This is a genomic window from Streptomyces sp. NPDC058239 (assembly GCF_042882185.1).
Classification (GTDB): Bacteria; Actinomycetota; Actinomycetes; order Streptomycetales; family Streptomycetaceae; genus Streptomyces.
In genome coordinates this window covers 1-57,671 of record NZ_JBHVWS010000053.1, presented here as the reverse complement: position 1 = coordinate 57,671, position 57,671 = coordinate 1, and the positions used below count along the sequence as shown (strand labels likewise).

Genomic DNA, 57,671 nt, shown 5'->3' with positions numbered 1-57,671 from the left:
ACACCACCCTGACGGGGAACGGTGCCCAGACGGACGTCAACGGCACCAACACCGCGAACAGCACGATCAACAACGACGGCACCATCAGCAACAACGCCCCGGCGGGGCCCAACAGCACCGTCGTCACCGGACCGAACGGCACCACCGCCGCCGACAACAACGGCAACTTCAGTGTGGACAACACCGGCACCGTCACCAACGGCCCGGTCACCATCACCGCCAACACCGACGCCGCCAACAACCCCGTGGCCACCTTCACCGACACCGGAGCCGGCGGTGCGCAGGCCGATGTCGGCACCAACGGGGTCAGCACCCAGGGCGTCGACACGACGCTCGATCCGGGCGGCGCCGTCACCTTCACCCACCACCAGGCACCCGGTGGTCCGGCCACGACCGTCAACTCGGGACCCGACGGCACGATCACCTCGCAGACCCCCGACGGGGCCGAGGCGAAGGTGCCGCCGCCCCCGAACCCCGCGGGCGGCCCACCGCCCCCAGGCGGCGCACCCGCACCGGCCCCCAGCACGATCACCAACAACAACGGCGCCACCATCTCGTCGGACGGGCAGACCACCACGTTCACCGGCGACGGGTTCACGACCACCATCGGCAACGACGGCACCGGCCCGGCCACCGCCACCGTCCACCACGACTCCGGCGTCAGCCACACCGTCGACAACAACGGCCAGGCCACGGTCAACAACTCGCCGAGCGGCGCCGGCATCACCGGCACCAACACCCAGGTGATGGTGAACACCCCGCAGCAGGAGGGCTGGGGCCTGTTCGGCAAACCGGACATGACAGGTGGCCAGAACACCCTGTCCAACGGCCCGGACGGTCCCACGATCACCACACACGGCGCGGACCCGGTCCACGAGCCCGGCAGCACCGTCGTGCACGGCCCGAACGCGGGCGGACCCGAGGGCGAGTTCTCCGTCACGTACGGACCGGCCACCAGCACCTTCGCGCCCGGCGGCGTCACCGGCCTCGGCCCCTCCGGTACCCACTTCGACCCGGCCACCAATCTCCCCGTCGACACGGCGGGCAACCCCATCGGCAACAACCCCGGCGACACCACCATCAGCACCGTTACCGGCGACGGCAACAGCGGCATCACCGTGCCCACGCCCGGGGGCGGCCCCGTCGTGCACCACGACGGCTTCTACGGCGGCAACACCAGCGTCGGCACCGGCAACAGCTCCCTCGGCAAGAGCCCCGGCGACGTGGAGAACGCCGGAACGCCGGGCCAGAAGTCCGACATCCTGGACGGCCCGCACAACCCCTTCAACCTCGGCCCCGCGCCGGGCCCCGAGACCTTCACGGTGGGCGGCAACGGCGGCGGGCCCTCCGTGGACGTCCCGGTCGGCGGCAAGGGCGACTCCACCGTCCACAACGGCCCGTTCGACGTGAAGGCCAACGGCGACGGCTCCTTCGACGTGTCCGTGCCCGGCAGCAACCAGCCCGGTGACAAGGTCACCGTCGGACCGGACGGCACCCTCACCGGGCCCGGCGTGGCTCCGGGGGCGCAACCCGGAGCAGGACAGGAAGGGCCTGCCGGACCCCCGCAGGTCACCTTCAGCAACAACACCACCGTCACCGGCGGGCAGGGCACGGCGCCCGTCGTCACCCCCGGCGGCGGCGGCGCCACCACCACCTTCGCCAACGGCGCCGCCACCACCACCAGCCAGACGGGCAACGTCACCATCACGCAGAACCCCGACGGCAGCACCACGTTCAGCAACACCGCGGGCGGCGAGAACACCACGTTCACCGTCACCAAGGACGGCGTGGAAGGCACCGTCATCACGACCGACAACAACGGCAACCAGACCACGTTCGACGTCTTGGTCAACAACAACGGCTCCGTGCAGGTGAAGGACGCCAACGGCAAGACCCTCACCGAGGTCGACGCGAACGGCTCCTTCAACGAGCAGCACACACCGATCCACGACTACCACGCCTACGCGGGTGGCCCCACCTCCGTCACCGACCTCCACGATTACGGCTACGAGGCCCTCACCAGCATCCTGAAGGGCGCCGTCGGCCAGGCCGTCAGCGTCGGCTACGAGGTGGGCGCCAACGGCGCCGACGCACAGACCACCCTGGAGAACGCGGGCATCAAACTCGGCTACGGCGTGGGCAATTCCCTGGCCGGCAAGAAGGTCGAGAACGACCACGGATTCAAGACCAAGGGACCCGAGGTGCCCCTCGCCTCGCTTCCCACGAAAACCCTCGGCGCCGTCAACTCCAACCAGGACACCGAATTGGCGAATCCGCCGGAAGAAGCCCCCATCAAGGTCTGAACCGAATGACCGCACCCCTCGTGTGTAGGGCGCGGGTCCACGAACTGCTCCATGAAATACCCATCCGCACAACCGACTTGGAAACAGGAGACATTCCGATGGCCGATTACATCGTGAACGACGAGAAGACCGGCGCCGCCGCCACGCAGACCATGAACGAGTACGAGATCGCGGTCGCCCAGCTCAACAAGATCAAGGCCGACCTGGACGCGCTCACCGCCGACGGCTACAACACCCCGTCGGCGAGGAACGACTTCCAGCCCTTCGTGCAGGAGTACACGGACAACTACGGCAAGGTCACCGAGGGCCTCACGGGCATCTCCGAGTACATCAAGAAGTACGGCGAGGGCATGACCCAGTTCGACTCCGAGATGGGTTCCAGCCTCCGCAAGTGACCCCGCCCGGACGTCGGCCGGGCCGGGCCGGCCCCCTCTCCGGTCCGGCCCGGCCGACGTACCCGCACCCCTGGCAACCCCTGGTGACCCCCGTGCCCAAGGAGCACTGACGATGCGTCTGACCGTCACCGCCGTCGACCCGGAGCAGGGTCAGACCGCGGACATCATGATCGAGGCCGACCCCGAGGCCCCCGCGGGTGAACTCGCCGAGCAACTGCACCGGCGGCTGCGCGGCGGCACCCCGACAACACCGCCCGTCCTCTACCACGGGGCCACCCCGCTCCCCGCCGACCAGCCGATGGCCGCCGCCGCACTGCGCTCCGGCAGCCTGCTGTCCCTGGACGCCCCCGCGCCCGAGGCGGGCCCGGAGCCGGACGGCGTCGTGGAACTGCGCGGCGTCGGCGGCGCCGACGCGGGAGTGGTGTTCCGGCTGCCGCCCGGCGACTACGAGATCGGCTCCGCCGCGTCCTGCCGCGTCCAACTCCGCGCCGATGGGCTCGCGAAGACCGCGGCGCGCCTGAAGGTGCACGCCGACGCCACCGCGACCGTGCGTTCCGTCGACCAGGACGGCGTCACCTGCGACGGCACCGAGGCGCGGGACTGGGCCACATGGCCGCTCGGCGGCGTTCTCACCATCGGCCCGGCCCTGCTGGAACTGGCCGCGCCCTCCGTGCCCGACGCCGCCCTCCAGCCCTCCGACGACGGCGTGGGGCTCGACTACAACCGGCCGCCCCGGCTGCTGCCCCCGCCCGTCAACAACCGCTTCCAGCTCCCCGTGCCGCCCGGCAAACCCACCCGCAACAAGCTCCAGCTCATGCTGATCTTCGCACCGTTGATGATGGCCAGTGTCTCGTTCGTCATCTTCAACAACCCCAGGTTCCTGGTCTTCGGTGTCCTCTCCCCGGTCGTCGCCCTCATCTCCCAGTTCTCCAACAAGCGCCGGGGCAAGGAGAGTTACGAGGACCAGCTCAAGGAGTACGAGGAGAAGAAGGCCGCACTGGAACAGGACGTGGACGAGGCGGTGCTCGCCGAACAGCACGCCCGGCGCCTCGCCGCGCCGGACCCGGCGTCGGCCCTCCTGATCGCCACCGGCCCGCGTCAGCGGCTGTGGGAGCGTCGTTGGCGCGACAGCGACTTCCTGCTGATGCGGCTCGGCGTCGCCGACCGCCCCGCCTATGTGGAGCTCCAGGACCCTGCCGAGCCGGAACACCGCCGCAGGGTCGACCGCACCACGCACGCCGTGCCCGTGACCGTGCCGTTGCGCGCCGCCGGCGTCATGGGCGTCGCCGGCGGTGCCACCGCCGAGCCGCTGGTGCGCTGGCTGATCGCCCAGGCCGCCGTCCTGCACAGCCCCTCCGACCTGCGGATCTGTGTACTGTCCGGCACCGGCGGCGCGGACCGCTGGTCCTGGGTGCACTGGCTGCCGCACTGCGCGCCCCTCGGCGAGGACACCATCTCGCTGGTCGGCGCGAGCGCCGAGTCCGTGGGCCGCCGCATCGCCGAACTCACCGCCGTGATCGCCGCCCGGCAGGAGGCCGGCGACCGGGCACCGCGCGGCGGCGCCGCGGGCGAACCCGACGTCCTGGTCGTCCTCGACGGCGCCCGGAGACTGCGCTCACTGCCCGGCGTCATCCAGATCCTCCGCGACGGACCGGCCGTCGGCGTGTACGCGCTGTGCGTGGACGACGAGGCCCGGCTCCTGCCCGAGGAGTGCCGCGCCGTGGCCGTGGCCGGGCCGAAGTGGCTGCGCGCCGAGCAGGACAGCGCCGACCCCGTCGACGAGGTCCGCATGGACGCGCCGACCCGTTCCTGGTGCGTGGGCGTGGCCCGCGCGCTCGCGCCGATCCGCGACGTGGGCGACGACGCAGACGAGAACCTGCTGCCCGCCTCCGCCCGGCTCCTGGACGTACTCGGTCTCGAACCGCCCACCCCCGACGCCGTCGCCGCGCGCTGGGTGATCGCCGCCCGCAGCACCCGCGCCGTGGTCGGAGAGGGCGTGGACGGTCCGTTCGCCGTCGACCTGGCCGCCGACGGGCCGCACGGCCTGATCGCGGGCACCACCGGATCCGGCAAGTCCGAACTGCTCCAGTCCCTCGTGGCGAGCCTCGCCGTCGCCAACCGGCCGGACGAGCTGAACTTCGTGCTCGTCGACTACAAGGGCGGCAGCGCCTTCGCCGAGTGCGAGGACCTGCCGCACACCGTCGGCATGGTCACCGACCTGGACACCCACCTCGTGGAGCGGGCCCTGGTGTCCCTCGGCGCCGAACTGAAGCGACGCGAGCACATCCTCGCGGAGGCCAGGGCCAAGGACATCGACGACTACACCGACAAGCGCACCCGCCGTCCCGAACTCGCCCCCATGGCCCGGCTCGTCCTCGTCATCGACGAGTTCGCGTCGATGGTGCGGGAACTCCCCGACTTCGTCTCCGGACTCGTCAACATCGCCCAGCGGGGCCGCTCCCTCGGCATCCACCTGATCCTCGCCACCCAGCGGCCCTCCGGCGCGGTCACCGCCGACATCCGCGCCAACACCAACCTGCGGATCGCGCTGCGCACCACCGACACCGGCGAGAGCCGCGACATCATCGACGCCCCCGACTCCGGGCAGCTCTCGCCCCGCACCCCCGGCCGCGCCCACGCCAGGCTCGGCCACGCGGCGCTGCTGCCGTTCCAGACAGGCCGGATCGGCGGCCGCCGCCTCGACGCGTCGGCCACGGACGAGGACCGTCCGGCGCCGGTGCTCACCGAACTCCACTGGGAGGCCCTCGGCGCCCCGATGCCGAGGCCGGAAGCCCAGGAGGACACCTTCCAGCCGGTCACCGACCTGTCGGTCCTGGTCGACGCGGTACGCGACGCGGCCACCCAGCTCTCGGTACCGCCCGCCCGCCGCCCCTGGCTGCCCCCGTTGCCCGACGTCCTCACCCTCGCCGACCTGCCCGCGCGGCCCGAGGCGGCCAAGGACGGGCGGCTCACCCCGGTGGCGTACGGCCTCGTGGACGTGCCCACCGAGCAGGCGCAGCGTCAACTCGCCTTCGATCCCGACGAGATGGGTCATCTGTACATCATCGGCTCGCCGCGCAGCGGCCGCTCCCAGGCGCTGCGGACCCTCGCCGCCGCTCTCACCGGCGCGCACGGCTGCGCCGACGTCCACCTGTACGGCCTCGACTGCGGCAACGGCGCCCTCCAGGCCCTCAGCGGACTGCCGCACTGCGGTGCCGTGGTGGACCGGGGCCAGGTCGAACGGGTGACCCGCCTCCTGAACCGCCTGGTCGCCGAGGTCGGGCGGCGCCGTGAACTCCTCGGCAGGCGGGGCGTCGCCGACCTCACCGAGCTGCGCCGCGTCCTGCCCGAGGCGGAGCGGCCCCCGCACATCCTGCTGCTCGTCGACCGGTTCGAGGCGTTCGAGCGGGACTTCGCCAACTACGACCAGGGCAGCCTGATGGACGCCATGACCCTGCTCATGCGCGAGGGCGCGAGCGTCGGCCTGCACCTGGTCCTGACCGGTGACCGCATCCTCGGTCAGAACCGGTTCTCCTCCACCACCGAGGACAAGCTGGTCCTGCGCCTCAACGACCGCACCGACTACTCCATGGTGGGCCTCCACTCCCGCGACGTCCCCGAGGACCTCCCGGCTGGTCGCGGTGTGCTCGCCAAGGACACCGACAGCGCTCAGATCGCATTGATCCCCGGCAGCGACGGCAGCGCCCGCACAGACGCCACCGGCGCGGGCCAGGCCCAGGCACTCGGCGTACTCGCCGAACGGGTCGGGGAACGCGACGCCGACGTGCCCGCCGAGCGCAGGGCGTTCCGCGTGGACGTCCTGCCCGACGAGCTGGACTTCGCGGACGCGCTCGCCCGCAAGCCGCACAGCGTCTCCCCGCTGTGGGCGATGATCGGCGTCGGGGGCGACGAACTCGCCGCCATCGGCACCGACTTGTCGCAGGTGCCGTCCTTCGTGGTCGCCGGTCCGCCGAGGTCGGGCCGCAGCACGGTGCTGCTCACCATGGCGAAGTCGCTGACCGCTGCCGGCACGAAGATCGTGGTGATCGCGCCGCGCAACTCACCGCTGCGCCACCTCGCCGGACAGCCCGGCATCGTGGAGGTCTTCACCGACGCCGACGTCGCGGTCGCCGACTTCCGCGCCGCACTCGGCAAGGTGGACAGCCCCGCCGGAGCCATCCTCGTCGACGATGCCGAAATGATGATCAACTCCGAGCTCGACACCGACTTCGTCGCGCTCGCCCGTGGTAGCGCCGGGGACGGCTGGGGCCTGATCATGGCCGGCAACAACGAGGCGCTGCTCGGCGGCATCGGCGGCTGGCAGGCCGCCGTACGCCGCAACCGCTGCGGCGCCCTGCTCGCGCCCCGCCTGATGGGCGACGGCGAACTCGTCGGCGCCCGGCTGCCACGCGGCCTGATGGGACAGGACAGCGAACCCGGCCGCGCCCACCTGCAGCTCGGCGACGGCCGCTTCACCACGGTCCGCGTGCCCGCGACGACGGTGGACTGACCGACCGCACGGCGTACGGCACCACCGCGTACCGCACCACAGAGCAAGGCCCGGCCTCCGCTCCCGTCCGGCCACCGGGGGAGCGGAGGCCTTCCGGCCTCCGGCACACGCGAAGAAGAGGGCCCGGCCGTTCCTCCCAGGAACGGCCGGGCCCTCCGCGAGGCCGGCGTCGATCAGGTGGTCGCCGCGCTGGCGGCCAACGGCTCCTTCTCGCCGAAGGCGAACGTCGACGTGATGGCGTCGAAGAGGTCGTACAGCGGCTCGGCGAGCGGGATGTTCGGGCTGAAGCAGGTGATGATCAGGACCCGCTCACCACCGGGAACCGGCACGAACGTGTGCGTCACCACCATCTTGTACGAGACACCGTCGGCGATCTCCGTCTCCTCGATGCCGGCCATCCGGCCGACCGGACCGACACCGGGCAGCGTCGCCGTCGTGAGGGTCCGGGTGGTGTTCTCGCGGCGGCGCCCGGTGGCCGAGAACTGCTCGGTGATGCCCTTGGCGGAGAAGTCCTCACCGGGCGGCGGCTTCACGCTGAACACCATGAGCCCGGCCATCAACAGGCCGTCCTCGTACATGGCGGTGGTACCCGCCGCATAGACGGCGCCGCGCCTGCGGGCGCCCTCCATGATGCGCCGCGCGCTGCGGAACGTGTGGTTGATGGCGTCCCGGGTCTCCTTCTGCGGAGCGTGCCGCAGCATCTCGGCGCGGCGCTCGGCGAGCGTGTCGCCGTGCAGGTCGTACTCCGTCCAGTTCTCCGGGATGGCGATCCCGAAGGTGTGCGAACCAGTGGTCATGGGACCGTGCTCCTCAGTTCGTTTCGGGCCGGGCTCGTTTCGGGCCGGGCCGACGGGGGGATCGATGAGGCCGTCGTCCTAGGACGGCCGGGCGGCTTTCCCGGCGGGCGGTGCGTCGCCGCCACCGTCCTTGCCGCCGCCTTCCTTCAGCGAAGAGCCCATCTTGGTGTCGAACTCCTCGAAGGCCTTCACGATGGCCTCGCAGGCGTCCTTGAGGTCCTTGCTGTTCCGCTTGACCTGCACGCGCCCGTCCTTCCACGCGTCGTCGAAGTTGGTGCCGGGGCGCACCAGTGGCGGGCCGACGTCCTCGGGGTCGTAGCCCGAGGGCCGGGTGTCGATGAGATCCATCACCCGGCCCAGAAGTTCACCGAGACGTTGCACCTCGTCTCCCGGCATCTCGATCTCGGCCAAGGCTCCTCCCTCGTACGCGTCGTCCGGCGGGCATGTCCCGCCCCGCTCCAGGAACGACCGTGGACGCGGGACGGTTCAACGACCCGCCGGATCAAGGGCGTACGGGAGGCGGAGCCGCAGGGAGGGTCACGCGGCCCTGCGGACGAGCTTGCCGTCGGGTGCCACGGCGAACCACTCGCCGTCCAGACCCTGTCCGTTGATGTCACCGGGCGCCGTGTCACCGACGTAGTAGTACAGCGGCCAGTCCCCGTAAGTGACGTGGACGGCACCCCCGGACTGCTTCGCCTCGCGCAGCAGCGACTTCCTGACGCCCTGGCCCGCGGTGGCGGGGGCGGGGCTGGTCAGCGCGGGCCATACGGCGATGCATTCCGCGTCGCAGTTGCTCGCGGTGTCCTTGTCCTTGGTGAAGGCGTACAGGGTGCGGCCCTTGCCGTCGACCAGGATGGAGCCGAGCCCGACGTCCGCCACGGTGACCTCGGTGCCGGGCGCGGTCTTGACCGGCCTCTTGCCGCCGCTGGTGTCGCCGTCGCTCCCGGCACCGCAGGCGACAAGTCCCAGGGCCAGCGGGATCGCGAAAAGAGCCTTGCTTGCACGCATGGTGATGACCTCTCTCGTACGTCGTGAAACGCGACGGGGCGAGTTCCCCGTGCCCACACGTGCTCCCTGCGCATCGGGTTCAGCGCGCATCCGCCCCCTTCGGCGCTCCGGCCCCGGACAGCCCGGATCGCGGGCGGCGTTGAACCGCCCGGGCCGTCCGTCCGTTCGTCGACGCGAAGGGCCCCGACTGGAAGCCCCACTCGCGGAAGGACGAAAGACATGCGCAGGCTCACTGTTGCGGCGGCCGCCGCCGTGCTCGTCGCCGGTCTCACCGGTTTCGCCGGTACGAGCCCGGCGCTGGCCGAGGACGGCCCCGACGCCGGGGGCTCCCGTGGCGCCGGGGTCTCGGCGGCCACCGCCGAAGCGGCGCAGGCACCGGCCGTCTCCCTGATCGCCCGGCTCACCGGCGACCAGGACGGGCCCACCGCGGGCGACCAGGACGGCAAGGCCGTCGCGCTCGTCAAGGTCAAGGGCGACCGCGTCACCTTCGCCCTCACCTGGAACGGCATCGGCAGGCCGACGCGCGGCCACCTCCACCGGGGCCGGCCCGGCAGCGACGGCGGGGTGAAGGCCGCGCTGTTCGGCACGGCCATGCCCGCCTCGGTGAACTCCGCCGCCGGGCAGACCTCGATGTCCTCCGCCGCGCTCGCCCGGCAGTTGCGCACCGACCCCGGCGGCTTCTACGTCGACCTGCACTCCGAGGAGTTCCCCGGCGGCGCGGTGCGCGGCCAACTCCGGCTCCTGGAGAAGCCGGTGAACCCGCTCAGCATCATCAGGGGCGGCAAGTTGCGCGCGCTCGCGGACGGCGGCCAGGAGGTCCCGGCCGACGACCCCGGCAAGGCGGGCGACCCGGACGGGCACAGCACCACGTTCCTGCACCCGAGGACGGACCGCGTCGACTACTCCATGGCCTGGGTGAACATCGGGGCGCCGCTGGCCGGACACATCCACGAGGGAGTGCTCGGCGAGAACGGCGACGTACGGCTCCCGCTGTTCGTCACTCCCGTACCGAAGAACGTCTTCGCGATCTCCGGCAGCGTCAGCGTCCCCGACGCCGAGGTCATCGCACGCCTCAAGGGGAGCCCGACCGGCTTCTACTCGAACCTGCACACCCGGGAGTTCCCCGGCGGTGCCGTACGAGGGCAGTTGTTCCGCTGACGTCCACGGGCAAGGGGTTGACGGAAGTTTCGCGGGTGGCTTGTGGGCAAATCTTGATTGCCCCGGCCCCTGGTGACACCCTGCTTCCGTGCGGATCAAGCTGCCCTTCCCCAACTCCCTTCTGTTCTGGGGGATTCTGCCCGTGACGCTCGGGCTGATCGTGTTCCTGGGCGTCATGACGTTCGGCGCCGACAGGGCTGCCACGGTGTCCGGCGCACCCGCCGACGACAAGTACGTGGACCTCGGGACCGTTGTGCCGATCCGGGCGCCCGCGGCCGGACCCGACGCGTCCACCGGCTCGTACGTCGTCGACTGCGGCCGCAACGAACAGGGCCACTACAACATGGACAACGTCGTGATCTCCCCGGGCGTCGTGAACGGCGCCCACCACACCCACGACTACGTCGGCAATCTCTCCACCGACGCCCTGTCCACCGACCGGACTCTGGCCGCCGCCGACACCACCTGCGCGGGCGGCGACCGGTCCACGTACTACTGGCCGGTGCTGCGCCGCCTCGACCACACCGGCGAGGCACACAAGGCCGGCGTCGGCGCCCACGGCAACACCGGCGAGGTCGTCACCGCATCCTCGGTGCGGGTGGAGTTCCGCGGCAACCCGGTCAGCTCGGTCGTCGGCATGCCCCGCTTCCTGCGGCTGATCACGGGCGACCCGGTCGCGGCCACCACGGACAGCGGGAACGCCCGTGCCCAGTGGGGCTGTTCCGGCTACCCGGACCGGTTCACCCGGAACTACGCACGCTGCCCGCAAGGCAGCGGACCGACCCGCACCCTGGACTTCCCGAGCTGCTGGAACGGCCTCGCCACCGACAGCCCCGACCACCGCGCGCACGCACAGTTCCCCGCCGCCGACGGCACCTGCCCCAGGGCCATGTTCCCCGTGCCGCAACTGCGCGTCACCCTCACCTATGAACTCCCGGAGGGTACGCCGTTCGCCGTCGACTCCTTCCCGGAGCAGCTGCGCGATCCGATCACCGACCACGCGATGTTCGTGAACGTGATGACCGGGGACCGCATGGCGGAGCTGGTGCGCTGCATCAACGAGGACCGGCAGTGCAAGTCCGGGTGACCAGGACCCTCGCACGACCCCCGACCGCTCTGTGATTCAGCTCACATCGGCCCAGGATTGAACCGGCCCGGCCCGCCGTCCGTGTTCAGCGCATCGGCCCAGGAGAGGACGGAGAAGATGGATGGCGGCATTGTGGTCCCGCAGCCGGCAGAGACAGGACACCGGTGACGAGGCACTGATCCGGTCCCTCTACGAGGAACACGGCAGAGCCCTGCTCGCGTACGCACAACGCCTGACCGGCGACCGCAGCGCCGCCGAGGACGTGGTCCAGGAAACCCTGATCCGGGCCTGGAAACACCCGGATGCGCTGGTCAACGGAAAGGGCTCGGTACGCGGCTGGCTGCTCACCGTGGCCCGCAACATCATCACGGACCGGTACCGGGCCAAGGCCGCGCGCCCCACGGAGGTCGCCGAGTCGGTGACCACCCAGCCCGTCGAGCAGGACCACGCGGACGCCGTGGTCGACTCGATGGTCGTCATGGAGGCGCTCGACCGGCTCTCCCCGGACCACCGGGACGTGCTCATGGAAATCTACTTCCAGGGCCGGAGCGTCGCCGAGACGGCGAACAGACTCGGGATACCACCCGGGACGGTCAAGTCCCGGTCACACTATGCGTTGAAGGCCCTGCGGGACGTGTACGCGGACAGACCGAAGGCAGTGAAGCTGGTGGCGTTGAAGGGGGTGGCGGTGTGAGCACCAAGGAACATGACAGCGAACTGCTCGGCGCCTACGTCCTCGGTGCGCTCGATGAGCAGGAGGTGCGAACCGTCGACGAACACATGGCGTCGTGCCAGAAGTGCCGCGACGAACTGGACGGGCTGCGGGACATGGAGTCCGCGCTCGGCGAAGTACCCCCGGAGGCGTTCCTCGACGGGCCCCCGGAAGGCGGTGACCTGCTGCTCCAGCGCACGCTGAGGCAGGTCCGCAGCGAACGCGCCGGGCAGACGCTGCGGCGAAGAGCGGTCCTGGGCGCGGTCGCGGCGGTCGCGGCGGCAGCCGTCCTCGGCGGTGGCTTCCTGATCGGCCAGAACACCGGCGAACGGACCCATGAGGCGAAACCCCCGGCCCCCTCGGTCGCGGCGACCGTGCCACCGGCTCAGCCGGGCGGCATGAAGGTCGTTGAGGGCCGCAGCGCCTCGACCGGCAGCGAGATGCGGCTCCGGGTGACCCCGGCCGTCGACTGGATCCGCCTCAACGCCTCGGTCACGGGCATCCCGGCGGGCGAGCGCTGCCGTGTGGTGGTCGTCGCGAAGGACGGCAGCCGCGAAATCGCGGGCAGTTGGCTCGTCGCCGACGAGGAGAAGGGCGCCAACCTCGACGGCTCGGCGGCCGTCCCCATGGACGACGTACAGAAGGTCGTGATCGAGAACGACGAGGGAAAGGAGTACGTGTCCGTCAAGGTCTGAACCTCTCGGGCCCGGCCGCGACGGGCGACTCCATGACGTTGTTGATGGTGAGGCGCGGATCCGGACGCAGATCGTGACCTGCCCCGTGGCGCCCGGATGAGTGGGGGCCGTTCCCAGTTGGAACGGCCTCACTGATCCGGGCGCTCAGAGCCGCTGACACGATGAGTCCGTCGGTTGGTATCGGCCGGTGTCGGCGGGTGTTCGGGCCGTGTACCCGCAGGGTGGAACGATGACTGGGCTGATCGACCTCGCCTGCACGACCGGTGGCGGCGCCTGCGATCATGATCCGCCCGGCAGCCCTCGGTCGTACCCCAGATTGTCCGGTTCGAGGAGTGGAGGCTCGTTTGTCATGTGGGCGGGAGCCATGGCGCGCAGGGCGTGGTAGCCGATCAGGACGATCAGCGTTCCCAACGCGATGCCGCTGAGCTGGAAGTTGTCCGTGAGCTTCAGGCTCACATTGCCGATTCCGACGATGAGACCCGCGGCCACCGGCACCAGGTGCAGGGGGTTGGAGAGGTCGACCCGGGAACGGACCCAGATCTGGGCGCCCAGCAGGCCGATCATGCCGTAGAGGATGACCGTGATGCCGCCGAGGACGCCGCCGGGAATGGCGGCCACGACGGCACCGAACTTGGGGCAGAGCCCGAACAGGATCGCGAAGCCCGCCGCGCACCAGTAGGCAGCGGTCGAGTAGACACGTGTGGCGGCCATGACACCGATGTTCTCGGCGTACGTGGTGGTGGCGGGGCCGCCCACGGACGTCGACAGCACGGTCGCCGCACCGTCGGCCATGATCGCCGTGCCGAGCCGGTCGTCGAGCGGTTCGCCCGTCATCTCACCGACCGCCTTGACGTGTCCCGCGTTCTCGGCGACGAGGGCGATGACGACGGGCAGGGCGACCAGAACGGCCGAGAGCGAGAAGCTCGGGGCATGAAAGGCGGGAAGGCCGATCCAGTCCGCCTTGGACACGCCCGAGAGGTCGAGGCGCCAGTGGTCGACCGACTCGGCGCCGCCCGCGGGGGAGTGGATCTTGCCGAACGCGCGGTCGAAGACCCATGAGACGGCGTACCCGAAGGCCAGCCCGAGGAAGATCGCGATACGGGACCAGAAGCCGCGCAGCACGACCAGGGCGAAGCCCGTGAACAGCATGGTCAGCAGAGCCGTCCACTGGTCCTGGGGCCAGTAGGTACCGGCGGTGACCGGCGCCAGGTTGAACCCGATCAGCATGACTACCGCACCCGTGACCACCGGAGGCAGCACCGCGTGGATGACGCGGGCCCCGAGAGCGCGGACGACTGCCCCGCACAGGAAGAGGACTGCGCCGACGACCAGCAGCGCACCGGTGAGGGTCGCCGCGTCACCCCCCTGTGTGCTGATGACGGCGGCGACACCGATGAACGACAGACTGCTGCCCAGGTAGCTCGGGATATGGCCCCGGGTGATCAACAGGAAGAGAATGGTGGCCACGCCGGAGGCCATCACGGCGAGGTTGGGGTCGAGCCCCATCAGGACGGGGGCGACGAAGCAGGCTCCGATCATGGAGACCACGTGCTGCGCGCCGAGACCGACGGTGCGCCCCCAGGTGAGCCGCTCGTCCGGCCTCACGACCTCGCCCGGTGCGAGGCTCTTGCCGTCGCCGTGCAGCTTCCAGCCGAAGCCCGCCATGGTCTTGCTCCTCGATGTGTTGCTGGGGTGGTGCTGAGATCCGCCGGCCGGACCGGGTGCTCGACGACTAGCGGAACACGCGGTTCAGGCGCATGCCGACAGGACGGGCCATGAGGGTGGGGATTCGACCCGGGTCGTCGTGCTCTGCGGCCCTTGCCGGGCACGTCGCCGCCGCGGAAATGAGCAGCGTCATGGTAATGCCCGGCCGCGGAGTGTCCGCGGCCGGGCCGGGCCGTCTCGAACACGGACGACGCAGGTGAGGCGGGGGAGCGGGAGCGGGAGCGGGGCCGGCCGGCCGTCCGCCGGTGCGACGGATCAGGGACGCGGTTCGGCGGCCGCCGCGCTCGGGGCACCGGCGGCCGGGGACGACACGGCCCTGCGGTCGCCCGCCCGCAGCACCCCGGCCCCCAGCACCAGGCCGAACGCCAGCACCGTCACCAGGCCGAACGACACGACCAGCGAGGTCGCCTCGGCCAGCGAGCCGATCGCGGACGGGGCGATGAGCCCGGAGGTGTACGTGATGGTGGCGACGCCCGCGATCGCCTGACTCGGGTTCGGGCCACTGCGTCCGGCCGCCGCGAAGGCGAGCGGGACGACCACGGCGACACCGAGGCCGAGGAGCCCGAAACCGCACATCGCCAGTACCGCGTTCGGTGACGCGACCACGAGCAGTCCGCCGATCGTCGCGAGGGCACCGCCGACCCGTACGGTTCTGACCGATCCGAAGCGGTCGACGACCTTGTCACCGGCGATCCGGGCGACCGCCATCGTCAGCGCGAACGCCGTCGTGGACGCCGCGGCGAGCCCGGCGGAGGTGTCCATGATGTCCCGGAGGTAGATCGCCGACCAGTCCAGACTGGCGCCCTCCGCGAACACCGCGCAGAAGCCCACCGCGCCGATGATGAGCGCCGACTTCGGCGGCAGCGTGAAGCGCGGCGGCGGCTCCTCGTCGGGCTCGCTGCGCAGATCGAGTACGCCCTGGCAGGCGATCAGCCCGAGCGCCGTGAGCACCAGAGCGGCGATCGTGTGGTGCAGCCGGGCGTCGGAGCCCAGGTGCGCGGCCACCGTGCCCGCCGCCGAACCGACCAGGGCGCCCACGCTCCACATGCCGTGCAGCCCGGACATGATCGACTTGTCGAGGCGGTTCTCCACCTCGACGCCGAGGGCGTTCATCGCCACATCCGACATGCCGGCCGATGCCCCGTACACGAAGAGCGCGGCGCACAGCGTCAGCAGGTTGGGTGCCAGCGCGGGCAGGATCAGCGCCAGCGTCCACAGGGCGAGCAGTCCGCGCAGCGCGGTCCTGGCGCCGAAGCGATGACTGACCGCACCGGCCAGCGGCATGGCGAGGGAGGCGCCGATCGCCGGGAAGGCCAGGGCGAGACCGAGCTGCCCGGCGCTGACGCCCGCGTGGTCCTGGATCCAGGGCACCCGGGTGGCGAAGCTGCCGGTCACCGCGCCGTGCACGGTGAAGACCGCAGCGACGGCGAACCTGGCCCGCCTCACCTGCTTCATGCCGAAGGCCGTCTCTGTGGAATCCGTTGTCATACCGCCGTGCCCTCCCCTGGGAATCCTCGGCCGCCGGCGACTCCGGCGCCCGTCTCCACGGTGCGGGCCGTAAACTATCAGGAACCCTGCCTGATAAATAGACCATCAAGGTTTCGTCTCCGTGTGGCAGTGATCTGGAAGGATCCCGGCATGCCCGCATCACCGAGCACCGCCCGGGCCATGAACGACCGGCTCGCCCTCCGCCTGCTCCAGCAGGACGGCCCGCTGACGGCCACACAGCTCAAGACTCTGACCGGACTCTCCCGCCCCACCGTCGCCGACCTCGTCGAACGGCTGCAGGGGGCCGGTCTGATCCGGGTGGTCGGCGAGTCCGGCTCCGAGCGCCGTGGCCCCAACGCCCGGCTGTACGGGATTGCCGCCGACCGCGCCCACCTCGCCGCACTCGACATACGCACCGGCAGCGTCGCCGTGGTCGTCGCCGATCTCCTCGGTGCCACGCTCGCCGAGGCCACCCTGCCCATCGGCAGCGACACCGACACCGAGGCCGCCGCCGAACAGGCCGCCGCGCTGCTGGAACGCACCGCGAGGGAGGCGGGCGCAGCCCCGCTGCACAGCGTCGGAATCGGCGCACCCGGTCTGATCGACCCGGTCACCGGCGAACTGCGCGACACCACCGGGCTGCCCGCCTGGCACCGACGACTGGTACGGGTGCTGCAGCAACGGCTGCCCGCCACCGTGCTGGTCGAGAACGAGACCAATCTCGCCGCCGTCGCCGAGCAGCGCATCGGCGCGGCCCGCGACCGGGACACCTTCGTACTCTTCTGGCTCGGCCACGGCGTCGGCGCTGCCGTCATGCTGGACGGGAAGCTCCGCCGCGGCGCCTCGGGAGGCGCGGGCGAGATCGGCTTCCTGCCGGTGCCCGGCACGATCGGCATTCCGTCGGCCGTCAACTGCGACGGCGGGTTCCACTCGCTGGTGGGCTCCGCCCCGGTCTGCGAACTGGCTGCCGCCCACGGCATATACGTGCCCCCGGGCGCGGCCGAAGGGGACAAGGAGCCGGGCGCCGCATTCGCCGTACGGGCCGCGCTTGCGGGTGAGGGGGAGAGCGAGGCTTTCCTGGGCGCCCTCGCCGAACGTCTCGCGCTCGGCGCCGCCGCCGTCGCCTCCGTCATCGACCCGGGCTGTGTGCTGCTCGCGGGCGAGGTCGGCCACGCGGGCGGTGACGGGCTCGCGGCACGGGTCGAGGAGCGGCTGGCCATGATGTCCCCGCTTCGCACCGAGGTCAGGGCCGGCCGGCTCGGCGGCGCCGCGGTGCTCCGCGGCGCGCTGCTCGCTGCCCGGGAGGCGGCTCAGGACGAGCTGTTCACTCCGTCCGGCTGAACCGTTCGGCGAGAAATTCCTCGAACGTCGCCTTCCCCACGGCCCGTTCGGGGTTCAGATGGTCTCCGTTGCGGTATCCGGCGTACGCCTTGCCCGCCAGCCGCACGGGCATCAGGGTCCGCTTCTTTCCGGTCGCCCGGAGATAGGCGTGGGCCAGTTCGGGGAATGCCCTGATCTCGGGTCCGCCCATGTCCGGCACCCGGCCGGCCGGTCGGGAAAGGGCCAACCCGGCCAGCCGGTCCGCGACTTCACCGGAGCCGACCGGCTGCATCCGTACCCCTGAGGGCAGCGGCATCACCGGCATCCTGGCCGCTGCGGCCAGGACGCGCAGGACCAGGTCGTGGAACTGGGTGGTCCGCAGGATCGTCCAGCCGACCTCCGACTGCTCCATCATCCGCTCGACCCGGCGCTTGATCCGGTAGTAGCCGAGCGGCAGCTGGTCCACACCGACGATGGAGATATAGACCAGATGGGGGACGCCCGCCCTATGCGCGGCCTCGATCAGATGTCCGGCCGCCGTGTCGTCGCCACCGCGCGGCATGGAGGCGCAGTGCACGATCGCGTCCACGCCCTCGACCGCCGCGTCCAGTCCCCTGCCGTCGCGCAGATCGACCGCGTACGGCTTGGAGCGGCGGCTCAGCACCCGTACGTCCTGCCCACCCGCGCGCAGCCGGTCCGCGACCTGCCGGCCGAGTGTTCCGGTTCCGCCGGTCACCAGAATCGTCGTCATGCATCCACCCTCTCAGAGCGCGGGCGAGCCCGGCGGTGACCGGGGGCGGACCGGTCACCGCCGGGCGGTCGGGGGAGGGTCAGCAGGCCCCGAGGTCCTGCCAGACACCCCAGTCACCGGTGGAGCCGGGCGTCTCGCCCTTCGTCCACCACCTGGCCTTCCACTGGTGCGAGCCGTGGCTGACCGTCGTACCGGTGCCGTACTCGGAGGTCGCGCTCCAGGCGGGAGCGGTGCAGCTGCCACCGGTCGGGTCCGGGCTCGGGCTGGTCGACGGGTCGGGCGACGGCGACGGGCCCGTGCCGGGCTCCACCAGCGAGGTGCCCCGCGCCAGATCGGCGGCGAGCGCGTACGACTTCCCGCCGAAGGTCACCGTCCAGTTCGACGGTGTGGAGGTGGGCAGGTAGTAGACGAAGTCCACCGATACCGAGGCTCCGGGAGCCAGGCTCTGCCAGCTCGGCAGCTTCAGTGAGACGCGGTTGTAGTCGCCCTTCAGCCCGCCGATGTTGTCGGCGGCGGTGTGGTCGCTGCGCACGATCGTCGTACCGAAGCCGGACTGGTCCTTGGCGTTGGCGGGCGCCGACGTCGCGTAGTCGAACCGGAACTCCGTGCCGCCCGGCAGGGTCGCCTTCGTGTTGTTGGTGATCTTCAGCTTGGGGCTGATCGGGTAGTTGGAGTCACCGAGCGGGAACTGGTCGAAGGACACATCGATGTCGAGCGCCTGGGCCGGCAGGTCGATGGTGGACCGCTTCGCGCCGTACGGGGTGGCCGACTTGAACGTGTCGTACATCGTCGAGGTGAGCGTGGAGCCCGGCTCGTACTGTCCCTTGGCGGCGTTCCAGTCGTAGTCGCCCGCGAGCTCCCAGATCATCGTGCCGCCGATGCCCTTGTCGACCACGTAGTCCGCCTTCGCGGCCACCGACTGCTCGTCCTCGGTGGAGAGGAAGACCTTCTTGTCCGCGTTCCACAGCCACGGCGCGACCAGTGTCGTGTCGTACTTGCGGACGTAGGTGCCGGTCAGTCGGGTGTCGGCGGCGAATCCGTAGTCGGTGACGTAGTCGCCGACGATGCCCTTCTCCAGGTTCTTCGCGTGCCACATCGGATTGGAACCGGCGGGCGCTTCCTTGCCGTTGGAGTCCAGGTCGTGCCAGAGGTTGTCGATGCCGACGGCGCCGTCGCCGCACTTGGTCAGACCCGCGCCGGCCGGGCACTCGGTGGTGGCGGCCCTGCCCCACAGTCCGTCCGTGCCGCCCTGCACGTTCTTGAAGCCACGGGTGTAGTACGGCAGCCCGATGTTGATCCGGCCGGACGGCATCGAGCCGCGGAAGTAGTGGTATGCCCAGTCGGTGTTGAGGTAGCCCGTACCGCCGTACTGCGAGGTCGAGTAGACGCTCGCCTGGGCGAGTTCGGCGTCCTTGCCGTCGTCGTAGAGCGCGGCGTTCGGCCCGACGTACTCGTTCCAGGCGCCGTGCAGGTCGTACGACATGATGTTGACGTAGTCCAGGTACTTCTGGACCTGGAAGGTCTCCATACCGCGCAGCAGATAGCCGGACGAGGGTGCGGCCACGCTCAGCAGATAGTGCCTGCCGTCGGCGGCGGACGCGCGGTCGAGCTTCTCGCGCAGGGTCTTCATCAGCGCGGCGTAGCTCTTGACCAGGCCGGCCCGGCGGGCGTTGGACAGCGTCCGGTCCAGCGGGTTGCCCGCGTCCTTCATGGTCGTCGGGTACTCGTAGTCGATGTCGACGCCATTGAAGCCGTACTTCTTGATGAAGGTGACAGCCGAGTCGGCGAAGGTGTCGATGCCGGCCTGGTTGACCGAGCCGTCGGCGTTGGTCGCCATCGAGTAGAACCCGCCGGATTCCACCCGCTTGCCGCTGCCGTCGAAGTAGCCGCCAGTCTCGGCCCAGCCGCCCACCGACACCATGGTCTTCACGTTCGGGTACTTCTTCTTGAACTTGTTGAGCAGGTTGAAATGGCCCTTGTAGGGGAGGTCCGGGTCCATCTCCGCGCCCGCGACACCCGGCCAGGTCATGCCGGTCGAGGCGTTGTCCGGGCCGTCGGCGCCCACGGAGATCATGTTGTCGCCGTCGATGTGGGCGAACGCGTAATTCAAATGGGTGACTTTGTCCCAGGGGACGTCGGAGGCGAGATAGGCGGGCCTGCCGTCCTTCCCGGTCCGCCAGTCGGTGAAGTATCCGATGACCCGCCGCTGGTGGTCGGCGCCCATCTTCTCGCGGCCCTCGGTGTCGTAGATGGAGCAGTAGGGGACGGCGGCACCGGGGGTCTCGTAGAGCCCGTCGGGGCGACAGGACTCCTGGTCGGCGGCAGCCGACGGGGTGGCCGCGAGCGAGCCCATGAGCAGTCCGGCGACGGTGGCGCAGGCTGCGAGCAGGGTGGCTCTCGCACGGGTGGGGGACAGCACGTTCGGTTCCTCCCGGGGAGGTTCGGCAGAACACAACTGACAAGGGGGCGGGCCGTGTTGATGTCCCGCGGTGTGCGCACACCGCGGGATCGCTCCTCGGAGGTGACGCAGAGATTAAGAGGACTAGACCATTGCGTCAATAGGTCTGGACCTTTAGGGCCCGACTGTCCCGTTGTGGGCCCCGCCCCGGGACTGCTGTGAGCCACTCCACAGGTGCTCACCCGTATGGCCCATGAGCGGGCGTGGCACACTGATCGTGTACCAGCAGCAGCGCACTCCGGGGTCGGTGCAATTCCGAACCGGCGGTTATAGTCCGCGACCCGTCCGCATCCAGCGGCCGGTTGACCAGGTGAGATTCCTGGACCGACGGTTAAAGTCCGGATGGGAGGCAGTGCGCGGCGGGCCGTTTCACGGGTACGCCGCCGTCGGCGGATGGTCTTCGGGCAACCGATCCATCCGTGTTTTCGGCATTCGGCGTCCTCTGTTGCGTTCCCGCTTCATCTGTCGTCGTCGACAGGCCCCGGAGTCCGTGCCCGAAGAGGCAGGAGGACCCGGTGGACACCGCAGCCGACATCACCGCCATGCGCCGAGCGATCACGCTCGCAGCGCGCGGTCTCGGCTCCACCAGCCCCAACCCGGTCGTCGGCTGCGTCATCCTCGACGCCGCAGGCCGACAGGCCGGTGAAGGATTCCACCGGCGCGCCGGTGGGCCGCACGCCGAGATCCACGCCCTGCGCGCCGCAGGCGACAGGGCCCGGGGCGGCACCGCCTACGTCACCCTCGAACCCTGTAACCACACCGGCCGCACCGGCCCCTGCGCCCAGGCGCTGATCGAGGCCGGTGTCGCCCGCGTCGTCTACGCCGTCGGCGACTCGAACCCGCAGGCCACCGGCGGTGCGGACACCCTGCGCGCGGCCGGGGTCAAAGCTGAGCAGGGGCTCCTCGCGGACGAGGCCGAGGCGGGCAACGCGGCCTGGCTGACCTCGGTGCGCCTGGGCCGCCCGTACGTCCTGTGGAAGTACGCGGCGACCCTCGACGGCAGGATCGCGGCCGCCGACGCCACCAGTCGCTGGATCACCTCTCCCGAGTCCCGCGCCGACGTCCACCGGCTGCGCGCCGAGGCCGATGCCGTCGTGGTCGGCTCCGGCACCGCCCGCACCGACGACCCACAGCTCGGTGTACGGGGCATCGAAGGCGCCGTACAGCCCCTGAGGGTGGTGGTCGACACCGGTGCCACCGCCGTACGCCCCGGCGCCCGCGTCCTCGACGGCACCGCGCCCACCCTGATCGCCGTCGCCGACGACGCCGACGCCCGCCATCTCCCCGAAGGGGCCGTTCTGCGGCTGCCGCGCGCCGCCACCGGCCCCGGCCTGGACATCCCCGCCCTGCTCACCGCCCTGCACGGGCGAGGCATCCGCTCCGTACTCCTCGAAGGCGGCCCGACCCTGGCCGGGGCCTTCGTCGCGGCGGGGAAGGTCGACAAGGTCGTCGGCTATCTCGCCCCCGTGCTCCTCGGCGCCGGCCCCGCGGCCCTCGCCGACGCCGGAATCTCCACCATCGCCCAGGCGTTGCGCCTCGATGTGACCGAGACCGTCCGCATCGGCGCCGATCTGCGCATCACTGCCGTCCCCGGCCCTGCCCGGAAGGGAAACTGAGTGTTCACCGGAATTGTCGAAGAACTGGGTGAAGTCACCGCTGTCGAGAAGCTCGGCGACGCCTCCCGCTTCCGCCTGCGCGGTCCCGTCGTCACCGAAGGCGCCAAGCACGGCGACTCCATCGCCGTCAACGGCGTCTGCCTCACCGTCGTCGACTTCGGCGAGCACGAGTTCACTGCCGATGTGATGGCCGAGACCCTGAACCGGTCCAGCCTCGGCGCCCTGGAGGCCGGCTCCCGGGTCAACCTGGAGCGCCCCATGGCGGTCGGCGGCAGGCTCGGCGGCCACATCGTCCAGGGCCATGTCGACGGCACCGGCCGCATCGTCGAGCGCAAGGTCTCCGAGAACTGGGAGATCGTGAAGATCTCCCTCCCCGCGGACCTGACCCGCTACGTGGTGGAGAAGGGGTCGATCACCGTCGACGGCGTCAGCCTGACCGTCGTGGACGCCGGACCCGACTACTTCACCATCAGCCTCATCCCCACCACCCTCGCCCTGACCACGCTCGGCATCAAGGAGCCCGGCGACCCGGTCAACCTCGAGGTGGACGTCATCGCGAAGTACGTCGAGCGGCTGCTCGGCAACACCGCGCAGGAACCCGAGGAGCCGGCGAAGTGACCGCGCTGAACTGGCTGAACTCGGAGGCGTTCACCGTCTTCGGGCAGCACATCATCTGGTCCGACATGATCGGCAACACGGTCGGTCTGATCGCGCTGACCCTGGGCTGGCTCCGCTCGATCTGGACCTGGCCCGCCCAGCTCCTGTCCGGCGTCGTCCTGGTCGCCGCCAATGCCTCCGTGCATCAGGCGGGCAGCGTCGGCAAGCAGCTCGTGGTCATCGCCGTGGCCGTCTGGGGCTGGCAGCAGTGGACCCGGGGCAAGCGACAGGCCCAGGACGGCTCCCTCGCCGTACGGTTCGCCACCTGGCGCGAGCGCGGCTGTCTGCTGGGCGGCGCCGCACTCGGCACCCTCGCGGTCGGCGGCCTGTTCACCGCGTTTCCTTCGCTCTCCTGGAGCCCGTGGGCGGACGCGTACATATTCGCCGGCACGCTCGTGGCGATGCTCGCCCAGGCCCGCGGCATGGTCGAGTTCTGGTTCGCCTGGCTCCTTGTCGACCTGGTCGGCGTACCGCTGAACTTCCACAGCGGTCTCGCCTTCTCCGGTCTCATCTACGTCGTGTACGGCGCCCTCGTCCTGTGGGGCATGCGCGACTGGTGGCTGCGTTCGCGGACACCCGCTCTGGAAGGAGCCACGGCATGACTGCCCAGCCCACCTGGTTGCACCGGGAACACGAAAGCGCCGTCGAGGACCTCACCCTCGACCCCGTCGAGCAGGCGATCCGCGACATCGCCGCCGGACGGCCCGTCGTGGTCGTCGACGACGAGGACCGGGAGAACGAGGGCGACCTCGTCATCGCGGCCGAGAAGGCCACCCCCGAGATCGTCGCGTTCATGATGAGCGAATGCCGCGGTCTGATCTGCGCGCCCATGGAGAACGACGAGCTGGAACGGCTCGAACTGCCGCAGATGGTCGCCCACAACACCGAATCGATGCGCACGGCTTTCACCGTCTCCGTCGACGCATCGGCGGCGCACGGCGTCACCACCGGCATCTCCGCCGCCGACCGGGCCACCACGCTCCGGATGCTGGCGGGCGGCGAGGCCGGTCCCGGCGACTTCGTACGGCCCGGCCACATCTTCCCGCTCCGCGCCCGTTCCGGCGGTGTGCTGGTCCGTAACGGCCACACCGAGGCCGCCGTCGACCTCGCCCGGCTCGCCGGACTGCGGCCCGCCGGCGCGATCGTCGAGATCGCCGGCGAGGACGGCGTGATGCTGCGACTGCCCCAGCTGGTCCCGTTCGCCCGCAAGCACGGCCTCACGATCATCTCCATCGAGGACCTGATCGCCTACCGCCGCACCTCGGAGCCGACTGTCCGCCGCGAGGCCGAGGTGCGGCTGCCGACGAGCTTCGGCGCATTCACCGCGTACGGCTACCGCTCCACGACCGACGGCGTCGAGCACGTCGCGCTCGTCCACGGCGACATCGGGGACGGCGACGACGTCCTGGTGCGGATCCACTCCGAGTGCCTGACCGGCGACATCTTCCAGTCGCAGCGCTGCGACTGCGGGCCCCAGCTGCACGCCTCCATGCGCCGGATCACCGAGGAGGGCCGCGGTGTCGTCATCTATCTGCGCGGCCACGAGGGCCGGGGCATCGGCCTGCTGTCCAAGCTGCGCGCCTACGAACTCCAGGAGCGCGGCAGCGACACCCTCGACGCCAACCTCGAGCTCGGCCTGCCCGCCGACGCCCGGGACTACGCGGCCGGCGCCCAGATCCTCAAGGACCTCGGCGTCCACAGCCTCAGGCTGATGACCAACAATCCCGACAAGACGGCCGCGGTCCTGCGGCACGGTCTGGCCGTCACGGGCCGTGAGCCGATGCCCGTCCAGGCGGGCGAACACAATCTGCGCTACCTGCGCACCAAGCGCGACCGCATGGGGCACGACCTGCCCTGGCTCGACGCCGCCACGGCGTCGACCTGCGGCAACCAGTAACGATCACGGAAACGAGCGGTAGGAGAGACATGAGCGGCAAGGGTGCACCCGAACTGTCCGTACGCAACTGCGGTGACCTGCGTGTGGCGGTCGTCGCCGCCCAGTGGCACGAGAAGGTCATGGACGGACTCGTCGACGGCGCGCTGCGCGCCCTGCACGAGCTGGGCATCGACGAGCCGACCCTGCTCCGGGTGCCCGGCAGCTTCGAGCTCCCGGTGGTCGCCAAGGTCCTCGCCGGTCGCGGTTACGACGCGGTCGTAGCCCTCGGCGTGATCATCCGCGGCGGCACCCCGCACTTCGAGTACGTGTCCCACGGCGTCACCAACGGTCTGACCCAGGTCGCCGTCGACACCGGAGTCCCGGTCGGTTTCGGCGTACTCACCTGCGACACCGAGGAGCAGGCGCTCGACCGGGCCGGACTGGAAGGCTCCAACGAGGACAAGGGGCACGAAGCGGTCACCGCGGCCGTCGCCACCGCCGCCACACTGCGCACGGTCAGCGAGCCCTGGCGCTGAGTGGGGGACGTGGACCCCGTACTCTAAGGACCATCATGGCGAACAAAACCTTTGAAGAGCTCTTCGCCGAGCTGCAGCTCAAGGCCGCCAACGGCGACCCCTCCACCTCCCGTACCGCCGAGCTGGTGGACAAGGGTGTCCATGCCATCGGCAAGAAGGTCGTCGAGGAGGCCGCCGAAGTCTGGATGGCCGCCGAGCACGAGAGCAAGGACGCCGCCGCCGAGGAGATCTCCCAGCTGCTGTACCACGTCCAGGTGATGATGGTCGCCCGCGGGATCTCCCTCGACGACGTCTACGCTCACCTCTGAGCACGACCTGAGCACCACGTAGCACTCCGTATGACCGCACATCCGTACAAGACTCCCTCCTCGCAAAGGAAACCTGGCCTCATGCTGCGCATCGCCGTCCCCAACAAGGGTTCACTCTCCGGGCCTGCGATGGCGATGCTCCATGAGGCCGGCTACCAGCAGCGCAAGGAGTCCAAGGAGCTCGTCCTCGTCGACCCCGAGAACGAGGTCGAGTTCTTCTACCTGCGGCCGCGCGACATCGCGATCTACGTCAGCTCCGGCCGCCTCGACATCGGCATCACCGGCCGTGACCTGCTGCTGGACTCCGGCGCCGACTCCGAGGAGATCCTCCAGCTCGGCTTCGCCCGTTCCACCTTCCGCTACGCCACCAAGCCGGGCACGGCCCAGGGTCCGCAGGACTTCGACGGCAAGACGATCGCCACCTCCTACGAGGGCATCGTCGCCAAGCACCTCGCCGATGTCGGCGTGAACGCCTCCGTCGTCCACCTCGACGGCGCGGTCGAGACCGCCATCGAACTCGGTGTCGCCCAGGTCATCGCCGATGTCGTGGAGACCGGCACCAGCCTGCGCAACGCCGGACTCGAAGTCATCGGCGAGCCGATCATGAAGTCGGAGGCCGTCGTCATCCGGCGCACCGGCGCACCGGACGACGACCCGAAGGTGCAGCAGTTCCTCCGCCGCCTCCAGGGCGTCCTGGTCGCCCGCAGCTACGTGATGATGGACTACGACTGCCGCGTCGAACATCTGGAGCGCGCGGTCGCCCTCACCCCGGGCCTGGAGTCGCCGACCATCTCCCCGCTGCACCACGAGGGCTGGGTCGCCGTCCGTTCCATGGTCGCCGCCCGGGAGGCCCAGCGGATCATGGACGATCTGTACGACCTCGGCGCCCGAGCCATCCTCACCACCGCCATCCACGCCTGCCGCCTCTGACGGCCGGGCGACCACCCGGAAGACAGAAGAACACCATGTCCGCCCCCGCGCCCCGGCCCGAACTCCCCACGCTCCCGGTCACATTCCGGCCGACCCGAACCCGGGTGGTCCTGCTGACCGTGGGGGCGGCGATGTTCGTCGTCATCACCGTCATCGCCCTGACCCTGGAGCAGCTGAGCGCGGGGGAGCGGTCCAGCTTCGTCTTCACCGCGCTGCTGTTCTTCGGCGTGCTCGCGCTGCTCAGCCGACCGAAGATCGTCGCGAACGAGGACGGGGTGACGGTGGTCAATCTCACCCGAACGCGCCGGCTGTCCTGGGCGGAGATTCTCCGCGTCAACCTGCGCGTCGGCGACCCCTGGGTCTTTCTCGACCTGAGCGACGGGACCAGCATGCCTGCCCTCGGTATCCAGCCGGGAATCGCCAAGCAGCAGGCCATCCGCGACGCGCGCACGCTCCGCGCCCTCGCCGAGAAGCACGGCACCGGCACGGACAACGGCTGAGCCCCCTGCCCCACAGGGCCTCTTCTTGATTACTCTGGAGGACGGCGGCGCCCTGTGCGCCCCGCCCCGCACCAGAGGGTCCATGAGGCCTGCGGGGCTTTCCTGCGACCCAAGGAGTGACTCCTTCCAGCAATGGACGGATCGTCCGGTAGTACCTGCGCCGCCCCTTCCCAGGAGGCGGCGGCATGACCACCCCCCTGCTGCTTCTGAGCGCAGCATTCCTTCTCATCCTCGCCAACGGATTCTTCGTGGCAGCGGAGTTCGGGCTCGTCACGGTGGAGCGGCCGGACGCCGAGCGCGCCGCCGCCGAGGGCGACCGGCGGGCCCGCACCGTCGTCGAAGCCCTGCGTGAACTCTCCTTCCAGCTCTCCGGCACCCAGCTCGGCATCACCATCACATCGCTGGTTGTCGGCATGCTCGCCGAACCGGCACTTGCCCAGCTGCTGGACGGCCCCCTCACCGCGACCGGTCTGCCCGACGGCGCCGTACCCGGCGTCAGCGTGGTGATCGGGATGATGGTGGCCTCCGCCGTCCAGATGGTGATCGGCGAACTCGTGCCCAAGAACTGGGCGGTCTCCCGGCCGCTCCAGGTCGCCCGGTTCGTCGCCGGTCCCCAGCACCGTTTCTCCGCCGCGCTCCGGCCGGTGATCAGCCTGCTGAACACCGTCGCCAACCGGCTGGTACGCCTGCTCGGTGTCGAACCCACCGAGGAGCTGGCCTCCGCCCGCACCCCCGGGGAACTGGTCTCCCTGGCCCGGCACTCGGCCCAGGCCGGCACCCTCGAACAGGACACCGCGGATCTCTTCGTACGGACCCTGTCGCTCGCCGGACTCACCGCACAGCACGTCATGACCCCACGGGTGAAGGTCAGCGCCCTGCAGTCATCGGCGACCGCGGAGGACGTCCTCAATCTCACCCGCGCCACCGGCCTCTCCCGCTTCCCCGTCTACCGGGAGCGCATCGACGAGGTCGTCGGCATGATCCACCTCAAGGACGCGCTCGCCGTGCCCGCCCAGGACCGGCTGCGCACGCCGGCGGGCCGGATCGCCGTACCGCCGCTGCTGGTGCCGGAGACACTGCCCGTCGAACAGCTGCTCCAACGGCTGCGCAATGAGCAGCCGATCGCCGTGGTCGTCGACGAGTACGGCGGCACCGCCGGGGTCGTCACCCTTGAGGACATCATCGAGGAACTCGTCGGCGAGGTCAGGGACGAGCACGACGCCGAAGGCGCCGACCGGCCCGAACTGGCCCCCGCCGCGCCCGAGGACGGTCTCCCGGCCTGGGACGCCGAGGGCAGCTGCCGCGTCCTGACCCTGCGCCGGATAGGGCTCGACGTACCCGACGGGCCGTACGAGACCGTGGCCGGACTCGTCGCCGATCTGCTGGGCCGCATCCCTGCCCCCGGCGACCGGGCTGAACTGCCCGGCTGGCGGATCTCCGTCCGCCAGGTCGGCCACTACCGCGCCGAGAAGGTCCGCTTCGTACGCACGGCCGAGGTGACCGACCCCGTCACCGAGGCACCGGTGGCCCACGGTGTCCTGGAGGCCGTGCGATGAGCCTCGTCCAGCTGCTGTTCGCCGCGCTCCTCGTGCTGGCGAACGGCTTCTTCGTGGGTGCCGAGTTCGCTCTCGTCTCCGTACGCCGCAGCCAGGTCGAACCTCTCGCGGCAGCAGGGTCGGGCCGGGCCCGCCAGGTGCTGTACGGCCTGGAGAACCTGCCGCAGATGATGGCTGCCGCCCAGTTCGGCATCACCGTCTGCTCGCTGACCCTCGGCGCCGTCGCCGAACCGACCGTCGCCCATCTGCTGGAGCCGGTCTTCCATGCGGTCCACCTGCCCGAGGGCCTGATCCATCCGCTCGGCTATGTGCTGGCGCTCGTCTTCGTGGTCTTCCTCCATCTCGTCATCGGCGAAATGGTCCCGAAGAACCTCGCGATGGCAGCGCCGGAGAAGACCGCGCTCTGGCTCAGCCCCGGCCTCGTCGGCTTCGCCCGCGTCTGCCGTCCGGTCACCTCCGCACTGGGCACCTGCGCCCGGCTGGTGCTCCGGCTCTTCGGCGTCGAACCGAAGGACGAGGTGGAGGCCGTCTTCACCAGCGAGCAGCTCAACCGGCTCGTCGAGGACTCCGGCCAGGCCGGACTGCTGGAGCCGGAGGCGCAGGAGCGGTTGGAGGACGCACTGGAGCTGGGCAGCAGGCCCGTCACCGATGTGCTGCTCAGCCGGGCCTCCCTGGTGACGGTGGACCCCTCCGTCACCCCGCACCGGATCGAGGAGCTGACCGTACGGACGGGTTACTCGCGCTTTCCCGTGTGCGCGGAGGGCGGCGGCCCGTTCATGGGCTATCTGCACGTCAAGGACGTCCTGGACCTGGAGGACGGCGAGCGGGCCGTCCCCCAGCACGTGTGGCGCCCGATGGCGACCGTGAGGGCCGAGCTGCCCCTGGACGACGCCCTGACCGTGATGCGCCGCGCGGCGACGCATCTGGCGCAGGTCGCCGACGCATCGGGCCGGGTCCTCGGACTGGTCGCCATGGAGGACGTCCTGGAGATGCTGGTCGGTGAGGTACGCGACCCGGCCCACCGGGTCTCGGTGCCGCGCCGGACGACGGACACGACGGCCGCGGGTACCGGCGAACGAGGACAACGGCCACGGGTGACCCCCGCAGCCCGCCCTCACAACGGCGGAGGCTCCTGCGGCCCCCGGCCCACCGGACCCCGGCCGGACAGCACCTCGCCGTACGCCTGCATCAGATCCGGCAGCCGCAGCGTGGCCAGATCGTCCCGGCTCGGCACGGCCGCATAGCCGGAGAGTCGCAGATCGCGGTAGGCGCAGCTCTTCTCGTACAGGGTGCGCAGGAACCGCCCGTTGCCCAGCTCGTCGATCCAGCCCTGGTCGACGACATGGCCGCTGATGGAGCGCAGCTCCTCCAGGGACTCCTCGTCCCACGCATCACCGTTCTCCGTGGCCAGCACCTCACCGATGGAGGTGAGCTCCAGCGGCCGGTAGCTCGGGAAGTCCACCCGGGTGGTGAAGCGTGAGGAGAGCCCCGGATTGGTGGCCAGCAGCCGGTCCATGCCTTCCGGATAACCCGCGAGGATGACGACGAGATGGTCCCGGTTGTCCTCCGCGCGCTTGAGGAGGACCTGGAGGGCCTCGTCGCCGTACGCGTCACCCTTGCTGTAGCCGGTGTTGGAGAGGCTGTATGCCTCGTCGACGAAGAGCACCCCGCCGAGCGCCGAGTCGATCAGCTCATTGGCCTTGACGGCGGTCTGGCCGAGGAACTCGCCCACAAGATCCGCCCGTTGGGCCTCGACGAGATGGTCACCGCCGAGCAGACCGAGAGCGTAGAAGACCCGGCCGAGGATGCGGGCCACCGTGGTCTTGCCGGTGCCGGACGGGCCCGAGAAGACGAAATGGCGTTTCGGCGGCTGCACGGGAAGCCCCTGGCCGGCCCGCAGCCGGGCCATGTTCAGCTGCGCGGACAACGCCTTGACCTGGCGTTTGACGGGCTCCAGGCCGACCATCCGCTCCAGCTCCGCCAGCGCCTCGGCCAGCAGCACCGGATCGCTGGGCCCGGCCGGGAAGGGGGCTGTCGGCCGGCCGGGCACCGCAGTCTTCCGCCGTGCCCCGTCGGGCGGCGGCACCCCGATGCCCACGAGTCCCGGGGTCTCGCCGCCCGGCCGCAGCTCCCGGCCGTCCACCAGATCGGTGCCGAGCAGCGAATCCCCGTCCGGCTGCGCCTCCGCCACGGCGTCCGTGCCGAACCCGGCCAGCGACACGGCGGTGAGACCGGCGGCTTCGTCGGTGCCTTCGAGGCCGTCGTAGTCCGCGATCGCGGCGAGCCGCGCCGAGGTGTCCATGAACGCCGGGTCGATCCGGTGCACCGCCCGGTAGAGCGGCAGGGCGGCCGCGCTGCGGCCGGTGCCCTCGTGTGCGCGGGCCAGCCAGTAGCGCAGTTCCTTGCGCTGCGGCTGTTCGCTGCGGCAGCGCATCAGCGCGGCGGAGAGCAGCGGCTCGGCCTGCCCGTACATCTCCAGCCTCACTCGCGCCATCCCGCCGAACAGCCCCGCCTCGATACCGAGCATCGGATCGTCGATCAGCTGCTCGGTGTTGCGTACGAGCTGCTCCCAGTCCTTGACCAGATAGGAGCGGCAGGCGTGCAGGAAGCGCACCTGTGGGTCCGCGTCCACCGGCGGCAGGCCGGCCAGTGCACGGTCCAGCTCGGGGACATGGCGCCCGTCCAGCCAGTGCGAGGCGTGCGCGAGGAGCAGATCGCGCGGGCTCTCCAGCACCGGTTGAACCCACCAGCCCAACCAGTACCAGGAGTTGAGTGTGCGCCGATGGCGGGTGCGCTGTTCGCCGAAGCGTTCGCGATGGCGGTACATGCGCAGCAGCGCCGTCGTGGTGTCGGCCCTCAGCGCATGGAGGCCGAGCCAGCCGTCCGCCATTGCGGGATCGATCCGTACCGCAGCCCTGAACTCCTCTTCGGCCTGCGGGTAGGCGCCCATGGTGTAGGCGTCCACGCCGCGCAGCCAGGCGAGGTCGGCCGGGGCCTGTGTGCCCTGCGTGCCGATGTCCATCTGGTCCCCCACAAACCGTGCCCCCAGGATGTCCCGCCGCACGACCTGCCCGCCGAGGCGCGCTGAATCACTGTGCCACGGACGGGAATTGACCGCACCGAGAGGCATCGTACCTGCGCAGGGAGTGCGCGACTAAGGGCGACGCAGGCGGAAGGGAGACCGTGACCGAGGGTGAGCGGAATCCGCCGAACCGGCGTGTGAAAGAGGGTGCCAGGGCAGAACGAAGCCCCCGATCACGGGGGAACAACCGGGGGCTTCGTGTCCGCGAGGGCTCCGAAAAGCCGCACATTGAGAACGTAAGACCTGTACCGCCCTCGGGTCAAGCAGAGTTGAGGTACTTCCAGGCCGTTTTCTCACCACTCAGTACGGCGGCGCAATGTGATCACGTTCTGTGACGGAATGGTTCGCTCCTGCTGCTGTGTCAGGCCCCTCCAGCCACTCGTACCCCATGGGCAACTGCCGTACCAGAGCATCGGCGTGGGAGCGCGAGGGATCGGCCGAGAAATGTTCCGCCTCGGCCGCCGTCCACCCGTCCCAGAAGGCCGAAAGAGCCGGTCCGTCCCGGCGGCGGCCCCGCTCCCAGGACTCCGCGGCAGCGAGATCCATCCACAACAGCCGTGCCAGATGGGGCCGCAGCGCCCGGCGGCCCGCCCCGACCCCCTCGATCAGGACGACCGGTGCGGGCTCCAGGCTGCGCGGTGCCGCGAACGTCCGAGCGGTCCAGTCGTACGGCGCATAGCGCGCGCACTCCCCGCGCGACAGAGGCCCGATCACCTGCTCACGCAGCCGGTCCACCCAGGTGAAGAAGGACGCATGGGTGGCCAGGTCGTCCAGATGCAGTACGGGGGCGTCGTCGAGCACGGCCGCGAGGCGGGACGCGAAGGTGCTCTTCCCCGATCCGGCATGGCCGTCGACGGCGATCAGCCGCACCGGTCCGCAGGACGGCGCCAGGGTGCGCAGCCGTGCGGCGAGGAGCGAGAGGTCGTTCATGCGCCCCAGCCTACGAGCCGATCCGAAGCACTCGCAGGTCACGCCAGTGGACCAGACCAATATTGGTTCATTGACGCAAGTCGAATCGCTGGCCGAGTCCGGCCACTACCCGCAATAGTTGGCCCACTGTCGTGCATTTGCAGCCCCATTCCGCTTACGACCGGGGGTCTCGCCCATGAACAGACCGACCTCGCGCAGAACCATGCTGACTGCCGCGCTCGCGGCTGCGGCCGCCGCCGGCACGGTGTCGTCCGCCGGCCCCGCAACCGCCGCCGTTCCAGCCGCCGCCCCGCATCCCGCCCCCTCGGCAACCGCTTCTCTCGTGGAGAACCGTTCCTGGCACACGTACACCGACTGGCGCAGCGGTCGGGGCGCCGGGACACGCGCCGTCGCGGGGCGTCGGCCCGGTCTGGTGATCGGCCACGCCGTGGGGGTCACCGACTACACCGATCCGCACACCGGCCAGACCGCCGACTGGGAGTACGCGACCTGGACCTCGCCGGTCCACCGGTCCGCCGTCCCGGCGACCGAGGTGATCGCCTCCTGGAACGCCGACACCCCGGCGGGCACCTGGATCCAGATCGAGCTGCAGGGCCGTTACTCGGACGCCACCTCGACACCCTGGTACGTGATGGGACGCTGGGCCGCGGGCGACGCCGACATCCGCCGGACGTCCGTGGACGACCAGACCGACGGCAAGAGCTCCATCTGGACCGACACCTTCTCGGTGGACGACGCGGCGAGCGGGCTGCGGCTGGTCTCCTACCGGCTGCGGCTCACGCTCCACCGCCCCCCGGGCAGCCGCCTCACGCCCACCGTCTGGCGGCTCGGCGCTATGGCTTCCGACGTCCCGGACCGTTTCACCGTGCCCGCCAGCACCCCCGGCCTCGCCCGGGAGCTGCCGGTGCCGCGCTACTCGCAGAATGTGCACGCGGGCCAGTACCCGGAGTACGACAACGGCGGCGAGGCCTGGTGCAGCCCCACCTCCTCGCAGATGATCATCGAGTACTGGGGGCGCAGGCCCACCGCCGAGGAGCTCGCCTGGGTCAAGCCGGGCCTGGCCGACCCACAGGTCTGTCATGCCGCCCGGTTCACGTACGACTACCAGTACGAGGGCTGCGGCAACTGGCCGTTCAACGCCGCGTACGCCGCGACGTACGACGACATGAGCGCGGTGGTGACCCGGCTCGGCTCGCTGACGGACCTGGAGACGCTGGTCCGGGCGGGTATCCCGGTCATAACGTCGCAGTCCTTCCTCAAGGAGGAGCTGACCGGCGCCGGGTACGGGACCTCCGGCCACCTGATGACCGTGATCGGGTTCACCGCGGACGGCGACGTGATCGCGAACGACCCGGCCTCGCCGAGCAACGAGGCCGTGCGGCGGGTCTACAAGCGCCAGGAGTGGGAGACGATCTGGCTCCGTACCAAGCGCTACGACGCGAACGGCAAGGTCAGAAGCGGTACGGGCGGTGTCTGCTACATCTACTGGCCCGCCGACCCAGCACCGAGGCAGCGCCGGGTTCTGAAGTCACTCGGCCTGTTGTGAGCAGGTGCGGCGCTACGGCCGCCTCGACCACCTGACGGCGGCGTTCCCTGCCGTCCCGGGTGAGGTGGCTGTACTTCTCCACCGTGACCTTGATCCAGCGATGCCCGAGCCGGCGAGACACTTCGTGGATGGACACGCCGCTCGTCAAGGTCACGGTGGTCCATTTGTGCCGCAAGTCGTGCGGATTGTATTCAAGCAGCCCGAGCCGCCTGATGGCCCGATCCCACGACTTGCGCAGGAGACCGGGGTACGGCAGGCATGCACCCGCTCCCAGAGGTGCTCGGTGCACAACCGGTTCACTTGGCGACACGCAGCGACTGTTCCCAGCCGGACGCTCCACCCCGGATATACGGCTCGAAGGCATCGAGCGGATCACTCATCGATACTCCGTGCGGATGGCCGTCTGCGCGTTCCACGCCGATAGGGCGTGCCCGAGGAACGCGCTGCTTCGGATGCCGGTCCGACACCTCGGTCGTCATACTCCGGCGAGGCCTCCTGACGGTCATGATCTGCCCCGTCGCGCAGCTCGTTCCGTACTTGCCGCCAAGCACGGATGATCTGCGGAAGCTTCGACAGCACCTCGCCCACCTGTGCCAGCAGGAGCGTGAGGCAACCGAAGGCGGCAAGGATGATCAGGCTGAGATGGTCCCAACTCACGGGGTGACCTCCGACTCCTGCTGCATGGGGGCTCGCTGCCCGTCCAAGCGCAAGGCTGCGCCCCGCAACCGGACTTCGAAGTGGTCGCCGGCATCGCGAGCAATGGCATCGGAGACGCCGACGGGAGAAGCAGTCAGGGATGCGGCCCCGCTCCTGCTGCGGCGCGGGAGGGGAGACGCGGGTCACATTCGTTCATGTCACAACTTGCGGGAGCTGTTCCGTCCAAGAGGTGTCACCACCAACAACGACACCGGAGTGCACCATGGAAGCTCGATTGAACCTCTTCGCCAGCCCGGTCGCAGCCAAGTTCGGGAAGCACATCGTCTCTGCGGGCAAGGTGCTCGTGGACTCGACGCTGCCGGCCGCGACGCAGGAGCTGGTGAAGCTCCGCGCCAGTCAGATCAATGGCTGCGGTTTCTGCACCGACATGCACACCAAGGACGCCGCGCACGCCGGGGAGACCTCGACGCGCCTCAACCTGGTCGCGGCCTGGCGGGAGGCCACGGTGTTCACCGATGCCGAGCGCGCCGCCCTGGAGCTGACGGAGCAGGGCACCCGTACCGCCGACGCGGCCGGTGGCGTCACGGACGAGGTCTGGGCGAATGCTGCCAAGCACTACGACGAGGAGCAGCTCGCGGCCCTGGTGTGCACCATCGCCCTCATCAACGCCTTCAATCGCCTGAACGTCATCGTCCAGCAGCCCGCCGGTGGCTACCAGCCCGGCCAGTTCGCATAACCAGGAGTGCCTGGTCGGAACCGCCGGTGCCCCCGCGGCTGCAGCATCACACGCCCCGGGCGCCCCTCGCCGGGCCCGGGGTGTTGCTCCGGTCCGCCCGGCGGTCCGACTGATCCAGGGCCTTGCCGACAAGGGAAAGAACTTCTGGTTCGCGGCTGCATCCGTAGACCGATGGGACATCCGCCCGGGCCAACGACGCGTACCCGTACGCGGCGCGCCCCACTTCGCGAGAAGCTTGTCAATTCCGGCGGACGGAAAAAGGTAAAGGCAAGGAGATCTCTCTCCCTGCCACTCTCAACGTATAGCGCACTGGGGGGCTTGCGGCAAGACCCGGGTGGTGGCGCAAAATTGTCGGCCGAGGCCACAACCTGCGGAAATGAGGGCATGACGTGCGTGTGTTGTCGACGTACGGGGGACGCGGTGACGTCGAATCAGTGGTGGGACCGGCAGTGCGGTCGCGAGCGCTCGGGCCGGTGGTGCGGGTGTGTGCGCCGCCCGACTGGGATGAGAGGGCGGCCGACCCGTCAGAGGGAGGGCAGCCAGAGACGAGGACGTGCCTGACAAGAGGTTCGACAGAACTGGAGGCGCCGGTTATTCGAACGGCCAGTGCAGTGCAACGGGACACGACTGCGTCGGAGGTATCGCGGTGATCGAGCAGTACGTGTGGGATCTTCAAGAGGTTGACGAGACGCAGGCCGCGGTCGTCGGCGGCAAGGGCGCGCACCTGGGCGGACTGTCGCGGATCGAAGGCATTGGCGTGCCGGCCGGCTTCTGCGTGACGACGGACGCCTTCCGGCGGATCATGGCGCAAGCGCCGTCGATCGACGACCGGCTCGATCAGCTGTCGCGCCTGAACCCGGACGACCGGGAGGCGATCCGCACGCTCAGCGCGGAGATCCGCCGGACCATCGAAGGGATCGCCATCCCGGGCGATCTCGCGGCGGCGATCACCCGCGCGCTCGCCCGGCTCGGCGAGCAGGCCGCCTACGCCGTCCGATCCAGCGCGACGGCAGAGGACCTGCCGACGGCCTCCTTCGCCGGCCAGCAGGACACGTATTTGAACGTCGTGGGGCCGGAGGCGATCCTCCAGCACGTCAGCCGGTGCTGGGCCTCGGTGTTCACCGAGCGGGCCGTGACCTACCGCCGACGGAACGGCATCGACCACCGTACGGTCCACATGGCCGTGGTCGTGCAGCAGATGGTCTTCCCGCATGCGGCCGGCATCCTGTTCACGGCCGACCCCGTCACGGGCAACCGGAAGGTCGCCGGCGTGGACGCCGGCTTCGGCCTCGGCGAGGCCCTGGTCTCCGGCCTGGTGAACCCGGACGTCTTCAAGGTGCGACACGGCGAAGTCGTCGCCAAGGCGGTCGCCGCCAAACAGCGTGCCGTTCATGCCCTGCCGGCCGGCGGTACGCAGGAAGTGGCGATCGACTCGCAGCGGCAGGAGCAGCCGGCGCTGACGGATGCGCAGGTGGTGCGGCTCGTGCAGCTCGGGCGGCGGATCGAAGCGCACTTCGGCCGCCCGCAGGACATCGAATGGTGCCTGGTCGACGATGACTTCCAGATCGTTCAGAGCCGGCCGATCACAACGCTGTTCCCCATCCCCGAGACCGGCGACCAGGAGAATCACGTCTACGTCTCCGTTGGTCATGGGCAGATGATGACCGACCCCATGAAGCCCCTGGGGCTCTCCGTGTGGCAGCTGACGGCCATGGTGCCGATGCACGAGGCCGGCGGGAGGCTGTTCGTCGACGTCACCCGGCGCCTGGCCTCGCCCGCGAGCCGCGCCGGCCTCCTGGACGTCCTGGGCAGAGGCGATCCGCTGATCAGGGACGCGCTGGAGACCGTCCTCGACCGCGACGACTTCGTCCCGTCGCTCCCGGACGCGGGTCCCGGCGGGCCGCCGCCCGGCGGCGCGTCCGCCCCGATCGAGACCGATCCGGCCATCGTCACCGGGCTGATCGAGCGCAGCCAGACGTCCATCGCCGCCCTGGAGCGCGACATCCGGACGAAGACCGGACCGGAGCTGTTCGACTTCCTGCTGGAGGCCTTCGAGGAGCACAAGCGGGTCCTCAGTGATCCGCTGAACCTCCAGGCGATCATGGCGGGGATGGAGGCCACGTGGTGGCTCAACGACAAGCTGCGGGAGTGGCTGGGCGAGAAGAACGCGGCTGACACGCTGACGCTGTCCGCCCCCGACAACGTCACGTCGGAGATGGGACTGGCGCTGCTCGACGTCGCGGACGCGATCCGCCCGCATCCGGAGGTGGTGGCGTTCCTGCAGGGCGTCGAGGACGAGGGCTTCCTGGACGAGCTGGCGAAGCTCGCGGGCGGGACCGAAGCGCGCGACGCCATCGAGGCCTACCTCGACCGGTACGGCATGCGCTGCGTCGGCGAGATCGACATCACGAGGCCACGTTGGCGCGAGCGCCCCACCACGCTCGTGCCCGTGATCCTCGACAACGTCAGGATCTTCGAGCCGGGCGCCGCCGAGCGGCGCTTCGAGCAAGGGCGGCAGAAGGCGCAGAAGAAGGAACAGGACGTGCTGACACGCTTGCGGGCCCTGCCGGACGGGGACCGGAAAGCCGACGAGGCCAAGCGGATGATCGACCGGGTCAGAACCTTCATCGGGTACCGGGAGTACCCGAAGTACGGCATCGTCAGCCGCTCCTTCGTCTACAAGCAGGCCCTGCTGGAGGAGGCCGAGCGCCTCGTGCAGGCAGGCGTGCTTCCTGAGAAGGAGGACATCTTCTACCTCACTTTCCAGGAACTCCACGACGTCGTGCGCTCGAACCAGGTGGACGACCAGCTCATCCAGCGGCGCAAGGACGCGTTCCGGTCGTACCACGCGCTCACACCGCCCCGGGTGCTCACATCGGATGGTGAGGCCGTCACCGGGGCGTACCGGCGCGACGACGTGCCGGCCGGCGCCCTGATCGGCCTACCGGTTTCCGCCGGGACCATCGAGGGGAGGGCCCGCGTCATCCTCGACATGGCGGAGGCCGATCTCGAAGCGGGCGACATCCTGGTCACGACCTTCACGGACCCCAGTTGGTCGCCGCTGTTCGTCGGAATCGCGGGCCTGGTGACGGAGGTGGGCGGCCTGATGACCCATGGCGCAGTGATCGCCCGGGAGTACGGCTTGCCGGCCGTCGTGGGCGTGGAGCAGGCCACTCGGCTGATCCGGGACGGGCAGCGGATCCGCGTGCACGGAACCGACGGGTACGTCGAGATTCTGCCTTGACCGACCACACCGAGAAGGCCCATCCGTAGCTTCCGGCCAAAACAACGCCAAGCAGTTGATGACCACCCCACGACCGCCGCCCGCAACGCGTACACGCGGACATGACCGAGACGGCATCGACGGCTCAATCAGCGCCCAATGGAACCGGATCGGGGCAGGGAACCGCTCAACTCCCGTCCCTGCTCAGATGTCCCAGGACTTCGGGCGTGCGAGCGCCTCCCACTCGTCGCGGAGCAAGGACAGGACCGCGACGTCATAGCGGCGTCCCCGGTGCAGACATGCTGAGCGACGCACTCCCTCCTGGACGAATCCCGCTTTGGCCAGGACGGTGAGCGCGGCAGTGTTGGCAGTGTGGGTGACTGCCTGGACGCGGTGCAGGGGCAGTTCGCCGAAGGCGAGATCGACCAGCGCGTCGAGCGCGTCCGTGCCGTATCCCTGCCTTCGGTAGTGCGTGTCCAGCAGCAGGTGCACTTCCGCCGTACCGTCGGCAATGTCCTGGTCGACGAGGGCGATGTGGCCGATCGGCGTGCCGTCGGAAAGCAGGACGAGGAAGTCGTCACGGTCCTGATCATCTCTGTCGCGCTCCACACGCTCGCGGAGGGCGGAGAGGGAACGAGGCCAGAAGCCGATCTCATGAGCGGCGACGGGGTCGGAGCGCCAGCTGTGCATCAACTCGGCGTCGTCGACGTCGAGAGGGGCGAGACCGACCTTCCTTCCTCGCCAGCACGGCGCTCTGCCCGTCTCCGTCTCTGCGGACTGATCACCTGTCATGTTCTCGATCACAGGCGGATGCTACGGGTCAGCCGGGACTGTGACGAGCCGATTGAACCCTTGAGCCGTCGCCGTCGAGCGGCAGCGGGCGGTCGCCGGTGACCGGGGCGCCCATGCAGCCGCAGTCAGCCGCCGCACGACCTCATGAGCCCCGCGTTCGTAGGTGAATTCCGGCGCTGGACATGGACACCGTCAGGAGTGGTGGCTGGTCAGGCCAGAGATCGCCGCCCGGTTCGAGCAGCCGCGCGACCTACGATGACCCGCATGGAACCAGTGCCCGTCCTCGTCCACCTGGACAGCCCCTTCATCAACTTCCGGGATTTCGACTTCGGCGAGGGCTCCCACGGATACCGCTGGGTCGATGCCAAGCGTTTCCGGCTGTCGTCCGAGGCACCGGACGACCGAGACGTGTTGGCCGCCTTGATCGCACACCCTCAGTTTCGGGACACGTACGACGGAGCCGGCGTCCAGGACTGGCCTCGGCATGGCCAGTGGTGGCTCGACCGCATCACCCCTGACGCCTACGAGGCCGTCGATGCCGCAACGGCAGCCGACGTCATCCAGTCCTGGGCCGATCAGCATGGACACGTGCCGGAGTCGCTCGCATCACGCCTGCGGCAGGAGATCCACACCCCGATCCGCAAAGCGACCAGCAGATACCTGCTGGGGCAGCTTCCCGAGGACGCGCTCCACGACTACGGCCCCATCCACATCGACTACCACGAGCTCGTCCTCATCGACCGCCCTGCAGCGATGCTCACACTCCTCGTCGCCGCCGACGACTGACGCTCCCGCGATCAGCGCCACCGGCGCCGCGGCCGCGGCGTGAAGCCCGAAGCCCGCGCCGGCCGCGGCAGGACCTTCAAGCCGGCCGGCCGCACCAGCGACGGGCTGCACGACCGTGATGTTCCAGACACACACCGTCGCCGATCAGGGCCGAAGCAGCGTATTTCGCCGGCTCGCCGACGATCCTGATCGACGGACGCGACCCCTTTGCCGAGCCCGGCCGGGCCGATGGCGTGAGACCGCAATTGGTGCGGACGGCTGGGGTGAGGGATGGTGGATGACGGGGTGTTCTCCGAGACTCCGGAGCAGCCATGGACCGCTATCCCCCCATCGCCGAGCACGGTCTGGTGGGTGACCTGCAGACCGCGGCGCTCGTCTCGTCACAGGGCGTCGTCGACTGGTTCGCCGCTCCAAGGTTCGATTCTCCCAGCATCTTCGCCGCCCTGCTCGACCACGATCGCGGCGGGTACTTTCGTCTGGCGCCCGAGGACCCCGACGCTGCTTGTAAACAGCTCTACTACCCCGACACGGCCGTCCTGGTGACGCGGTTCATGTCGCCGGACGGCGTGGGCGAAGTGGTCGACTTCATGCCTCCGGACCAGACCCGCACCCCCACGGACCGCCACACCCTGATCCGCGGTGTACGCGCCGTGCGGGGCACCGTCGACTTCACGCTCGAGTGCCGGCCGCGCTTCGACTACGGCCGGGCCGAGCATCAGCTCGAACTCGACGGCGAAGGCGCCCTGTTCAGGGCTCCGGGGATCGATGGGCACCTGCAGACCACCTTCCCGCTGGAGCGGGACGGCCAGGACGTGCGCGGCAAGGTGACGCTGAGGGCCGGTGAGTCCCACGGTGCGGTCTTCACCGTCTGCGCGTCCGGCGCCGAGGTGCCTGCCTTCCCCACCGTGGACGGTCTGACAGAACAGTTCCAGGAGGTCGTCCGCTTCTGGCAGCAGTGGCTCTCTCAGTCCCGCTACCGGGGTCGTTGGCCCGAGCTTGTGCACCGCTCGGTCATCACCCTCAAGCTCCTTACCTACGCCCCCACCGGCGCCTTGATCGCGGCGGCCACGACAGGGCTGCCCGAGCAAGTCGGCGGAGAGCGCAATTGGGACTATCGGTTCACCTGGGTGCGTGACGGGGCGCTGTCCGTGCGGGCCATGCTGGACCTCGGCTTCGTCGAGGAAGCCGCAGCCTTTGTGCACTGGCTGGTGGACAGATTGCGCGAGCGCGAGGGTGCGGACGGAGAGCCGTTGCAGACCGTGTACCGGATCGACGGCAACCCCGATCTTCCGGAAGAGACCCTCGATCAATTCGAGGGCTACCGCGGTTCCTTCCCCGTCCGCATCGGAAACGGCGCTGCCGACCAGCTTCAGCTCGATATCTACGGCGAGGCGGTATACGCGCTGGCGCAAGGGGGCGAGATCGCGCAGCAGGCCACCTACCAGGGCTGGAGGGCACTGGCCCGAACATTGGACTGGTTCGCCGAGAACTGGAACAGATCGGACGAGGGTATCTGGGAGACCCGCGGCGGCCGGAAGGACTTCACCCACAGCCGGGTGATGTCCTGGGTCGCCTTCGACCACGGGCTTCGCCTGGCCGAGGCCTTCCGCAGGCCCGCTGATCTGGAGGGATGGCGCAGGGCGAGAGACGCCGTCTTCGAGCAGGTCATGCAACGCGGCTGGAGCGAGACGGAGCGCGCATTCATCCAGCACTACGACGGCGACGTCCTGGACTCCTCGCTGCTGCTCATGCCGAGGGTCGGGTTCATCGCCCCCAGGGACCCCTCCTGGCTGTCCACACTCGACGCGATGGACCGCAGGCTCGTTTTCGACAGCCTTGTCTACCGCTACGACCCGGCGGCATCGCCGGACGGGCTACGCGGCTCGGAAGGCACCTTCAGCCTGTGCACTTTCCTCTACGTGGACGCGCTCGCCCGGGCAGGCCGGCTGCCCCAGGCCCGTTACACCTTCGAGAAGATGCAGACCTACGCCAACCACGTCGGACTCTTCTCCGAGGAAGTCGGTCCGAGTGGGGAGCAACTGGGAAACTTCCCACAGGCGTTCACCCATCTGTCGCTGATCATGGCCGCCGTCACCCTCGATGAGGCGCTCGACCATGAGCAGGGGCGCTGAGCGCATGCCGCGGCTGAGCGTCGACGCGTTCGCCGAGCTCTGCGAACGCGTCCCGCATGGTCGGTGCCGTCCCCGCGCTGCCTGCCGCAGCCCACGAAGGGGGTCTGCAGTCCTTTTTGATCGCCCCAAATGCCCGGTAGAGCCACCGGGGTCTGTGTTCTGTGTGTCGTCCGGGGCCCTCCCACCTGGGAGTGCTCGGCAAAGAGCCCGGCGCACCGGTGGATCAGGGCAGAAGGGCTGTGGGTGCGGCGGCCGAACGGGGGCGCCGCGACTGGTGACTGCCGGGGGGAGCGACGGCGATCAGCCCGGTGCCCTCGCCGAGGGTCAGCACCCGGCGGGCCGTGGCGCGGTCTTGCATCGGCAGTCAGCCGCCGGTGGCGAAGCCGGGGAAGAGCGTCATTCCCCCGTCGACGTAGAGCGTGGTGCCGACGACGTAGTCGAACAGGTCGGAGGCGAGGGCGACGACGGCGTTGGCGATGTCCCCCGGGTCGCCCACGCGGCGGTACGGGATCAGCCGCAGGAGATCGGCCTCGGCCTCGGGGCTTGACCAGGCGTCGCGGTTGATCGGCGTGCGGATCGCGCCGGGTGCAACCGCGTTGACTCTGATCCGCTGGGGGGCGAGCTCCTGGGCGAGGGTCTGCATCAACATGGCCACACCGCCTTTGGAAGAGGCGTAGTTCGCATGTCCCGACCACGGGATGATCTGGTGGACCGAGCTCATACAGATGATTTTCCCGGCTGCGCGGGACACCTCTTCCACCACGCCGCGCCGGACGAACTCCTTGGCGGCCTCCCGGGCGCACAGGAACTGGCCGGTCAGGTTGACGTCGATGACCTTCTGCCACTGGGCGAGCGTCATCTCCGTAATGGCCGCGTCCCGTTGGAGCCCCGCGTTGGCGACCATGATGTCGATGGTGCCGAACGCCTCGACCATCCGGGCGACCATGGCGACCACCTGGGCCTCGTCGGACACGTCGGCCTCGTGGGCGTAGGCACGGACCCCGAAGTCTTTGATCTGCGCCACAACCCTTTCGGCCTCGTCCGCCCCGGCGACGTAGTTCACGACAACGTCCGCTCCGGCCCGGCCCAGGGCGATGGCAGTCGCCAGGCCGATGCCCGAGTTGGCACCGGTCACCAGCGCCTTCTGGCCCCTGAGAAGTTGCGCGGACACGGTCCCGCGGTCTTCGTCGGCGCTACCTGCCACGATCTCTCCTCAGGCGGTTTCGAAGGGTGCGCCCGCCCACGCGACAAACGCCTACGGGAACAGGCGACGCACATGAGGAAGGGGGCCTCGGCCTGCCCACCGGGACGAGCGCACAGGAGCTGACGCAGACCTGCGCACCAGACGAAAGCACTCTGTGCCGCGGGCGGACGGATCGCCGCGCCATACAGCCGTGTTTCGGACGGGCACGTCACACGGTCGGGTTACGGGCTGCTTCGGCCCTTACCGGCTGTTCCTGCGGTCAAGGCCGGTCAGCCATGTCTGACGCAGGGCAATCGGACGATCCCCAGCCCACCATCCGGTATCAGAGGCAGCCTGCGGCTGAGGGCCGCGACGATGGCTTTCACGGCGTTCCTCCCTCACAGGCGATGCCCGCCCCTTTCCGGCCTGTGAACGATCGACCGCGCTGCGGGGCATCGGCGGGGAGTGGCGCCGGGGCAGCGCCCTGACCGTCCTTGGCCCCGTGCTCTCGAAACTGGGCCGAGACCGGCCGTGGTGTTGCGTCGTGGAACGAAGCACTGGACATCTTCGTGCGCTCGCACGCCCCGGAAGCCGGGGCGGTTCGCACGCTGCTCAGCGGGAGCGCCCCCGTCACACGTGCAGCGTCGCCCGAGGCGGGCACCGTACGAGCCCCCTCCGCGCGTCGATGAGCCACAGCCGCCGCCGGCAGCATCGACAGGTCGGCGGATGCCGGTGAGGGCGGTTGGGGGGGGTGGCCGGTCGGTCCGGGCCCACAAACACAAGGCTGACCAACTGAGCTTCGGCCGGAGCGGGAACGCCGCGTGAACCACGGCCTGTCGGACCTCTGGCGGATCAGGCCATCACGGACGAAACGGGGCGGAAGGCCGATCGGCCCGCCGCCCCGCTCCTCGGTCCTGTCGCCGAGCTGTGCTCGACGCCTGACAGGACCTTGCACAGTGACTAGTTGATCGCCTTGATCAGCTCGCCATTGGTGGTGTCACCGCTGAGCTCCCAGAAGAAGGTGCCCCCCAGCCCCTGCTGGTTCTTGTAGTTCATCTTGGTGGCGATGGTGGCCGGGGTGTCGTAGCTCCACCAGTTGGTGCCGCAGTGTGCGTACGCCGTACCGGCGATCGTGCCGGTGGCCGGGCAACTGGTCTTGAGGACCTTGTAGTCCTCGATGCCCGCTTCGTACGTGCCGGGGGCTGCTCCGGTGGCGGTGCCGCCGGGCGCGTCCTGGGTGACACCGGTCCAGCCGCGGCCGTAGAAGCCGATGCCGAGCAGCAGCTTCGAGGCCGGGACGCCCTGCGCCTTCAGCTTGTTGATGGCGGCCTCGCTGGTGAAGCCCTCCTTCGGGATGCCGCTGTAGGAGGTCAGAGGGGAGTGCGGGGCGGTCGGCCCTTGCGCGTCCCAGGCGCCGAAGAAGTCGTACGTCATGGGGTTGTACCAGTCGACGTACTTCGACGCGCCGCCGTAGTCGACGGCGTCGAGCTTGCCGCCGTCGGAGCCGTCGGCGGAGATCGCCGAGGTGACCAGGTTGTCCGCACCGAACTTGGAGCGCAGCGCGGCCAGCAGGTTGCCGTAGGCGTCACGTCCGCTGGTGTCGCAGGTCAGACCGCAGGCATTGGGGTACTCCCAGTCGATGTCGATGCCGTCGAAGACATCGGCCCAGCGGGGGTCCTCCACGAGGTTGTAGCAGGACTCGGCGAACGCGGCCGGGTTCTTCGCCGCCTCACCGAAGCCGCCGGACCAGGTCCAGCCGCCGAACGACCAGATGACCTTGAGGTTCGGGTGCAGCTTCTTCAGCTTGCGCAGCTGGTTGAAGTTGCCGCGCAGGTCCTGGTCCCAGGTGTCCGCCACGCCGTCGACCGACTGGTCGGCCGTGTACGCCTTGTCGTAGTCGGCGTACGAGTCGCCGATCGCGCACTTGCCGCCGGTCACATTGCCGAAGGCGTAGTTGATGTGCGTGAGTTTGTCGGCCGAGCCCGACGTCTCGATGTTCTTGACGTGGTAATTGCGCTGGTAGACACCCCAGTTGGTGAAGTATCCGACCACCTTGTCGCCGGACGCCGTGGGGGTGGCGTCGACGGCTGCAGGGGCTGGAGCCTGCGTGGCGGTGGGGGCCGCGCCGGCCGATGCGGTGCCCGCGGCACCCAGCAGGGTGGCGCCGAGGGCGGCGGTACAGGCGGCTGCGGCGAGCGCCCGGAGGCGGGCGCGGGGATTGTGCGGTCCGAACATCTTGTCTCCTCGTGGGGGAGGGAACTCGGTAGTGGGGGCGTGCTTTCGACCATCCCGTGTACTTGGCATGAACGCGGAAAGGCCGGTTCGGTGGAACCGTAGATGGACTAGACCAGTTGGGTCAATGGTTCGGACCAATTCCGGTGACCACCCGCTTCGCCGCCGAGTCGCTCCGTCACCCCGTGACGGATATCGTCCGATCGGGCATACTCAAGCCGCCACAGCCGCTGGCCAGCGACTCTCGAAATCCGGGAGAGCGGCATCGGTTGGGCAGCAGTGCTTCTCCGGGCCGCGCCCGGAAGCCCCCCGGCGGCGCCGCCCACACCCCGCGCGCGCGACCGTCGCAACGCCCGACAGGGAGGAGAGCGCCGTCATGACCGACCGTGCCCCGCAATTGGTGGAACGCCGTCTGCCCACCGAGGAGTCCAGGCAACTCGTCGCGCTCGTCCGCGACATCACCCAGCGAGAGATCGCGCCGCGGGCGGCCGAGGAGGAGGACGCCGGCCGGTTCCCGCGCGAAGTCTTCACTCTGCTTTCCGAGTCCGGACTGCTGGGACTGCCCTACGACTCCGCCCACGGCGGTGGTGACCAGCCGTACGAGGTCTACCTCCAGGTCCTCGAAGAGCTCGCGGCCGCCCGGCTCACCGTCGGTCTCGGTGTCAGCGTCCACTCCCTCGCCTGCCACGCGCTCGCCGGATACGGCACCAAGGAGCAGCAGGCCGAACACCTCCCGGCGATGCTGGGAGGTGGCCTGCTGGGCGCCTACTGCCTCTCCGAGCCCGCCTCGGGCTCGGATGCCGCCTCGCTCCGTACGAAGGCCGTACGGGACGGCGACGACTGGGTCATCACCGGCACCAAGGCATGGATCACCCACGGCGGCATCGCCGATTTCTACACGGTCCTGGCCCGCACCGGAGCCGAGGGCGCCCGCGGCATCACGGCCTTCCTGGTCCCCGGCGACGCCGATGGGCTGAACGCGGCCGCCCCCGAGAAGAAGATGGGCATGAAGGGCTCGCCCACCGCCCAGCTGAACTTCGACGGGGTACGGGTCGCCGACGCCCGCCGGATCGGCGAGGAGGGCCAGGGCTTCGCGATCGCCCTGTCCGCACTCGACTCCGGACGCCTGGGCATCGCCGCCTGTGCGATCGGCGTCGCCCAGGCCGCCCTGAACGAGGCCGTCGCCTACGCCACCGGGCGGGAGCAGTTCGGCCGGCCCATCGCGGACTTCCAGGGCCTGCGCTTCATGCTCGCCGACATGGCCACCCAGATCGAGGCGGGCCGGGCGCTCTACCTGGAGGCGGCCCGGCTGCGCGACGAGGGCAGGCCCTTCTCGCGCCAGGCGGCCATGGCCAAGCTGTTCTGCACGGATGCGGCCATGCGGGTGACCATCGACGCGGTCCAGGTGCTCGGCGGATACGGCTACACCCTCGACTTCCCCGTCGAGCGGCTGATGCGCGAGGCCAAGGTGCTGCAGATCGTCGAAGGCACCAATCAGATCCAGCGGATGGTCATCGCGCGCCACCTCGCGGGTCCTGAGACGCGCTGATCCGCAGCGGTCGCTCCGACCACACGGGCGTCGTCATGATCCGGTTCCACTCCTGGTCGTGGCGGCCCGGCAGGGTCCGTCCCGTGCCCTCCCAATGACGCAACAGGGACCGGTAGATGGGCGGATCGGTGGAGTGCGGCGCCGGTCGCGGCGTGGACCGGGGAGGCACGGGCTGCGGCACCGGCTGTGAACCGGGCTGCGGAACCGATTCTTCGGCGGTCGGAGCGGCGAGGCGGCGGCGACCGGGGCCGGCCGTTGAGTGCAGCAGGGTCATGCCCGGCCAACGGTGCGGGGCGGGCCCTGGTCACTGCCCGGCCGATTCGAGAGCCCGTTCGCCGGGTCCCCGGGCGGCGGAGTTCCATCGACAGCGGGCACCACGTCGGCCGGGCCGTCGTGGTGCAGCGCAGATGTGCCGGATGGGCCCGGATGCCCGGGCGTCCCGCGCGGGTGCGGGAAGGGCCCTCAGGCGGCGTCGCGCCGCATCTGCGGCACCTGCAGCGGGCGCGAGCCGGGGCCACCGGCATGCGAGAACGGCTGCATTCGCCAGTCGAGTCCCTGAGGGAGCGTCAACAGCAGGGCCGTCTCCTGCTCCTGGAGGTCGAGCGACTCGTCGGCGGGCCGCGTCTGGGACGCCGCGCGGCCGGTACCGGCGCAGACCGTCAGAACGAACGGATTCCACGGAGTCGGGCACAGCGCGTGCTCCGGCAGTACGTCCTCGTCCGCCAGCAGCGCGATCGGCTGCGCGCAGTCCGGGCAGATCACCCGGTACATCTCGAACATGTCGTACGCGTCGGGAGCGGTGTCCTCGACCGGATCAACTGGCTCCGGTTCGGTACGTCCGGTGAGCTTCAGGCTCTGCATGGGAAATTCCCCCCTCAGGTGGGCCGACAAGGCGCCACGGCCTCGACCACAGCAAGCACTTCCCGTCGCGCATCGGCCGTAACCACGAGGGGGTCGACTACCCATCCGTAAACCTGTGGCATTCGTCACATGCCCGCCGCAGGCGCCCTTCCGGAGCCCTCACCGCTGTGCCTGGAGGGACCTGGGGCAATAGGTTGATCCGTATGGAGGAGCTGGACCGACAGATCGTGGAGTTGCTCGTCAAGGACGGGCGGATGAGCTACACCGACCTGGGCAAGGCCACGGGCCTGTCCACCTCGGCGGTTCATCAGCGTGTCCGCAGGCTGGAGCAGCGCGGGGTGATCCGGGGCTATGCCGCGGTCGTCGACCCCGAGGCCGTCGGCCTGCCGCTCACCGCGTTCATCTCGGTGAAACCCTTCGACCCGAGCGCGCCGGACGACATCGCGGAGCGGCTGGCGGACGTCCCGGAGCTGGAGGCGTGCCACAGCGTCGCGGGTGACGAGAACTACATCCTCAAGGTGCGTGTCGCGACCCCGCTGGAGCTGGAACACCTGCTCACCCGGATCCGCTCGCTGGCCGGTGTCTCCACCCGGACCACCGTCGTACTCTCCACGCCGTACGAGGCCCGGCCCCCGCAGATCTGAGGGGGCCGCGGAACGCGCGGGTCCGGGCAGGCGCGAGACTGGTCCCATGACCGAGAGCACCGCCCCCCAGAGCGAACACCGCACCGTGCTGCTGCGCGGTGGAGACGTCCACAGCCCCGCCGACCCCTTCGCCACCGCCATGGTGGTCGAACGCGGCCATGTTGCCTGGGTGGGCTCGGAGGGGGCCGCCGACGCCTTCGCGAGCGGCGTCGATGAAGTTGTCGACCTGGAAGGTGCGCTGGTCACCCCAGCGTTCACCGACGCACACGTCCACACCACATCGACCGGCCTGGCGCTCACCGGCCTCGACCTCTCCGGTGCCCGGACCCTCGACGAGGCGCTCGGTCTCCTGCGCGCGTACGTGGCGGCGCACCCCGCGGACCGGGTCGTCCTCGGCCACGGCTGGGACACCACACGCTGGCCGGAGCAACGCCCGCCGTCGCGCGGCGAGCTCGACGCGGCCGCCGGCGGACGGCCGGTGTACCTGCCCCGTATCGATGTGCACTCCGCGGTCGTCACCACCGCCCTGCTCGATCTGGTCCCGGGCGTCACCGAACTGACCGGGTACCACCCCGACGCCCCGCTGACCGGCGCCGCCCACCACGCGGTACGCTCCGCGGCCCACGGCGCCGTCTCGCCGCAGCAGCGCGCCGACGCCCGGCGCGCCGCTCTGCGCCACGCCGCGTCGCTCGGCATCGGCACCGTCCACGAGTGCGGCGGCCCGGACATCTCCGACGAGGAGGACTTCGTCGCGCTGCTCAAGCTCGCCGCGACGGAGAGCGGACCACGGGTCTTCGGCTACTGGGCCGAGCAGGTCGGCGACGAGAAGGACGCCCGCCGCATCCGGGAACTCGGTGCGATCGGCGCCGCCGGCGACCTCTTCGTCGACGGCTCGCTCGGCTCGCACACCGCCTGCCTGCACGAGCCGTACGCCGACGGTCCGGCCGGACACACGGGCACCGCCCACCTGGACGCGGCGCGGATCGCCGCCCATGTGACCGCCTGCACCGAAGCCGGGCTGCAGGCCGGCTTCCACGCCATCGGCGACGCGGCGGTCTCCGCCGTGGTGGAGGGCGTCCGGGCCGCCTCCGAGACGCTCGGCCTGGCCCGGATCCGGGCCGCCCGGCACCGTATCGAGCATGCCGAGATGCTCACCCCCGAGACCGTCGCCGCCTTCGCGGAACTGGGTCTGACCGCTTCCGTGCAGCCTGCCTTCGACGCGGCCTGGGGCGGCAAGGAGGGCATGTACGCGCAGCGGCTCGGCGCCGAGCGGGCCAGGACCCTCAACCCGTATGCGGCGCTCCTGCGGGCCGGTGTGCCCCTGGCCTTCGGCTCGGACAGCCCCGTGACCCCGCTGGACCCGTGGGGGACCGTACGGGCCGCCGCCTTCCATCGCACGCCCGAACACCGGATCTCTGTGCGAGCCGGCTTCACCGCCCACACCAGGGGTGGCTGGCGGGCCGTCGGCCGCGACGACGCGGGGATCCTCGTACCCGGCGCCCCGGCCGACTATGCGGTCTGGCGCACCGCTGACCTGGTGGTCCAGGCACCGGACGACCGGGTCGCCCGCTGGTCGACCGACCCAAGATCGGGAACGCCTGGCCTGCCGGACCTCACCCCGGGCGTCGAGCTCCCGGTATGCCTGAGCACCGCGATCTTCGGACAAAATGTCTACGTACGACCGAACGAGTGACGTCCGGACATTTCGTACCGCCGATCGAAGACGTCCCCGCTCCGCCGCGACCTGCGGATCTTCGCTACTGACCAGGCAAGTTCTATAAAAATTGCAGGTCAGACAGCTATTGACAGAACGCGCCCACCGGCCGGTAGGTTCGGCCGAGTCCACCACAGGACGTCCGACCGGTTAAACCTCCACGCAGTCGTCGAACGCCGCTGGGTCATGGGGTGGTGTGCCGCACCGGCGCACCACCACTGACAGCCAGGTTCAGCGCCCGCGCCTCGGGGGCGAGGGAAGGTTTCAGCCGGACGGTAGGTGCGACCCGGGTGGGGCCCGGACGTTCAGTAGACAACGGCTCTAGGTCGACCCGCAGCCAGCGGGTCCCAGGTCGGCCCGAAGGGCGCTGGGCCCCCATCCGTAGTTCCCGTCGGTTCCCGTCAGGGGGTCTGTCCGTACTTCCCTCCTTCTGTCCGTGGCGGTGTCCGCTCCCGCCCGACCGCGTCGGTATCGGCCCCCGCCCGCTGGATATGGTGTGCACCTGCGTACGGACTTAAGGGGCAGTAAGTGAACGACGGCGGTCAGAGGCGATACGGCCCGCTCGGCAGAACCTTGGTGATCATTCCGACCTACAACGAGGTCGAGAACATCAAGCCGATCGTGAGCCGGGTGCGCGCCGCTGTGCCGGAAGCCGACATCCTTGTCGCCGACGACAACAGCCCCGACGGCACCGGCAAGATCGCCGACGAGCTCGCCTCGGCCGATGACCAGGTCCAGGTGCTGCACCGCAAGGGCAAGGAAGGGCTGGGCGCGGCCTACCTCGCGGGCTTCCGCTGGGGCATCGAGCACGGTTACGGCGTGCTCGTGGAGATGGATGCCGACGGCTCCCACCAGCCCGAGGAACTGCCCCGTCTGCTCACCGCGCTCAAGGGTGCCGACCTGGTGCTCGGTTCCCGCTGGGTGCCGGGCGGGCGGGTGGTCAACTGGCCCAAGTCCCGGGAGATGATCTCCCGCGGCGGCAGTACGTACTCCCGGCTCCTCCTCGGCCTGCGGACCAGGGACGTCACGGGCGGCTACCGGGCCTTCCGCGCCGAGACCCTGGAGGGCATCGGCCTCGACCGGGTCGCCTCGCAGGGCTACTGCTTCCAGGTCGACCTGGCCCGTCGCGCCATCGACGCCGGGTATCACGTCGTCGAGGTCCCGATCACCTTCGTGGACCGCGAGATCGGCGACTCGAAGATGAGCCGCGACATCCTGGTCGAGGCGCTCTGGCGGGTCACCTCCTGGGGTGTCACCTCCCGTACGAACAGGGTCCTCGGCCGCAAGGCGACCTGAGTCACCGAAGGCGGCGGGCGCCGGTCCGGCCGCTCGTGATCACCCCCATACGTCGATCGGACGCTCGTACGGGCACACTGGGGAGCATGACGACCGGCACACCGCCCCCGACCGCCCCCAGGCGCTCACGCGCCCGAACCTTCGTCCCCCTCGCCATCGCCGCCTGGGCGGTGCTGGAGATCTGGCTGCTCACCGTCGTGGCCGACACGGCGGGCGGGTTCACCGTGCTGCTGCTCCTGGTGGCGGGGATCGTGCTCGGGGCCGCGGTGATGAAGCGGGCCGGCCGCCGGGCCTTCCGCAATCTCACCGAGACGCTCCAGCAGATGCCGGGGCAGCCCGGTGCCGCCGCTCCGCAGGCCGCACCCGCGGGCAGCAAGGGCAACGGCTTCCTGATGCTGGCCGGGCTGCTGCTGATGATCCCGGGGATCATCTCGGACGTGGCGGGGCTTCTGCTGCTCGTGCCGTCGGTCCGTTCGATGATGGGCCGGTACGCGGAGCGGTCGCTGGAGCGCCGCATGCGCGCCGCGAACCCCGGCAGCCTCTCCGGCGCCTTCCAGCAGGCCCGCATTCACCGGCCGGACGGAAAGATCGTGCAGGGTGAGGTCATCCGCCAGGACGGCACAGGGCCGGGCTCCCGCCCCGACGAGGGCCCCCGGCCGCCGCTGACCCCCTGATACCGGACCGTGACGCGACAGAGCCGCGGGCTGTGGCACACGCTCGGTGTGTCACAGCCCGCGGCTCTGTCGTATTGCGGTGTTACGCGGTCAGGCAGACTTCCTGCTGTCCCGCGGATGCACGGCGATGTTCATGGCTCCGGAGCGCAGAACCGCCAGCCTCTCGGCCAGCACCTCCTCCAGCTCCTCGCGTGTGCGTCGCTCCATGAGCATGTCCCAGTGCGTACGCGCAGGCTTGCCCTTCTTCTCCTCGGGGCCATCCCCGTCCACCAGGAGTGCCATGGCGCCGCACGCCTTGCACTCCCACTCCGGCGGAATTTCCGCCTCTACCGAGAACGGCATCTCAAATCGATGTCCGTTCTGGCATGCGTACTCCACCGCCTGGCGCGGGGCCAGATCGATGCCGCGGTCCGTCTCGTAGCTGGTAACCACGAGTCGCGTGCCGCGGAGAGCTCGCTCACTCATGAATCGTGCCTCCCGGGCTTGTCGCCCACAGGACAGGTGTCGCTGTCGTCGTCATCCGGTCAACGTCCGGTCGGCGGTAAAGATTCCCGTTGCCGGTCATGCGTCGCCCGTCGTGCCGCTGCTCTATCAGGGTTGGGATACCCGCCAATGCCCGGTTTGTCACATCTGGCAGAAGTTGTCACCCAACGGTTTGGCTTCTTCCGCTCGCAGTAACGGTCCTCCGGGCAGGCCAAAGGCGTACACTACCGGCCTTTCACTTCAACGTCTAAATCCGCTCCGGAACGGGATTCCCCGCAGCCGCCACGGCCTGTCGGATCGGCACCCTCGCGAGCAGTACGGAACCGACCACGAAGAAGATCACCAACGAGATGATCGCATCCCGATAGCTCCCGGTCAGCTGATACGCGAGACCGAACACCAGTGGCCCCAGCCAGCTCAGTCCGCGGTCGCTCATCTCGTACGCGGAGAAGTACTCGGCCTCCTTGCCGTGCGGCACCAGATGGGAGAACAGCGAGCGCGACAGCGCCTGGCTGCCGCCGAGCACCAGACCGATCGCCGAGGCCAGCACGTAGAAGAAGACCGGCGAGTCGGCGGGCAGGAAGTAGCCGGCGACGAGAATCAGCGTCCAGACGACGAGTGAGCCCAGGATCGTGCGCTTCGCGCCGTACACCCGCGCCAGCCGGCCCATTCCCAGCGCTCCGGCCACCGCGAGCACCTGCACCAGCAGCACGGCCGTGATCAGCGTCGTCTGGTCGAGGCCCAGCTCCTCGGAGCCGTACACCGAGGCCTGGGAGATCACCGTCTGCACGCCGTCGTTGTAGACGAGGTACGCCAGCAGGAAGGAGAGCGTCAGTGGATGGCGGCGCATGTCGCGCAGGGTGGCCGTCAGCTGCCGCCACCCCGAGCCGACCGCCCCCTCGCCGCCCGGCGTCACGCGCCGGTCGCGCAGCCGTCGCAGTGGTATGACGGTGAAGGCGCCCCACCAGACACCGGCCGATGCGAGACAGATTCTCACCGCGTCGGACTCGGAGAGGCCGAAGGAGTCGTGGCCCGTGTACAGGACCAGATTCAGGATGAGGACGAGCGCACCCGAGGTGTATCCGAACGCCCAGCCGCGCGAGGAGACCGCGTCCCGCTCGTCCGGTCCGGCGATCTGGGGCAGATAGGCGTTGTAGAGCACCATCGACACCGAGATCGAGGCGTTCGCCACGATCAGCAGGAACGCGCCCAGCAGATAGCGGTGGCCGTCCAGGAAGAACATGCCGGTGGTCGCGGCGGCCCCCACGTAGGCGGCGGCCGCCAGCAGCGGCTTCTTCCGCCCCGTACGGTCCGCGGCGGCGCCCACGACCGGCATGACGATCACCGCGACCACGACGGACACGGAAACCGCGTAGGCGAACAGCGATCCTGCACGCACCGGTATGCCGAGCGGGTGCACGAAACCGTCGGCGTCGGCGGCCGCCTTGGCGACCGACGTCAGATAGGGGCCGAGGAATACCGTCAGGACGCTCGTCGAGTAGACGGAGCAGGCGAAGTCGTAGAAATACCAGCCGCGTTGTTCACGTCTGCGGCTCGCGGCGTCGGCGGAACCCGTCGTGAGTCCAGTCGGCTCAGCGGTCTCGGCGCTCAAACCGCACCCCCTCGTCTCTCCCCGTGGAGACCTCGCACGGCAGGCGTCAGGCCCAGGCCCCCCGCTCGCTCAGCACCGTACGCAGCGTCTCGATGTGATCGGTCATGATGCCATCCACACCGAGATCGAGGAGCGCTGCCATCCGCTCGGGTTCGTTCACCGTCCAGACGTGCACCTGGAGTCCGCGTGCGTGTGCCTCGCGTACGAAGCGCCGGTCGACCACCCGGACGCCGTTCTGGCTCTCCGGTACCTGCGCGCACACCGCGCCGGCCCGCAGCGCCGCCGGAATTCCGTACGAGCGCAGCCGCAGGCCCAGCACGCCGCGGACGCCGTAGGAGGTGGCGAGCCGGGGCCCGGCAAGACGGTGGGCCCTGGCGACCCGGGTCTCCGAGAACGAGCCGACGCACACCCGGTCCCAGGCATCCGCCCGGCGGATCAGATCGACCAGCGGGACCAGGGCGGACTCGGCCTTGAGGTCGACGTTCCAGCGGGCTCCGGGAAACGTCTCCAGCAGTTCCTCGAACAGCGGCAGCGGCTCCCGGCCCGCCACTCTGGCCTGCCGCACCTCGCTCCATGCCAGTTCGGCTATCCGGCCCCGGGCGTCCGTCACCCGGTCCAGAGTGGCGTCGTGGAAGGCCACCAGACGGCCGTCCGCCGTGGTGTGCACATCGGTCTCGAAGTAGCGGTACCCGGCATCGGCGGCCCGGCGGAACGCGGCCGTGGTGTTCTCGATCCCGTCCGCGGCACCGCCTCGATGGGCGAAGGGGATTGTCGCGGGATGGTCCAGATAGGGGTGGCGTACGGAAGTCACTGCGGCAGTATGGCCTGCTCCGTTGTCCGGGCGGTGACGGTGGTGTCGACGCCGTCCGACTCGGATGCGACGGCCGCCTCGTCACCGGACCCGGCGGCGGCCGCCGCCGGCTTCCCGTCGATTGCGAAGAAGCGCAGGAAGAACTGGGCGAGCGGGCCGATTCCCAGTGCGTAGAGCACCGTGCCCGCGCCGAGCGAGCCGCCGAGCACGAAGCCGGTCACCACGACCGCCACCTCGATCAGCGTGCGGACGAGCCGGATGGAGCGGCCGGTACGCAGATGCAGACCGGTCATGAGCCCGTCTCGCGGTCCCGGGCCGAACTGCGCCGCGATGTACAGACCCGTCGCGACACCGTTGACCACGACACCGGCGACCATCACGGCGATCTGCGCGGCGAGGCCGTGCACATCGGGCACGAGGGCCAGCGTGCCGTCCATGGCGATGCCGATGGCGAAGACATTGGAGACGGTGCCGAGGCCGGGACGCTGCCTGATCGGTATCCACAGCAGCAGAACGGCGGCGCCGACGATGATCGAGACGACCCCGATGGACAGGCCGGTGCGCTCGGCGAGTCCCTGGTGCAGCACTCCCCAGGGTTCGAGGCCGAGACCGGCGCGGACCAGGAGCGCCGAGCTCGCCCCGTACAGCGCAAGGCCGACGTACAGCTGAATCAGCCTTCGAGTGAGGTGTGCCCCGCGAGGGACAGGTGTGATGGACAAGAAGTGCCCCCTGGAGTGGTGGTAGTGGACTGCCGCATGTCACTCTGTGGCAGGGGATTGGCCGCCAACTATGGCCAATCCGAGGAAGGTGGACTGATTTTCATGGCGCAGTGGACTTCGGCAGTCGGTGCGGCACAGCTCGCCCGGCAGCTCCAGGCACAACAGCCCCGGCCCGCCGGACCGGGTGCCCGCAGGCCGCCCGCCTATCGCGCGCTGGCCGACGGAGTCCGTCTGCTCGTCCTGGAAGGCCGGGTGCCGGTGGCCGCCCGGCTCCCCGCCGAGCGTGAACTGGCGCTCGCCCTGTCCGTCAGCCGCACCACCGTCGCCGCCGCGTACGAGGCCCTGCGGACCGAGGGGTTCCTGGAGTCCCGCCGGGGTGCCGGCAGCTGGACCGCCGTGCCCGCGGGCAATCCGCTGCCCGCACGCGGTCTGGAACCGCTTCCCCCGGAGTCGCTCGGTTCGATGATCGACCTGGGCTGCGCCTCGCTGCCCGCCCCCGAACCGTGGCTGACCCGGGCGGTCCAGGGCGCCCTGGAGGAGCTGGCACCGTACGCACACACCCACGGCGACTACCCGGCAGGTCTGCCCGCGCTGCGGCAGATGATCGCCGACCGCTACACCGAGCGCGGCATCCCGACCATGCCCGAACAGATCATGGTCACCACCGGGGCGATGGGCGCGATCGATGCGATCTGTCACCTCTTCGCAGGACGCGGCGAAAGGATCGCGGTGGAGTCCCCGAGCTACGCCAACATCCTGCAGCTCATGCGGGAGGCGGGCGCCCGGCTGGTGCCGGTGGCGATGGAGGAGGGGCTCGGCGGCTGGGACATGAACCGGTGGCGGCAGGTGCTGCGGGACGCGGCGCCGCGGCTCGCCTACGTCGTCGCCGACTTCCACAACCCCACCGGTGCGCTGGCCGACGAGGACCGGCGACGTGCCCTGGTGGAAGCCGCCCGCTCCGCCGGTACGGTCCTGGTCGTCGACGAGACCATGAACGAGCTGCATCTCGACGCCGATGTGCAGATGCCGCGCCGGGTCTGCGCCTTCGATCCGGCGGGCTCCACCGTGCTCACCGTCGGATCGGCGAGCAAGGCCTTCTGGGCCGGCATGCGGATCGGCTGGGTGCGCGCCGCCCCGGATGTGATCCGCAGCCTGGTGGCCGCCCGCGCCTACGCCGACATGGGGACACCCGTCCTTGAGCAGCTCGCCGTCAACTGGCTGATGCGTACCGGCGGCTGGGAGCAGGCCGTGCAGGTCCGGCGCGAACAGGCGCGGGAGAACCGGGACTCGCTCGTCGCCGCGGTGCGCCGGGAGCTGCCGGACTGGGAGTTCTCGGTTCCGCGCGGTGGTCTGACCCTCTGGGTGCGAACCGGCGGCCTCTCCGGCTCCCGGCTTGCTGTGGCCGGGGAGCGGGTCGGCATACGCGTTCCCTCCGGCCCCCGGTTCGGTGTCGACGGCGCCTTCGAGGGGTACGTACGGCTGCCGTTCACGGTCGCCGGGCCGGTCGCGGACGAGGCGGCGGTACGGCTCGCGGCAGCGGCGCAGCTGGTGGTTTCGGGGGCGGGCGCGGGGGTGGAGGCGCCGCGGACGTTCGTCGCCTGATCGACAGGGCTGCTCAGGGGG

At 70.1% G+C, this 57,671-nt stretch carries 47 protein-coding genes, 1 pseudogene and 1 riboswitch (1 of these 49 running past the window's edge); of the genes and pseudogenes, 29 read left to right on the top strand and 19 right to left on the bottom strand.

All coding sequences use genetic code 11. The features are described 5' to 3' along the window. From ACFVYE_RS37720 to ACFVYE_RS37710, 3 genes are all read left to right on the top strand, one after another. Window positions 1-2,303, top strand: the 3' portion of a protein-coding gene (locus ACFVYE_RS37720) for a putative T7SS-secreted protein (protein ID WP_389608446.1). It extends 3,802 nt beyond the left edge of the window; only the last 2,303 of its 6,105 coding nucleotides appear in the window; its start codon lies off the left edge, out of view; the stop codon is at window positions 2,301-2,303. 98 nt (window positions 2,304-2,401) lie between these two features. Continuing rightward, the gene (locus ACFVYE_RS37715; protein ID WP_266735754.1) at window positions 2,402-2,698 is read left to right on the top strand and encodes a WXG100 family type VII secretion target; all 297 of its coding nucleotides are present in this window, start codon (window positions 2,402-2,404) and stop codon (window positions 2,696-2,698) included. Window positions 2,699-2,810: 112 nt separating this feature from the next. After that, window positions 2,811-7,208 (top strand): FtsK/SpoIIIE domain-containing protein, encoded by a 4,398-nt coding sequence (locus ACFVYE_RS37710; protein ID WP_389608445.1) that lies wholly within the window; start codon window positions 2,811-2,813, stop codon window positions 7,206-7,208. A 173-nt stretch (window positions 7,209-7,381) separates the two neighbouring features. Here the strand turns inward: ACFVYE_RS37710 and ACFVYE_RS37705 are convergent, their stop codons facing one another. From ACFVYE_RS37705 to ACFVYE_RS37695, 3 genes are all read right to left on the bottom strand, one after another. Further along, a complete protein-coding gene (locus ACFVYE_RS37705; protein WP_383973022.1) occupies window positions 7,382-8,005 on the bottom strand; it encodes a hypothetical protein in 624 nt (207 codons plus the stop codon). A 78-nt stretch (window positions 8,006-8,083) separates the two neighbouring features. Further along, the gene (locus tag ACFVYE_RS37700; RefSeq protein ID WP_383973024.1) at window positions 8,084-8,416 is read right to left on the bottom strand and encodes a hypothetical protein; all 333 of its coding nucleotides are present in this window, start codon (window positions 8,414-8,416) and stop codon (window positions 8,084-8,086) included. Between the two features lie 126 nt (window positions 8,417-8,542). Continuing rightward, complete coding sequence (locus tag ACFVYE_RS37695; RefSeq protein ID WP_383973026.1) at window positions 8,543-9,013, bottom strand: hypothetical protein; 471 nt, start codon at window positions 9,011-9,013, stop codon at window positions 8,543-8,545. A gap of 219 nt (window positions 9,014-9,232) precedes the next feature. Here ACFVYE_RS37695 and ACFVYE_RS37690 point away from each other — a divergent pair, with 219 nt between their 5' ends. The 4 genes from ACFVYE_RS37690 to ACFVYE_RS37675 all read left to right on the top strand — a co-directional run bounded on the left by ACFVYE_RS37690 (window position 9,233) and on the right by ACFVYE_RS37675 (window position 12,665). Further along, window positions 9,233-10,171: a CHRD domain-containing protein gene (locus ACFVYE_RS37690; protein WP_389608444.1), complete on the top strand. Its 939-nt coding sequence runs from the start codon at window positions 9,233-9,235 to the stop codon at window positions 10,169-10,171. Between the two features lie 88 nt (window positions 10,172-10,259). Next, a complete protein-coding gene (locus ACFVYE_RS37685) occupies window positions 10,260-11,258 on the top strand; it encodes a DUF1996 domain-containing protein (RefSeq protein ID WP_389608443.1) in 999 nt (332 codons plus the stop codon). 121 nt (window positions 11,259-11,379) lie between these two features. Next, entirely contained in the window at window positions 11,380-11,952 is a 573-nt protein-coding gene (locus ACFVYE_RS37680) for a sigma-70 family RNA polymerase sigma factor (protein WP_383973032.1), read from the top strand. Further along, window positions 11,949-12,665, top strand: coding sequence for a zf-HC2 domain-containing protein (locus ACFVYE_RS37675; RefSeq protein ID WP_383973034.1), 717 nt, complete (start codon window positions 11,949-11,951; stop codon window positions 12,663-12,665). Before ACFVYE_RS37680 ends, ACFVYE_RS37675 begins: the two co-directional genes overlap by 4 nt. Window positions 12,666-12,944: 279 nt before the next feature. On the opposite strand, the gene ACFVYE_RS37670 is transcribed toward ACFVYE_RS37675, so the two are convergent. Further along, window positions 12,945-14,330 carry a uracil-xanthine permease family protein gene (locus tag ACFVYE_RS37670; protein ID WP_383973036.1) on the bottom strand — a complete coding sequence of 462 codons (1,386 nt, stop codon included), beginning with the start codon at window positions 14,328-14,330 and terminating at the stop codon, window positions 12,945-12,947. Between the two features lie 315 nt (window positions 14,331-14,645). Continuing rightward, a complete protein-coding gene (locus ACFVYE_RS37665; RefSeq protein WP_383973038.1) occupies window positions 14,646-15,878 on the bottom strand; it encodes an MFS transporter in 1,233 nt (410 codons plus the stop codon). A 150-nt stretch (window positions 15,879-16,028) separates the two neighbouring features. Between ACFVYE_RS37665 and ACFVYE_RS37660 the strand changes: the two genes are divergently transcribed. Further along, entirely contained in the window at window positions 16,029-17,219 is a 1,191-nt protein-coding gene (locus ACFVYE_RS37660; protein ID WP_383973040.1) for an ROK family protein, read from the top strand. Here ACFVYE_RS37660 and ACFVYE_RS37655 read toward each other — a convergent pair. Beyond that, window positions 17,203-17,949 carry an SDR family oxidoreductase gene (locus tag ACFVYE_RS37655; protein WP_389608442.1) on the bottom strand — a complete coding sequence of 249 codons (747 nt, stop codon included), beginning with the start codon at window positions 17,947-17,949 and terminating at the stop codon, window positions 17,203-17,205. The two genes, ACFVYE_RS37660 and ACFVYE_RS37655, sit on opposite strands and share 17 nt — an antisense overlap. 79 nt (window positions 17,950-18,028) lie before the next feature. Then, a complete protein-coding gene (locus ACFVYE_RS37650) occupies window positions 18,029-20,368 on the bottom strand; it encodes a chitinase C-terminal domain-containing protein (protein WP_389608441.1) in 2,340 nt (779 codons plus the stop codon). A 268-nt stretch (window positions 20,369-20,636) separates the two neighbouring features. Next, a riboswitch (FMN riboswitch) is annotated at window positions 20,637-20,767 on the top strand. A gap of 155 nt (window positions 20,768-20,922) precedes the next feature. Between ACFVYE_RS37650 and ribD the strand changes: the two genes are divergently transcribed. The 10 genes and pseudogenes from ribD to ACFVYE_RS37600 all read left to right on the top strand — a co-directional run. Continuing rightward, a complete protein-coding gene (gene ribD, locus ACFVYE_RS37645) occupies window positions 20,923-22,023 on the top strand; it encodes a bifunctional diaminohydroxyphosphoribosylaminopyrimidine deaminase/5-amino-6-(5-phosphoribosylamino)uracil reductase RibD (protein WP_383973046.1) in 1,101 nt (366 codons plus the stop codon). Beyond that, complete coding sequence (locus tag ACFVYE_RS37640; RefSeq protein ID WP_383973048.1) at window positions 22,024-22,641, top strand: riboflavin synthase; 618 nt, start codon at window positions 22,024-22,026, stop codon at window positions 22,639-22,641. Then, the gene (locus ACFVYE_RS37635; protein WP_383973050.1) at window positions 22,638-23,282 is read left to right on the top strand and encodes a nicotinamide riboside transporter PnuC; all 645 of its coding nucleotides are present in this window, start codon (window positions 22,638-22,640) and stop codon (window positions 23,280-23,282) included. The genes ACFVYE_RS37640 and ACFVYE_RS37635 overlap by 4 nt, the downstream gene beginning before the upstream one ends. Further along, on the top strand, window positions 23,279-24,577 hold the full coding sequence (locus ACFVYE_RS37630; protein ID WP_383973052.1) for a bifunctional 3,4-dihydroxy-2-butanone-4-phosphate synthase/GTP cyclohydrolase II: 1,299 nt from the start codon (window positions 23,279-23,281) through the stop codon (window positions 24,575-24,577). The genes ACFVYE_RS37635 and ACFVYE_RS37630 overlap by 4 nt, the downstream gene beginning before the upstream one ends. A gap of 29 nt (window positions 24,578-24,606) precedes the next feature. After that, window positions 24,607-25,092 carry a 6,7-dimethyl-8-ribityllumazine synthase gene (ribH, locus tag ACFVYE_RS37625; protein WP_093894539.1) on the top strand — a complete coding sequence of 162 codons (486 nt, stop codon included), beginning with the start codon at window positions 24,607-24,609 and terminating at the stop codon, window positions 25,090-25,092. 35 nt (window positions 25,093-25,127) lie between these two features. Further along, a complete protein-coding gene (locus ACFVYE_RS37620; RefSeq protein WP_018524273.1) occupies window positions 25,128-25,400 on the top strand; it encodes a phosphoribosyl-ATP diphosphatase in 273 nt (90 codons plus the stop codon). Window positions 25,401-25,481: 81 nt separating this feature from the next. Continuing rightward, a complete protein-coding gene (gene hisG, locus ACFVYE_RS37615) occupies window positions 25,482-26,330 on the top strand; it encodes an ATP phosphoribosyltransferase (protein ID WP_093894540.1) in 849 nt (282 codons plus the stop codon). Window positions 26,331-26,365: 35 nt separating this feature from the next. After that, complete coding sequence (locus tag ACFVYE_RS37610; RefSeq protein WP_383973056.1) at window positions 26,366-26,830, top strand: PH domain-containing protein; 465 nt, start codon at window positions 26,366-26,368, stop codon at window positions 26,828-26,830. Between the two features lie 185 nt (window positions 26,831-27,015). Beyond that, a complete protein-coding gene (locus ACFVYE_RS37605) occupies window positions 27,016-28,386 on the top strand; it encodes a hemolysin family protein (protein WP_383973058.1) in 1,371 nt (456 codons plus the stop codon). Continuing rightward, window positions 28,383-29,450: pseudogene (locus ACFVYE_RS37600) on the top strand (hemolysin family protein); the annotation flags it as partial. The gene ACFVYE_RS37605 and the pseudogene ACFVYE_RS37600, both read left to right, overlap by 4 nt. A gap of 50 nt (window positions 29,451-29,500) precedes the next feature. Here ACFVYE_RS37600 and ACFVYE_RS37595 read toward each other — a convergent pair. Further along, window positions 29,501-31,408 (bottom strand): AAA family ATPase, encoded by a 1,908-nt coding sequence (locus ACFVYE_RS37595; protein ID WP_383971329.1) that lies wholly within the window; start codon window positions 31,406-31,408, stop codon window positions 29,501-29,503. 360 nt (window positions 31,409-31,768) lie between these two features. After that, window positions 31,769-32,398, bottom strand: a complete 630-nt coding sequence (locus ACFVYE_RS37590) for a uridine kinase (protein ID WP_389608440.1) — start codon at window positions 32,396-32,398, stop codon at window positions 31,769-31,771. A 175-nt stretch (window positions 32,399-32,573) separates the two neighbouring features. Here ACFVYE_RS37590 and ACFVYE_RS37585 point away from each other — a divergent pair, with 175 nt between their 5' ends. Continuing rightward, window positions 32,574-33,944, top strand: a complete 1,371-nt coding sequence (locus ACFVYE_RS37585) for a peptidase C39 family protein (protein WP_389608439.1) — start codon at window positions 32,574-32,576, stop codon at window positions 33,942-33,944. Here ACFVYE_RS37585 and ACFVYE_RS37580 read toward each other — a convergent pair. Together ACFVYE_RS37580 and ACFVYE_RS37575 are read right to left on the bottom strand one after the other, a co-directional pair. After that, window positions 33,850-34,308, bottom strand: coding sequence for a tyrosine-type recombinase/integrase (locus ACFVYE_RS37580; protein ID WP_389608447.1), 459 nt, complete (start codon window positions 34,306-34,308; stop codon window positions 33,850-33,852). The two genes, ACFVYE_RS37585 and ACFVYE_RS37580, sit on opposite strands and share 95 nt — an antisense overlap. Then, on the bottom strand, window positions 34,241-34,423 hold the full coding sequence (locus ACFVYE_RS37575) for a hypothetical protein (protein ID WP_389608448.1): 183 nt from the start codon (window positions 34,421-34,423) through the stop codon (window positions 34,241-34,243). Before ACFVYE_RS37575 ends, ACFVYE_RS37580 begins: the two co-directional genes overlap by 68 nt. 440 nt (window positions 34,424-34,863) lie before the next feature. On the opposite strand from ACFVYE_RS37575, the gene ACFVYE_RS37570 reads away from it, so the two are divergent. Together ACFVYE_RS37570 and rph are read left to right on the top strand one after the other, a co-directional pair. Continuing rightward, on the top strand, window positions 34,864-35,337 hold the full coding sequence (locus ACFVYE_RS37570) for a carboxymuconolactone decarboxylase family protein (RefSeq protein WP_383971311.1): 474 nt from the start codon (window positions 34,864-34,866) through the stop codon (window positions 35,335-35,337). A gap of 646 nt (window positions 35,338-35,983) precedes the next feature. Further along, entirely contained in the window at window positions 35,984-38,581 is a 2,598-nt protein-coding gene (rph, locus tag ACFVYE_RS37565; RefSeq protein ID WP_389608438.1) for a rifamycin-inactivating phosphotransferase, read from the top strand. Window positions 38,582-38,764: 183 nt separating this feature from the next. Here the strand turns inward: rph and ACFVYE_RS37560 are convergent, their stop codons facing one another. Beyond that, on the bottom strand, window positions 38,765-39,364 hold the full coding sequence (locus tag ACFVYE_RS37560) for a GNAT family N-acetyltransferase (RefSeq protein ID WP_389608437.1): 600 nt from the start codon (window positions 39,362-39,364) through the stop codon (window positions 38,765-38,767). Window positions 39,365-39,616: 252 nt separating this feature from the next. On the opposite strand from ACFVYE_RS37560, the gene ACFVYE_RS37555 reads away from it, so the two are divergent. Continuing rightward, window positions 39,617-40,138, top strand: coding sequence for a hypothetical protein (locus ACFVYE_RS37555; protein WP_383971302.1), 522 nt, complete (start codon window positions 39,617-39,619; stop codon window positions 40,136-40,138). A 311-nt stretch (window positions 40,139-40,449) separates the two neighbouring features. Further along, complete coding sequence (locus ACFVYE_RS37550) at window positions 40,450-42,270, top strand: glycoside hydrolase family 15 protein (RefSeq protein ID WP_383971300.1); 1,821 nt, start codon at window positions 40,450-40,452, stop codon at window positions 42,268-42,270. 364 nt (window positions 42,271-42,634) lie between these two features. Here ACFVYE_RS37550 and ACFVYE_RS37545 read toward each other — a convergent pair whose 3' ends face one another. Both ACFVYE_RS37545 and ACFVYE_RS37540 read right to left on the bottom strand, forming a co-directional pair. Next, on the bottom strand, window positions 42,635-43,474 hold the full coding sequence (locus ACFVYE_RS37545) for an SDR family oxidoreductase (RefSeq protein WP_383971298.1): 840 nt from the start codon (window positions 43,472-43,474) through the stop codon (window positions 42,635-42,637). A gap of 939 nt (window positions 43,475-44,413) precedes the next feature. After that, entirely contained in the window at window positions 44,414-45,688 is a 1,275-nt protein-coding gene (locus ACFVYE_RS37540) for a glycoside hydrolase family 18 protein (protein ID WP_389608436.1), read from the bottom strand. Between the two features lie 373 nt (window positions 45,689-46,061). On the opposite strand from ACFVYE_RS37540, the gene ACFVYE_RS37535 reads away from it, so the two are divergent. Beyond that, window positions 46,062-47,234 carry an acyl-CoA dehydrogenase family protein gene (locus tag ACFVYE_RS37535; RefSeq protein WP_383971292.1) on the top strand — a complete coding sequence of 391 codons (1,173 nt, stop codon included), beginning with the start codon at window positions 46,062-46,064 and terminating at the stop codon, window positions 47,232-47,234. 462 nt (window positions 47,235-47,696) lie between these two features. On the opposite strand, the gene ACFVYE_RS37530 is transcribed toward ACFVYE_RS37535, so the two are convergent. Further along, entirely contained in the window at window positions 47,697-48,095 is a 399-nt protein-coding gene (locus tag ACFVYE_RS37530; protein ID WP_383971289.1) for a hypothetical protein, read from the bottom strand. A 203-nt stretch (window positions 48,096-48,298) separates the two neighbouring features. Here ACFVYE_RS37530 and ACFVYE_RS37525 point away from each other — a divergent pair, with 203 nt between their 5' ends. From ACFVYE_RS37525 to fxsA, 4 genes are all read left to right on the top strand, one after another. Further along, complete coding sequence (locus ACFVYE_RS37525; protein WP_124718962.1) at window positions 48,299-48,739, top strand: Lrp/AsnC family transcriptional regulator; 441 nt, start codon at window positions 48,299-48,301, stop codon at window positions 48,737-48,739. 46 nt (window positions 48,740-48,785) lie between these two features. Beyond that, entirely contained in the window at window positions 48,786-50,432 is a 1,647-nt protein-coding gene (locus ACFVYE_RS37520; RefSeq protein WP_389608435.1) for an amidohydrolase, read from the top strand. 549 nt (window positions 50,433-50,981) lie between these two features. Then, window positions 50,982-51,749: a polyprenol monophosphomannose synthase gene (locus ACFVYE_RS37515; protein WP_383971283.1), complete on the top strand. Its 768-nt coding sequence runs from the start codon at window positions 50,982-50,984 to the stop codon at window positions 51,747-51,749. A gap of 86 nt (window positions 51,750-51,835) precedes the next feature. Then, window positions 51,836-52,423, top strand: coding sequence for an FxsA family membrane protein (gene fxsA / locus ACFVYE_RS37510; RefSeq protein WP_389608434.1), 588 nt, complete (start codon window positions 51,836-51,838; stop codon window positions 52,421-52,423). A gap of 90 nt (window positions 52,424-52,513) precedes the next feature. On the opposite strand, the gene ACFVYE_RS37505 is transcribed toward fxsA, so the two are convergent. The 4 genes from ACFVYE_RS37505 to ACFVYE_RS37490 form a co-directional block, all read right to left on the bottom strand. Beyond that, on the bottom strand, window positions 52,514-52,888 hold the full coding sequence (locus tag ACFVYE_RS37505; RefSeq protein WP_007262928.1) for an RNA polymerase-binding protein RbpA: 375 nt from the start codon (window positions 52,886-52,888) through the stop codon (window positions 52,514-52,516). 265 nt (window positions 52,889-53,153) lie between these two features. Then, window positions 53,154-54,518 (bottom strand): MFS transporter, encoded by a 1,365-nt coding sequence (locus tag ACFVYE_RS37500; protein WP_389608433.1) that lies wholly within the window; start codon window positions 54,516-54,518, stop codon window positions 53,154-53,156. 46 nt (window positions 54,519-54,564) lie between these two features. Further along, on the bottom strand, window positions 54,565-55,329 hold the full coding sequence (locus ACFVYE_RS37495) for a glycerophosphodiester phosphodiesterase (protein ID WP_389608432.1): 765 nt from the start codon (window positions 55,327-55,329) through the stop codon (window positions 54,565-54,567). Next, window positions 55,326-56,048, bottom strand: a complete 723-nt coding sequence (locus tag ACFVYE_RS37490) for a YitT family protein (RefSeq protein WP_389608431.1) — start codon at window positions 56,046-56,048, stop codon at window positions 55,326-55,328. Before ACFVYE_RS37490 ends, ACFVYE_RS37495 begins: the two co-directional genes overlap by 4 nt. A gap of 102 nt (window positions 56,049-56,150) precedes the next feature. On the opposite strand from ACFVYE_RS37490, the gene ACFVYE_RS37485 reads away from it, so the two are divergent. Beyond that, window positions 56,151-57,650: a PLP-dependent aminotransferase family protein gene (locus tag ACFVYE_RS37485; RefSeq protein ID WP_383967179.1), complete on the top strand. Its 1,500-nt coding sequence runs from the start codon at window positions 56,151-56,153 to the stop codon at window positions 57,648-57,650. Window positions 57,651-57,671 lie beyond the last annotated feature (21 nt).

Bases quoted from the DNA above. Each gene is read 5' to 3' on its own strand.
- ACFVYE_RS37620 (WP_018524273.1), top strand. From the start codon at position 25,128: ATGGCGAACAAAACCTTTGAAGAGCTCTTCGCCGAGCTGCAGCTCAAG.
- ACFVYE_RS37550 (WP_383971300.1), top strand. From the start codon at position 40,450: ATGGACCGCTATCCCCCCATCGCCGAGCACGGTCTGGTGGGTGACCTG.
- ACFVYE_RS37665 (WP_383973038.1), bottom strand. From the start codon at position 15,878: ATGACAACGGATTCCACAGAGACGGCCTTCGGCATGAAGCAGGTGAGG.
- hisG (WP_093894540.1), top strand. From the start codon at position 25,482: ATGCTGCGCATCGCCGTCCCCAACAAGGGTTCACTCTCCGGGCCTGCG.
- ACFVYE_RS37525 (WP_124718962.1), top strand. From the start codon at position 48,299: ATGGAGGAGCTGGACCGACAGATCGTGGAGTTGCTCGTCAAGGACGGG.
- ribH (WP_093894539.1), top strand. From the start codon at position 24,607: ATGAGCGGCAAGGGTGCACCCGAACTGTCCGTACGCAACTGCGGTGAC.
- ACFVYE_RS37575 (WP_389608448.1), bottom strand. From the start codon at position 34,423: ATGACGACCGAGGTGTCGGACCGGCATCCGAAGCAGCGCGTTCCTCGG.
- ACFVYE_RS37670 (WP_383973036.1), bottom strand. From the start codon at position 14,330: ATGGCGGGCTTCGGCTGGAAGCTGCACGGCGACGGCAAGAGCCTCGCA.
- ACFVYE_RS37715 (WP_266735754.1), top strand. From the start codon at position 2,402: ATGGCCGATTACATCGTGAACGACGAGAAGACCGGCGCCGCCGCCACG.
- ACFVYE_RS37680 (WP_383973032.1), top strand. From the start codon at position 11,380: ATGGCGGCATTGTGGTCCCGCAGCCGGCAGAGACAGGACACCGGTGAC.
- ACFVYE_RS37540 (WP_389608436.1), bottom strand. From the start codon at position 45,688: ATGTTCGGACCGCACAATCCCCGCGCCCGCCTCCGGGCGCTCGCCGCA.
- ACFVYE_RS37485 (WP_383967179.1), top strand. From the start codon at position 56,151: ATGGCGCAGTGGACTTCGGCAGTCGGTGCGGCACAGCTCGCCCGGCAG.
- ACFVYE_RS37590 (WP_389608440.1), bottom strand. From the start codon at position 32,398: ATGAACGACCTCTCGCTCCTCGCCGCACGGCTGCGCACCCTGGCGCCG.
- ACFVYE_RS37695 (WP_383973026.1), bottom strand. From the start codon at position 9,013: ATGCGTGCAAGCAAGGCTCTTTTCGCGATCCCGCTGGCCCTGGGACTT.
- ACFVYE_RS37555 (WP_383971302.1), top strand. From the start codon at position 39,617: ATGGAACCAGTGCCCGTCCTCGTCCACCTGGACAGCCCCTTCATCAAC.
- ACFVYE_RS37585 (WP_389608439.1), top strand. From the start codon at position 32,574: ATGAACAGACCGACCTCGCGCAGAACCATGCTGACTGCCGCGCTCGCG.
- fxsA (WP_389608434.1), top strand. From the start codon at position 51,836: ATGACGACCGGCACACCGCCCCCGACCGCCCCCAGGCGCTCACGCGCC.
- ACFVYE_RS37535 (WP_383971292.1), top strand. From the start codon at position 46,062: ATGACCGACCGTGCCCCGCAATTGGTGGAACGCCGTCTGCCCACCGAG.
- ACFVYE_RS37570 (WP_383971311.1), top strand. From the start codon at position 34,864: ATGGAAGCTCGATTGAACCTCTTCGCCAGCCCGGTCGCAGCCAAGTTC.
- ACFVYE_RS37505 (WP_007262928.1), bottom strand. From the start codon at position 52,888: ATGAGTGAGCGAGCTCTCCGCGGCACGCGACTCGTGGTTACCAGCTAC.
- ACFVYE_RS37595 (WP_383971329.1), bottom strand. From the start codon at position 31,408: ATGGACATCGGCACGCAGGGCACACAGGCCCCGGCCGACCTCGCCTGG.
- ACFVYE_RS37580 (WP_389608447.1), bottom strand. From the start codon at position 34,308: ATGCCTTCGAGCCGTATATCCGGGGTGGAGCGTCCGGCTGGGAACAGT.
- ACFVYE_RS37610 (WP_383973056.1), top strand. From the start codon at position 26,366: ATGTCCGCCCCCGCGCCCCGGCCCGAACTCCCCACGCTCCCGGTCACA.
- ACFVYE_RS37520 (WP_389608435.1), top strand. From the start codon at position 48,786: ATGACCGAGAGCACCGCCCCCCAGAGCGAACACCGCACCGTGCTGCTG.
- ACFVYE_RS37690 (WP_389608444.1), top strand. From the start codon at position 9,233: ATGCGCAGGCTCACTGTTGCGGCGGCCGCCGCCGTGCTCGTCGCCGGT.
- ACFVYE_RS37705 (WP_383973022.1), bottom strand. From the start codon at position 8,005: ATGACCACTGGTTCGCACACCTTCGGGATCGCCATCCCGGAGAACTGG.
- ACFVYE_RS37530 (WP_383971289.1), bottom strand. From the start codon at position 48,095: ATGCAGAGCCTGAAGCTCACCGGACGTACCGAACCGGAGCCAGTTGAT.
- ACFVYE_RS37630 (WP_383973052.1), top strand. From the start codon at position 23,279: ATGACTGCCCAGCCCACCTGGTTGCACCGGGAACACGAAAGCGCCGTC.
- ACFVYE_RS37710 (WP_389608445.1), top strand. From the start codon at position 2,811: ATGCGTCTGACCGTCACCGCCGTCGACCCGGAGCAGGGTCAGACCGCG.
- ACFVYE_RS37605 (WP_383973058.1), top strand. From the start codon at position 27,016: ATGACCACCCCCCTGCTGCTTCTGAGCGCAGCATTCCTTCTCATCCTC.
- ACFVYE_RS37660 (WP_383973040.1), top strand. From the start codon at position 16,029: ATGCCCGCATCACCGAGCACCGCCCGGGCCATGAACGACCGGCTCGCC.
- ACFVYE_RS37655 (WP_389608442.1), bottom strand. From the start codon at position 17,949: ATGACGACGATTCTGGTGACCGGCGGAACCGGAACACTCGGCCGGCAG.